The 55,208-nt window shown below is 63.9% G+C and carries 54 protein-coding genes and 1 pseudogene (2 of these 55 cut by a window edge); 30 read left to right on the top strand and 25 right to left on the bottom strand.

From position 1 onward, the window contains the following. Positions 1–631: the beginning of a transcription termination factor Rho gene (gene rho / locus ACEWPL_RS07920; RefSeq protein ID WP_393933203.1), read on the bottom strand. Its footprint begins 641 nt before the window's first position; the window shows 631 of its 1,272 coding nt (coding positions 1–631); its start codon is at positions 629–631; the stop codon falls past the left edge of the window. A 121-nt stretch (positions 632–752) separates the two neighbouring features. Next, positions 753–1,202, bottom strand: a complete 450-nt coding sequence (gene hemJ, locus ACEWPL_RS07925) for a protoporphyrinogen oxidase HemJ (RefSeq protein ID WP_393933205.1) — start codon at positions 1,200–1,202, stop codon at positions 753–755. A gap of 410 nt (positions 1,203–1,612) precedes the next feature. Here hemJ and ACEWPL_RS07930 point away from each other — a divergent pair, with 410 nt between their 5' ends. The 4 genes from ACEWPL_RS07930 to dnaQ are packed head-to-tail and all read left to right on the top strand — an operon-like array spanning position 1,613 to position 4,317. After that, positions 1,613–2,212, top strand: coding sequence for a Maf family protein (locus ACEWPL_RS07930; protein WP_393933207.1), 600 nt, complete (start codon positions 1,613–1,615; stop codon positions 2,210–2,212). Continuing rightward, the gene (locus ACEWPL_RS07935; protein ID WP_393933209.1) at positions 2,209–3,042 is read left to right on the top strand and encodes a shikimate dehydrogenase; all 834 of its coding nucleotides are present in this window, start codon (positions 2,209–2,211) and stop codon (positions 3,040–3,042) included. Before ACEWPL_RS07930 ends, ACEWPL_RS07935 begins: the two co-directional genes overlap by 4 nt. After that, positions 3,039–3,632 (top strand): dephospho-CoA kinase, encoded by a 594-nt coding sequence (gene coaE / locus ACEWPL_RS07940; RefSeq protein ID WP_393933211.1) that lies wholly within the window; start codon positions 3,039–3,041, stop codon positions 3,630–3,632. Before ACEWPL_RS07935 ends, coaE begins: the two co-directional genes overlap by 4 nt. Further along, positions 3,625–4,317, top strand: coding sequence for a DNA polymerase III subunit epsilon (gene dnaQ, locus ACEWPL_RS07945; RefSeq protein WP_393933213.1), 693 nt, complete (start codon positions 3,625–3,627; stop codon positions 4,315–4,317). Before coaE ends, dnaQ begins: the two co-directional genes overlap by 8 nt. On the opposite strand, the gene secB is transcribed toward dnaQ, so the two are convergent. Both secB and ACEWPL_RS07955 read right to left on the bottom strand, forming a co-directional pair. Beyond that, entirely contained in the window at positions 4,314–4,814 is a 501-nt protein-coding gene (secB, locus tag ACEWPL_RS07950; protein ID WP_393933215.1) for a protein-export chaperone SecB, read from the bottom strand. The two genes, dnaQ and secB, sit on opposite strands and share 4 nt — an antisense overlap. A gap of 55 nt (positions 4,815–4,869) precedes the next feature. Further along, positions 4,870–5,355 carry an FxsA family protein gene (locus ACEWPL_RS07955; protein ID WP_393933217.1) on the bottom strand — a complete coding sequence of 162 codons (486 nt, stop codon included), beginning with the start codon at positions 5,353–5,355 and terminating at the stop codon, positions 4,870–4,872. Positions 5,356–5,466: 111 nt separating this feature from the next. Here ACEWPL_RS07955 and ACEWPL_RS07960 point away from each other — a divergent pair, with 111 nt between their 5' ends. The 3 genes from ACEWPL_RS07960 to ACEWPL_RS07970 are packed head-to-tail and all read left to right on the top strand — an operon-like array spanning position 5,467 to position 7,741. Beyond that, positions 5,467–6,117, top strand: coding sequence for a Tim44/TimA family putative adaptor protein (locus tag ACEWPL_RS07960; RefSeq protein WP_393933219.1), 651 nt, complete (start codon positions 5,467–5,469; stop codon positions 6,115–6,117). Continuing rightward, entirely contained in the window at positions 6,114–7,148 is a 1,035-nt protein-coding gene (gene mltA, locus ACEWPL_RS07965; protein ID WP_393933221.1) for a murein transglycosylase A, read from the top strand. The genes ACEWPL_RS07960 and mltA overlap by 4 nt, the downstream gene beginning before the upstream one ends. Next, on the top strand, positions 7,148–7,741 hold the full coding sequence (locus ACEWPL_RS07970; RefSeq protein ID WP_393933223.1) for a Smr/MutS family protein: 594 nt from the start codon (positions 7,148–7,150) through the stop codon (positions 7,739–7,741). Before mltA ends, ACEWPL_RS07970 begins: the two co-directional genes overlap by 1 nt. On the opposite strand, the gene ACEWPL_RS07975 is transcribed toward ACEWPL_RS07970, so the two are convergent. The 11 genes from ACEWPL_RS07975 to regB form a co-directional block, all read right to left on the bottom strand. After that, positions 7,724–8,947 carry an MFS transporter gene (locus tag ACEWPL_RS07975; protein WP_393933225.1) on the bottom strand — a complete coding sequence of 408 codons (1,224 nt, stop codon included), beginning with the start codon at positions 8,945–8,947 and terminating at the stop codon, positions 7,724–7,726. The two genes, ACEWPL_RS07970 and ACEWPL_RS07975, sit on opposite strands and share 18 nt — an antisense overlap. A gap of 130 nt (positions 8,948–9,077) precedes the next feature. Beyond that, entirely contained in the window at positions 9,078–10,382 is a 1,305-nt protein-coding gene (hslU, locus tag ACEWPL_RS07980; RefSeq protein ID WP_393933227.1) for an ATP-dependent protease ATPase subunit HslU, read from the bottom strand. 63 nt (positions 10,383–10,445) lie between these two features. After that, positions 10,446–11,003 (bottom strand): ATP-dependent protease subunit HslV, encoded by a 558-nt coding sequence (hslV, locus tag ACEWPL_RS07985; RefSeq protein ID WP_393933229.1) that lies wholly within the window; start codon positions 11,001–11,003, stop codon positions 10,446–10,448. 122 nt (positions 11,004–11,125) lie between these two features. Next, positions 11,126–11,446 carry a thioredoxin gene (gene trxA, locus ACEWPL_RS07990; protein WP_377171877.1) on the bottom strand — a complete coding sequence of 107 codons (321 nt, stop codon included), beginning with the start codon at positions 11,444–11,446 and terminating at the stop codon, positions 11,126–11,128. 54 nt (positions 11,447–11,500) lie between these two features. Next, positions 11,501–14,836: a double-strand break repair helicase AddA gene (addA, locus tag ACEWPL_RS07995; RefSeq protein ID WP_393933232.1), complete on the bottom strand. Its 3,336-nt coding sequence runs from the start codon at positions 14,834–14,836 to the stop codon at positions 11,501–11,503. Then, positions 14,833–17,760, bottom strand: a complete 2,928-nt coding sequence (addB, locus tag ACEWPL_RS08000) for a double-strand break repair protein AddB (RefSeq protein ID WP_393933234.1) — start codon at positions 17,758–17,760, stop codon at positions 14,833–14,835. The genes addA and addB overlap by 4 nt, the downstream gene beginning before the upstream one ends. Next, the gene (locus ACEWPL_RS08005; protein ID WP_393933236.1) at positions 17,753–18,445 is read right to left on the bottom strand and encodes a nucleotidyltransferase family protein; all 693 of its coding nucleotides are present in this window, start codon (positions 18,443–18,445) and stop codon (positions 17,753–17,755) included. The genes addB and ACEWPL_RS08005 overlap by 8 nt, the downstream gene beginning before the upstream one ends. Continuing rightward, a complete protein-coding gene (locus tag ACEWPL_RS08010; RefSeq protein WP_393933238.1) occupies positions 18,421–19,431 on the bottom strand; it encodes an aminoglycoside phosphotransferase family protein in 1,011 nt (336 codons plus the stop codon). Before ACEWPL_RS08010 ends, ACEWPL_RS08005 begins: the two co-directional genes overlap by 25 nt. Further along, on the bottom strand, positions 19,424–19,903 hold the full coding sequence (tsaE, locus tag ACEWPL_RS08015; protein ID WP_393933240.1) for a tRNA (adenosine(37)-N6)-threonylcarbamoyltransferase complex ATPase subunit type 1 TsaE: 480 nt from the start codon (positions 19,901–19,903) through the stop codon (positions 19,424–19,426). The genes ACEWPL_RS08010 and tsaE overlap by 8 nt, the downstream gene beginning before the upstream one ends. A gap of 40 nt (positions 19,904–19,943) precedes the next feature. Further along, positions 19,944–21,293, bottom strand: a complete 1,350-nt coding sequence (locus tag ACEWPL_RS08020; RefSeq protein WP_393933242.1) for a PAS domain-containing protein — start codon at positions 21,291–21,293, stop codon at positions 19,944–19,946. Positions 21,294–21,564: 271 nt separating this feature from the next. Further along, on the bottom strand, positions 21,565–22,995 hold the full coding sequence (gene regB, locus ACEWPL_RS08025; RefSeq protein ID WP_393933244.1) for a sensor histidine kinase RegB: 1,431 nt from the start codon (positions 22,993–22,995) through the stop codon (positions 21,565–21,567). 52 nt (positions 22,996–23,047) lie between these two features. Here regB and ACEWPL_RS08030 point away from each other — a divergent pair, with 52 nt between their 5' ends. Together ACEWPL_RS08030 and ACEWPL_RS08035 are read left to right on the top strand one after the other, a co-directional pair. Beyond that, positions 23,048–23,677 carry an SCO family protein gene (locus ACEWPL_RS08030; protein WP_393933246.1) on the top strand — a complete coding sequence of 210 codons (630 nt, stop codon included), beginning with the start codon at positions 23,048–23,050 and terminating at the stop codon, positions 23,675–23,677. Positions 23,678–23,756: 79 nt separating this feature from the next. After that, the gene (locus tag ACEWPL_RS08035) at positions 23,757–24,308 is read left to right on the top strand and encodes an ActR/PrrA/RegA family redox response regulator transcription factor (protein WP_393933248.1); all 552 of its coding nucleotides are present in this window, start codon (positions 23,757–23,759) and stop codon (positions 24,306–24,308) included. A gap of 83 nt (positions 24,309–24,391) precedes the next feature. Here ACEWPL_RS08035 and ACEWPL_RS08040 read toward each other — a convergent pair whose 3' ends face one another. Further along, complete coding sequence (locus ACEWPL_RS08040) at positions 24,392–25,618, bottom strand: argininosuccinate synthase (RefSeq protein ID WP_393933251.1); 1,227 nt, start codon at positions 25,616–25,618, stop codon at positions 24,392–24,394. 174 nt (positions 25,619–25,792) lie between these two features. Between ACEWPL_RS08040 and ilvA the strand changes: the two genes are divergently transcribed. Next, on the top strand, positions 25,793–27,031 hold the full coding sequence (gene ilvA / locus ACEWPL_RS08045; protein ID WP_393933253.1) for a threonine ammonia-lyase IlvA: 1,239 nt from the start codon (positions 25,793–25,795) through the stop codon (positions 27,029–27,031). Positions 27,032–27,045: 14 nt separating this feature from the next. On the opposite strand, the gene ACEWPL_RS08050 is transcribed toward ilvA, so the two are convergent. Continuing rightward, on the bottom strand, positions 27,046–27,378 hold the full coding sequence (locus tag ACEWPL_RS08050; RefSeq protein WP_393933255.1) for an Hpt domain-containing protein: 333 nt from the start codon (positions 27,376–27,378) through the stop codon (positions 27,046–27,048). Between the two features lie 143 nt (positions 27,379–27,521). Between ACEWPL_RS08050 and ACEWPL_RS08055 the strand changes: the two genes are divergently transcribed. After that, positions 27,522–28,805: a PP2C family protein-serine/threonine phosphatase gene (locus ACEWPL_RS08055; protein WP_393933257.1), complete on the top strand. Its 1,284-nt coding sequence runs from the start codon at positions 27,522–27,524 to the stop codon at positions 28,803–28,805. On the opposite strand, the gene ACEWPL_RS08060 is transcribed toward ACEWPL_RS08055, so the two are convergent. Next, on the bottom strand, positions 28,780–29,223 hold the full coding sequence (locus ACEWPL_RS08060; protein ID WP_393933259.1) for an NUDIX domain-containing protein: 444 nt from the start codon (positions 29,221–29,223) through the stop codon (positions 28,780–28,782). The genes ACEWPL_RS08055 and ACEWPL_RS08060 overlap by 26 nt on opposite strands. 82 nt (positions 29,224–29,305) lie before the next feature. On the opposite strand from ACEWPL_RS08060, the gene hslO reads away from it, so the two are divergent. The 5 genes from hslO to ACEWPL_RS08085 all read left to right on the top strand — a co-directional run bounded on the left by hslO (position 29,306) and on the right by ACEWPL_RS08085 (position 33,855). Continuing rightward, entirely contained in the window at positions 29,306–30,316 is a 1,011-nt protein-coding gene (gene hslO / locus ACEWPL_RS08065) for an Hsp33 family molecular chaperone HslO (RefSeq protein ID WP_393933261.1), read from the top strand. Further along, positions 30,313–30,918: a CoA pyrophosphatase gene (locus ACEWPL_RS08070; protein ID WP_393933263.1), complete on the top strand. Its 606-nt coding sequence runs from the start codon at positions 30,313–30,315 to the stop codon at positions 30,916–30,918. Before hslO ends, ACEWPL_RS08070 begins: the two co-directional genes overlap by 4 nt. After that, positions 30,915–32,069, top strand: coding sequence for a CCA tRNA nucleotidyltransferase (locus ACEWPL_RS08075; protein ID WP_393933265.1), 1,155 nt, complete (start codon positions 30,915–30,917; stop codon positions 32,067–32,069). The genes ACEWPL_RS08070 and ACEWPL_RS08075 overlap by 4 nt, the downstream gene beginning before the upstream one ends. Next, positions 32,066–33,280: a class I SAM-dependent RNA methyltransferase gene (locus ACEWPL_RS08080; RefSeq protein WP_393933267.1), complete on the top strand. Its 1,215-nt coding sequence runs from the start codon at positions 32,066–32,068 to the stop codon at positions 33,278–33,280. The genes ACEWPL_RS08075 and ACEWPL_RS08080 overlap by 4 nt, the downstream gene beginning before the upstream one ends. Positions 33,281–33,357: 77 nt before the next feature. After that, positions 33,358–33,855, top strand: a complete 498-nt coding sequence (locus tag ACEWPL_RS08085) for a L,D-transpeptidase family protein (protein WP_393933269.1) — start codon at positions 33,358–33,360, stop codon at positions 33,853–33,855. Between the two features lie 107 nt (positions 33,856–33,962). Here ACEWPL_RS08085 and dalA read toward each other — a convergent pair whose 3' ends face one another. After that, complete coding sequence (gene dalA / locus ACEWPL_RS08090; RefSeq protein ID WP_393933271.1) at positions 33,963–34,478, bottom strand: divisome-associated lipoprotein DalA; 516 nt, start codon at positions 34,476–34,478, stop codon at positions 33,963–33,965. Positions 34,479–34,651: 173 nt separating this feature from the next. Here dalA and ACEWPL_RS08095 point away from each other — a divergent pair, with 173 nt between their 5' ends. Both ACEWPL_RS08095 and ACEWPL_RS08100 read left to right on the top strand, forming a co-directional pair. Beyond that, complete coding sequence (locus tag ACEWPL_RS08095; RefSeq protein WP_393933273.1) at positions 34,652–35,245, top strand: L,D-transpeptidase family protein; 594 nt, start codon at positions 34,652–34,654, stop codon at positions 35,243–35,245. A 144-nt stretch (positions 35,246–35,389) separates the two neighbouring features. Continuing rightward, on the top strand, positions 35,390–35,578 hold the full coding sequence (locus ACEWPL_RS08100; RefSeq protein WP_393933275.1) for a hypothetical protein: 189 nt from the start codon (positions 35,390–35,392) through the stop codon (positions 35,576–35,578). A 96-nt stretch (positions 35,579–35,674) separates the two neighbouring features. Here the strand turns inward: ACEWPL_RS08100 and hemH are convergent, their stop codons facing one another. Both hemH and ACEWPL_RS08110 read right to left on the bottom strand, forming a co-directional pair. Next, positions 35,675–36,748 (bottom strand): ferrochelatase, encoded by a 1,074-nt coding sequence (hemH, locus tag ACEWPL_RS08105; RefSeq protein WP_393933277.1) that lies wholly within the window; start codon positions 36,746–36,748, stop codon positions 35,675–35,677. A 72-nt stretch (positions 36,749–36,820) separates the two neighbouring features. After that, positions 36,821–37,639, bottom strand: a complete 819-nt coding sequence (locus ACEWPL_RS08110; RefSeq protein WP_393933279.1) for a methyltransferase domain-containing protein — start codon at positions 37,637–37,639, stop codon at positions 36,821–36,823. Between the two features lie 35 nt (positions 37,640–37,674). Here ACEWPL_RS08110 and ACEWPL_RS08115 point away from each other — a divergent pair. From ACEWPL_RS08115 to ACEWPL_RS08130, 4 genes and pseudogenes are all read left to right on the top strand, one after another. Further along, positions 37,675–38,411: pseudogene (locus ACEWPL_RS08115) on the top strand (double zinc ribbon domain-containing protein). 36 nt (positions 38,412–38,447) lie between these two features. Then, positions 38,448–38,705 (top strand): glutaredoxin 3, encoded by a 258-nt coding sequence (gene grxC / locus ACEWPL_RS08120; protein WP_393933281.1) that lies wholly within the window; start codon positions 38,448–38,450, stop codon positions 38,703–38,705. Next, a complete protein-coding gene (locus tag ACEWPL_RS08125; RefSeq protein ID WP_393933283.1) occupies positions 38,702–39,532 on the top strand; it encodes a carbon-nitrogen hydrolase family protein in 831 nt (276 codons plus the stop codon). Before grxC ends, ACEWPL_RS08125 begins: the two co-directional genes overlap by 4 nt. Beyond that, positions 39,532–39,978 (top strand): MarR family winged helix-turn-helix transcriptional regulator, encoded by a 447-nt coding sequence (locus tag ACEWPL_RS08130; RefSeq protein ID WP_393933285.1) that lies wholly within the window; start codon positions 39,532–39,534, stop codon positions 39,976–39,978. The genes ACEWPL_RS08125 and ACEWPL_RS08130 overlap by 1 nt, the downstream gene beginning before the upstream one ends. Here the strand turns inward: ACEWPL_RS08130 and ubiG are convergent. After that, entirely contained in the window at positions 39,975–40,721 is a 747-nt protein-coding gene (gene ubiG / locus ACEWPL_RS08135; RefSeq protein ID WP_393933287.1) for a bifunctional 2-polyprenyl-6-hydroxyphenol methylase/3-demethylubiquinol 3-O-methyltransferase UbiG, read from the bottom strand. The genes ACEWPL_RS08130 and ubiG overlap by 4 nt on opposite strands. An 80-nt stretch (positions 40,722–40,801) precedes the next feature. Between ubiG and pip the strand changes: the two genes are divergently transcribed. From pip to infB, 5 genes are all read left to right on the top strand, one after another. Further along, a complete protein-coding gene (gene pip, locus ACEWPL_RS08140) occupies positions 40,802–41,773 on the top strand; it encodes a prolyl aminopeptidase (protein ID WP_393933289.1) in 972 nt (323 codons plus the stop codon). Between the two features lie 168 nt (positions 41,774–41,941). Beyond that, complete coding sequence (rimP, locus tag ACEWPL_RS08145) at positions 41,942–42,517, top strand: ribosome maturation factor RimP (RefSeq protein WP_393933291.1); 576 nt, start codon at positions 41,942–41,944, stop codon at positions 42,515–42,517. A 5-nt stretch (positions 42,518–42,522) separates the two neighbouring features. Further along, the gene (gene nusA, locus ACEWPL_RS08150; RefSeq protein WP_393933293.1) at positions 42,523–44,142 is read left to right on the top strand and encodes a transcription termination factor NusA; all 1,620 of its coding nucleotides are present in this window, start codon (positions 42,523–42,525) and stop codon (positions 44,140–44,142) included. Between the two features lie 23 nt (positions 44,143–44,165). Next, complete coding sequence (locus tag ACEWPL_RS08155) at positions 44,166–44,798, top strand: RNA-binding protein (RefSeq protein WP_393933295.1); 633 nt, start codon at positions 44,166–44,168, stop codon at positions 44,796–44,798. Continuing rightward, complete coding sequence (gene infB / locus ACEWPL_RS08160; RefSeq protein ID WP_393933297.1) at positions 44,795–47,284, top strand: translation initiation factor IF-2; 2,490 nt, start codon at positions 44,795–44,797, stop codon at positions 47,282–47,284. The genes ACEWPL_RS08155 and infB overlap by 4 nt, the downstream gene beginning before the upstream one ends. Positions 47,285–47,344: 60 nt before the next feature. Here infB and ACEWPL_RS08165 read toward each other — a convergent pair whose 3' ends face one another. Genes ACEWPL_RS08165 through ACEWPL_RS08175 form a run of 3 tightly spaced genes read right to left on the bottom strand, consistent with a single transcriptional unit; the run spans position 47,345 to position 49,836 of the window. After that, entirely contained in the window at positions 47,345–47,743 is a 399-nt protein-coding gene (locus ACEWPL_RS08165) for a (deoxy)nucleoside triphosphate pyrophosphohydrolase (RefSeq protein WP_393933299.1), read from the bottom strand. Beyond that, positions 47,740–48,969, bottom strand: coding sequence for a bifunctional glutamate N-acetyltransferase/amino-acid acetyltransferase ArgJ (gene argJ / locus ACEWPL_RS08170; protein WP_393933301.1), 1,230 nt, complete (start codon positions 48,967–48,969; stop codon positions 47,740–47,742). Before argJ ends, ACEWPL_RS08165 begins: the two co-directional genes overlap by 4 nt. Before the next feature lie 6 nt (positions 48,970–48,975). Further along, positions 48,976–49,836, bottom strand: coding sequence for a peptidylprolyl isomerase (locus ACEWPL_RS08175; RefSeq protein ID WP_393933303.1), 861 nt, complete (start codon positions 49,834–49,836; stop codon positions 48,976–48,978). Between the two features lie 194 nt (positions 49,837–50,030). Here ACEWPL_RS08175 and secA point away from each other — a divergent pair, with 194 nt between their 5' ends. From secA to ACEWPL_RS08190, 3 genes are all read left to right on the top strand, one after another. Next, on the top strand, positions 50,031–52,751 hold the full coding sequence (gene secA / locus ACEWPL_RS08180) for a preprotein translocase subunit SecA (RefSeq protein WP_393933305.1): 2,721 nt from the start codon (positions 50,031–50,033) through the stop codon (positions 52,749–52,751). Positions 52,752–52,879: 128 nt separating this feature from the next. Then, positions 52,880–53,908 (top strand): hypothetical protein, encoded by a 1,029-nt coding sequence (locus ACEWPL_RS08185; RefSeq protein WP_393933307.1) that lies wholly within the window; start codon positions 52,880–52,882, stop codon positions 53,906–53,908. Between the two features lie 23 nt (positions 53,909–53,931). Further along, positions 53,932–55,208, top strand: the 5' portion of a protein-coding gene (locus ACEWPL_RS08190) for a substrate-binding domain-containing protein (protein ID WP_393933309.1). The gene runs 283 nt beyond the window's last position; the window shows 1,277 of its 1,560 coding nt (coding positions 1–1,277); it begins with the start codon at positions 53,932–53,934; its stop codon lies beyond the right edge, outside the window.

The raw sequence follows: 55,208 nt of genomic DNA on the forward strand, positions 1-55,208 counted from the left end.
CGATCAGATAGCATTCGGGGTGGTTGCGCTCGATGCTGGCGGCGATGTTTTGCAGGATCACCGTCTTACCCGTGCGCGGCGGTGCCACGATCAGCGACCGCTGGCCTTTACCGATAGGCGCGACCAGATCGATGATCCGGGCCGAACGATCCTTGATCGTCGGATCGTCGATTTCCAGAGTCAGGCGTTCATCGGGATAAAGCGGCGTCAGGTTGTCAAAGGCGATCTTGTGTCGCGCCCGCTCGGGATCCTCGAAGTTGATCCTGGTGACGCTGGTCAGCGCAAAATACCGCTCGGTATCGTCGGGCTGCTTCATCTCGCCTTCGATCGTGTCCCCGGTGCGCAGCGAATAGCGGCGGATCATATCGGGCGAGACATAGATGTCATCCGGGCCCGGCAGATAGTTCGCCTCGGGCGAGCGCAAGAAGCCGAACCCGTCCTGAAGCACCTCGAGCACACCATCACCGAAGACCAGCCAGCCCTCTTCCGCGCGCTCTTTCAGGATCGAGAACATCATCTCGCCCTTGCGCATCGTGGAGGCGTTCTCGATCTCCAGCTCTTCGGCCATCGCCAAGAGGTCTTTGGCAGTGTGCGCCTTGAGGTCGAACAGGTTCAGGCGGTCATCGGACATTGGCATACCTCATGCGCGCTGGCGGCGCGGGTCAGATCGAATTGGCAAATGAAAAAGGCGTATCCCGGACGGGAGGCCCTGCCGCCTCATACGCCGCGCCCGGCCTTTAGTCAATCGCAGCCTAGAATTTCAGGACGACCGAAAAGACAATCACCAGCAGCGCGATCGTCGGCACCTCGTTCATAATGCGGAAATTGCGCCCACTGACGGATGAGGTGCCGGTGACGAATTCCTTGCGCCGCATTCCCAGCCAATGATGAAACCACGTCATGCCCAGAACGCCCGCCGCCTTTGTCCAGGGCCAGATCGACCCCCAATCGACAATGCCCGGCGTCATCACCAGCAGCAGACCAAAGAGCCAAGTCGAGATCATGGCCGGGTTCATGATCGCGCGCAGCAGCTTGCGCTCCATCACCTGGAATATCTCATCGCGGCTGTCCCCCGGGGTCGAGGCCTCGGCGTGGTAGACAAAAAGGCGGGGAAGGTAGAACAGCCCCGCCATCCAGGCGATGACCGAAACGATATGAAGCGCCTTCGTCCAGGGATAGAGGCCGGCAAGCAAGTCGATCATATCATGTCCCGTTCATCGCTGAGCCATCCTTACAATAATAAATAAGAAATATAGAAAAGGATGATGATTAAGTAGGGGGGCGCCCTGCCTGTGGATTACCGCGCTATCCACAGAAATGGCAACAGCCGCGCCGCCTATGGACAGCGCTGTGGAAAACTGTCGCAGGCAGATGGTCATGTCATATTTGCTCCGAAAACTGGCGTGCATTGTCCGCTCTGCGGGCCCTCCATCTTGTGGAGAAAACCGGGGCCTGACTGATTCCTCCCGCACCGGATTCCATACAGTCCACGACGGGATGAAAGGGCTGGGCCGCCGTGAAAGATGCGGGTTCTCCCCGGCCCGGTGGCGCCTCCGGCGAAATGGGGATATCTGTGGCACATTCTCCGCCACTTGTTCCTCGGGTTTTCCACATGAGCACGCGCATCGTCCTGGCCTCGCAATCCGCCATTCGCCGCAGTTTGCTGGAAAACGCTGGCATTCCTTGTGACGCCGTGCCTGCGCGCGTCGATGAGGATGCGGTGAAATCCGCGCTTTTGGCCGAGGGCGCGTCGCCGCGCGACGTGGCCGATGCGCTGGCCGAGATGAAAGCACGCAAGATCAGTGAGCGGCACAAGGACGCGCTGGTGATCGGCTGCGATCAGGTGCTGGCCTTCGATGGTGATCTGCTGTCCAAACCGCAAAGCCCCGAGGAAGCTCGGGACCAACTGACCCGGCTGCGCGGGAATACACACCGCCTGATCTCGGCTGCCGTGATCTGCGAGGGGGGTCGGCCCCAATGGCGCCATGTCGGTGTTGTGCAGATGCAGATGCGTGATGTATCGGATAGCTATCTGAATGACTACACCGCGCGCAACTGGGACAGTATCCGTCATTCCGTTGGCGCCTATAAACTGGAAGAAGAAGGCGTGCGACTGTTTCAACGCATCATCGGCGATCATTTCCATGTCCTCGGCCTGCCCTTGTTGGAGCTGATCGGCTACCTCGCCACCCGCGGAGAGATTGACACATGAGCGAACCCGGTATCCCCCTTGCCGGCGTGATCGGCACCCCGATTGCCCATTCACGCTCGCCCAAGATCCACCAGCATTGGCTGAAGACACGCGGGATCGCGGGGTATTACATCCCGATGAATGTCGCCGCCGACAATCTGGAAACGGTCCTGCGCACTCTGCCCAAGGCGGGGTTTGTCGGGGTCAACGTGACGATCCCGCACAAGGAAAAAGTTCTTCAGATCGCGGATCTGGTCACGGACCGCGCCACTCTGATCGGGGCGGCGAATACCCTGATTTTCCGCAAGGACGGGAAAATCCATGCGGACAACACGGATGGCTATGGGTTCATCAAGAATTTGCAAAGCGCGCCGTGTGGCTGGGATGCCAGATCGGGGCCCGCCGCCGTCCTGGGCGCGGGCGGCGCGTCACGGGCGGTTATCGCTTCGCTTCTCGATGCGGGGGTGCCGGAAATCCTTCTTTCCAACCGCACCCGTGTGCGCGCGGATGCGCTGGCGCAGGAATTCGGAAAACGGGTGCGCGTCTTTGACTGGGTTCAGGCGGGCAACATGCTGGACCATGCTGCGACGGTGGTGAATACCACGTCACTGGGAATGATTGGAAACCCGCCGCTTCGAGTGCCGCTTGACGGTTTGCAAAAAGGCGCGGTTGTCACGGATCTGGTCTATGCGCCGTTGCAGACCAAGCTGCTTGAGGTGGCCAGCCAGATGGGCTGCCATACCGTCGATGGCCTTGGCATGCTCCTGCATCAGGCCGTGCCCGGATTCGAGCGGTGGTTTGGCGAGCGCCCCGAGGTCGACAGCGCAACACGCGCCGCCGCCCTCAGATGAGGTATATTCTGGGTCTCACCGGCTCCATCGGGATGGGCAAATCGACGACCACGCGCATGTTCGCGGATCTTGGCTGTGCCGTCTGGGATGCGGATGCCGCGGTGCATCGCCTCTATGCGCCGGGTGGCGGCGCGGTGGACGAAATCGCGGTACAATTTCCGAAGGCGATCCAGGACGGTGCGGTGTCGCGCGACGCGCTCAAGCAGATCATCGCCGAGGAGGAAACTGCGCTAGCCCGTATCGAGGCCATCGTGCATCCCTTGGTCGCCGCCGACCGCGAGGCGTTTTTGGCCAATGCAGAGGCTGATATCGTCGTTCTGGACATTCCCCTGCTCTTTGAGGGCGGGTATGATGCGAAGGTGGATGGCACGGTTTGCGTCACCGCCCCGCCCGAGGTGCAGCGCGCCCGTGTTCTGGACCGCGGAACCATGAGTGAGGCGCAGTTCGAGGCCATACTTGCCAAGCAAATGTCCGATGCGGAAAAACGTGCGCGCGCGACCTGGGTGATCGAGACCGATACGCTTGAACACGCCAAGGCCCAGGTGCAGGCTGTGATGGATGCGATCACACAGGAGAGATCGAATGCGTGAAATCGTGCTCGACACAGAAACAACCGGATTCGAGCCTGACCAAGGGGACCGCATCGTCGAGATCGGCGGGGTCGAACTACTCAATCACATGCCGACGGGCCGGACCTACCATCAATATATCGACCCCAAGCGCGCGATGCCCGAGGATGCCTTCAAGGTGCACGGGCTGGGCGATGATTTCCTGCGGGGCAAGCCCGTCTTCGCCGAGATTGCAGACGCATTTCTGGAATTCGTGGGCGATGCCAAGCTGGTCATCCACAATGCCGCCTTCGACATGAAATTCCTGAACGCCGAGCTGCGATGGCTCAACAAGCGGCAATTGCCGTGGGAGCAAGCCATCGACACGCTGGCCATCGCGCGCAAGAAATTCCCCGGCTCGCCCGCGTCGCTGGATGCGCTCTGCCGCCGGTTCAATATCGACAACGGCGCCCGCACACTGCACGGCGCGCTGTTGGACTCCGAGATCTTGGCCGAGGTTTATCTGGAGCTGATCGGTGGCCGCCAGCCAGGCCTGATCCTGGGCCAGGCGCAGACCCAAACCAGCGGAACAGAGACGCAAAGCAGCTGGCGCCCAGCCCCGAGGCCGACGCCCCTGCCTGCGCGGCTGACCGAAGCAGAGGCCGCCGCGCATGAGGCGTTCATCGAAACGCTGGGTGATGCGCCGCTCTGGCGCAGGACGTCTTAGGCTGTGCCGCTGGGCTGGTTCTGCTGCTCTGCCTGGCGGCGCGCGATTTCATTGCGGTAGATCGCGACAAAGTCGATGTTCTCCATGTTCAGCGGCGGGAAGCCACCGTCGCGCGTGACGTCCGACACGATGCGGCGGAAGAACGGGAACATGATGCGCGGGCATTCAATCATCAGGAAGGGATGCAGCTGCTCTTCCGGCACGTTCTCGACGTGAAACACGCCTGCATATTCCAGCTCCAGAAGGAACAGATCGTCCTCGGTGCCCTTGTTTTTGGAGTTTATCTTCAGCTTTGCGATCACTTCGTACTGATGCTCGGCGGCACGCTTCTTGGCGTCCAGATTGACGCTGACCGTAACGTCGGGCTGCACTTCGCCGCCCGAGCCGCGCTGGGCCAAGATGTTTTCAAAGGACAGGTCCCGCACGAATTGCGTGAGGACATGCATCTTGATCTGGGGTTGCTCGGCGCTTGCGGCACCATTTTCCTGCTCGGCCATCGGTCTCTCCTGAATAGCTGTTCGGCAAATGGTCTAGCAGGTCGCGATCATTGCCTCAATCCCTGGTCCAGCCGGAGGGGCCGCGCGGCGTGCTCTCGGGATCGACCTCAACATATTCGCCCTCGATCGTGTTCGGCCCTTGCGTTCGCGGCCCGGGTTGAGGCCCGGGTTGAGGCCCGGTCGAAAAGGTCTGAACCTTGACCCGCTTGCGCAGGTATTCGAATGCAGCGCGCCGGAAGGGCGGCGTCAACAGGGCAAACCCGACCGCATCGGTGAAAAATCCGGGCGTTAGCAGTAGGACACCGGCAATCAGGATCATTGCCCCATGCGCCAGAGGCTCGGTCGGGTCCGTCTGCCGCGAGAATGAGCCGCGAAGCTCGCTCAGGGCCAGCGCGCCTTGCGTCCGAACCAGCCACGTCCCGAGGATCGCGGTTATGATAACAATGGCAAGCGTCGGCCACAGTCCGATCAGCCCTCCGACCTGAATGAAGAGGGCAATTTCAACGATCGGAACGATCATGAACGCAAAGAGTAGCCACATGGCAGGATGTCCTTCGGGTTTGCTGCGCGCCAAGGTGGACTTGGCCCGCCTCGACCCCTACATAAGAACGCAAGTAAACGAATTTCAACGTATTGCCCTGATGAGGTGCTCATGAACTCGCCCATTCTGCAGCTTTTGGTGCTTGCGGGCATCGCTGTTTTCCTGATCCTGAGGCTGAAAAGCGTTCTGGGCACGCGCGACGGACACGAGCCGTCGCCCGAGGCGCGCCCTGCCCCGGCGCAGCGCACGCATAACCTTGAGGTGATCGAGGGCGGGCCAGACCGCGACATCATCGACCACGTGCCCGAAGACAGCGAGACCGCAGCGGCCCTTGCCGAGATGAAGCGAGCCGAGCCATCCTTTGGCGTGGCCGATTTCCTTGGCGGCGCACGCGGCGCCTACGAGATGATCCTGATGGCCTTCGAGCGCGGTGAGATGGAAGAGGTGCGTGAATTTCTGTCCGAAGATGTCTACGACTCCTTCTCCGAGGTGGTCGCCATCCGCGAGGAGAAAGGCCTGACGATCGAAGCCGAATTCATCGGTATTCGCGACATGACGCTGTCCAGTGCCAGCTTTGAGGAAGGCGTGGCGGATATCACCGTCAAATTCGTGGGCGAGCTTGTGTCGGTCGTGAAGGATGCCGAGGGTAAGGTCATCGAGGGCGAGCCCGGTAAATCCAAGCGTCAGAAGGACGTCTGGACATTCGAGCGCATGATGGGCGCCGACGATCCCAATTGGCGGCTCGTCGCGACGGGCGAATGATCAAGGCGGCGCTTGCCGCAGTTGCGCTTGCGGTGGGGCTTGTCGGCACCGCAGCGCAGGCCGAGGCGCGCTACGATATTCTCAGCTTTGAAGATCTGGATGGGTGGGAGCGTGACGATCACGCTGCCGCCCTTCGCGTTTTCAATGATACCTGCGCCGACATGACGGATGTCGACTGGCGCGCGCTCTGCGCGTTGGCGCAGAACGGCCCCGGCGCACGGGATTTTTTTGAGCTGTTCTTTCGCCCCGTTCTGATCACCGAAGGGCGCCCTGCCCTTTTCACGGGGTATTTCGAGCCCGAACTGAGCGGTTCACTGCGGCGAAGCGATCGATTTCGCTATCCAATCTACCGTCAGCCGCCCGAGTCACGCGCCGCCAGCATCTGGCTCAGCCGCCGCGAGATCGAGAGTGGCGAGACGATGCAGAACCGGGGGCTCGAGATTGCCTGGGTCGACGACCCGGTAGAGCTGTTCTTCTTGCAAATTCAAGGGTCTGGACGGATCAAACTAACAGATGGGCGCATGATTCGTGTTGGATATGGCGGTTCGAACGGGCATGACTACCGCTCGATCGGAGCCGAGATGGTGCGGCGCGGGATCTATGAGGTCCATCAGGTGTCAGCCGAGGTGATCAAGAATTGGGTGCGGCGCAATCCCGAAGACGGTGCCGAGCTACTGCTGCATAATCCGTCCTATGTCTTTTTCCGCCGGATCGACGATCTACGGCCCGAGCTTGGGCCGCGCGGCGCGATGAACCGCTCGATCACCACGGGCCGCTCCGTGGCCATCGACCCCAAATTCGTGCCGCTGGGGGCGCCTGTCTGGATCGAAAAAGACGGCGCCGATCCGGTGCGCCGCCTGATGATCGCCCAAGATACCGGCTCGGCCATCAAGGGCGCGCAGCGCGCTGACCTCTTCATGGGGACGGGTGATGCGGCAGGCCGGGCGGCGGGCCAACTCCGTGATCCGGGCCGGATGCTGGTCCTGATGCCGATTCAGCGCGCCTATGCGCTGGCGCCGGATGCCATCTGATGTCCCGCAGGCGCCTGAAACCCGACGAGCTGGACCTGTGGCGGCAGGTGGCGCGCACGGCCGAGGCGCTGCACCCGGCGCAGCCCCGTCCAAAGGCGCCGCCCAAACCCGCCGCGCCCAAGCACGAGCCGGAGCGCCCTGCCCCCGCCCCCGTCCAACATTTCAAACTTGGGCAGAAGGCCTCCCGTAGCGGTCACGCGCATGATGTCTTGCCAGCCCTTGCGGACAGGCTGAAATCGCAGCCCGTCGCGATGGATCACAAGGCCTACGGCCGGCTCAAACGTGGCAAGCTGGCACCCGAGGCGCGTATCGACCTGCATGGCATGACCGCGGACCGCGCGCATGGCGCGCTGCGCGGCTTCATCCTGCGCGCGCATGGTCAGGGCAAGCGTCTGGTTCTGGTCATCACCGGCAAAGGGCGGCGCAGCGATGAGGATGGCCCGATTCCCGTGCGCCACGGCGTGCTGCGCCACAATGTGCCCCATTGGCTGAGTGTGCCGCCGCTGGCCGGCCTCGTCCTGCAGGTGACCAACGCCCATAACCGCCATGGCGGCGGCGGCGCCTATTACGTCTATCTACGCCGGCCCCGGTAGCAGCACCTTGGCCCGGCCAACGCCGATCACCATCAATGTCGTGGAGATGACAAAGAAGACCGCGATCCACCAGAATTGCGTCTCGATCCCGATCCCAAGGTCGATGCCCACGCCCGAGACGCCCGGTCCGATGGCCGAGCCGAGCACCATGACGGCCGCCGCCATCGCCTTGATCGAGCCGATGTGCCGGGTGCCGTAGAACTCGGCCCAGAAGGCCGAAGGCAGCGTGTTGTTGAACCCGGTATTCAGACCCAGAAAGAAAAAGCCCGCCAGCATGCCCCAGCTGCTCTGGGCCATGGCGAAAATCGCGAAAGCCACCACCATCGGCACCTGCATCCACGGGATCAGCCGCGGTGTGCCGACCCGGTCCAGCGCCCAGCCGCTGAGGATCATCGCCCCGATGCTCACGGCGGTATAGAAGGGAAACATCGCCACCAGCTCGACATGGGACATCGCCTTGACCTCGGCAATATGGACCTGGTGAAAGAAGAAAGCGGTGTTGAAGGCTGAGGGGCCCAGCAATGCCGGGATCATGAACCAGAAGAGCCAATGCCGGAACGTCTGGTTGCGCGTCCAGTGCCGCGCCTCCATCCCGAGGCTTTGCCCGCCTTCGGCATGGCTTTGCGGCGTCCGTTCCTGGCGCAGCAAGAGAAGCAGGACGGGCGCGCCCATCACCGCTATGCCCGCCGCGATCAGCCACAGGAAATGCCAGTCCATCACCAGCATCAGCGCGACGAAGGTCACCGGCAGCACCGCCTCGCCCAGCGAAAAGCCCAGCTTGGCCACCGAGAGCGCCCGGCCCCGCGCCGCGATGAACCACCGCGCCATGGCGACCACGGCGATATGGCTGCTCATCCCCTGCCCGGTAAAGCGCAGCGCAAAGATGATGACGGGCAAGAGCCACCAGACCGGATTGAGCGCCATCGCGGCGCAAGCGAGCGCCAGCCCGCCAAAGATGACGGCCCCGATGACGCGCACGCGAAACACATCCGTCAGCCCGCCCGCCCAGACCATCAGAACGGCCGAGACCGTCGTGCCAAGCGAATAGATCCCGCCCCATTCCCCGTGGCTCAGCCCGAAGGCCGCGCGGATTTCCCCTGCAAAGATCGAGATGAAGAATGTCTGACCGAAGCTGCTGAGGAAAGTCAGCAGCACCCCGGCAGCGAGCCAGCGGGCGTTATCGCGCAGGAAGATGAGCGTTTGCATCCGCCTTTGGTGGCGCGAAAGTGCGAAGAAGGAAAGCGTGAAACGGCTGCAGGGCGCGATGAAGAAATATCATCGCGCCCTGCATAGTCAGGATCCGGGTATTTTACCCCAAGAAAAGCCGGGTGCGGCGCTAGAGCACGTAGCGGCTGAGATCGGTGGATTTGGCCAGCTCGCCCAGGTTCTTGTCGACGAAAGCGGCGTCGACGGTCACGCTGTCGCCGGCGCGGTCGGGCGCGTCAAAGCTCAGCTCTTCGAAGACGCGCTCCATCACGGTGTAAAGGCGGCGCGCGCCGATATTCTCGACCGATGAGTTCACCTCGGCGGCGATGCGCGCCAAAGCCTCGATGCCGTCCTGCGTAAAATCGACGGTAACCTCCTCGGTGCCCATGAGGGCGGTGTACTGTCGGGTAAGGGCATTGTCCGTTTCGGTCAGGATGCGGACGAAATCAGCCTCGGTCAGCGCGCGCAGCTCGACCCGGATGGGCAGGCGGCCCTGAAGTTCGGGCAAAAGGTCCGATGGCTTGGCGATGTGGAATGCGCCGGACGCGATGAAGAGGATATGGTCGGTCTTGACCGCGCCGTATTTCGTGCTGACGGTCGTGCCCTCGATCAGGGGCAGCAGGTCGCGCTGCACGCCTTCGCGGCTGACCTCGCCTCCGCGCGCGTCGGTGCGGGCGCAGACCTTGTCGATCTCGTCAAGAAAGACGATGCCGTTCTGCTCGACCGCCTCCAGCGCAGCGCGGTTGATCGTTTCGTCATCGAGGAGCTTGTCGGCCTCTTCGCCGATCAGGATGTCATAGCTGTCCGCAACGGTTACCTTGCGCTTGGTGGTGCGCCCACCGAATGCCTTGCCGAAGATGTCGCCCAAATTCATCATCTGGCCGCCGCCGGGCTGACCGGGAATGTCCATCATGCCCATCGGGCTGGAACTGTCGGCGACTTCCAACTCGATCACGGTGTCATCGAGCTCGCCCGATTTCAGCTTCTTGCGGAACATCTCGCGCGTGCCGTCGCGGGCATCCTCGCCTGCGATGGCCGAAATGACGCGCTCTTCGGCAGCGGTGCGGGCGGCTGAGTTGACGTCCTCGCGCATCTGCTCGCGGATCATGGCGATGGCGCTGTCGACAAGGTCGCGGATGATCTGCTCGACATCGCGGCCGACATAGCCGACCTCGGTGAACTTGGTCGCCTCCACCTTGATGAAGGGCGCGCGCGCCAGTTTGGCCAGGCGGCGGCTGATTTCGGTCTTGCCGACGCCTGTGGGGCCGATCATCAGGATGTTCTTGGGGTAAACCTCGTCCCGCAGATCGCTGGACAGCTGCTTGCGCCGCCAGCGATTGCGCAGCGCGACGGAAACCGCCCGCTTGGCGTCCTTTTGCCCGATGATGAAGCGGTCAAGCTCGCTCACGATTTCGCGGGGGGTCAGGTCGGTCATGCGGTTTCCTTTTGCGGTCTCGGGGAACGTAAGCATGGGCAGCGGAAAGACAAGCGGCGGGGGTCAGCCGCCGATCTTCTCCACGGTCAGGTTTCCGTTGGTGTAGACGCAGATATCGGCGGCGATCGCCATGGCGGCGCGCGCGATCTCTTCGGCATTGCGATCCGAGTCGATCATGCCGCGCGCGGCGGCGAGGGCGAAATTCCCGCCCGATCCGATGGCGGTCACGTCATGCTCGGGCTCCAGCACGTCGCCGGCGCCGGTGATGACATAGAGATCCTTGCCGTCCGTGACGATCAGCATCGCCTCCAGCTTTTGCAGGTATTTATCGGTGCGCCAGTCCTTGGCCAGTTCGACGCTGGCGCGCTGCAGCTGGCCGGGTGTTGCCTCCAGTTTGCTCTCCAGCCGTTCCAGCAGGGTGAAGGCATCGGCGGTCGATCCGGCAAAGCCCGCGACCACCTCGAAGCCGCCGGGGCTGAGACGGCGCACTTTGCGGGCGCTGCCCTTGATCACCGTCTGGCCAAGACTGACCTGTCCGTCACCGGCAATCACCACCTCGCCGCCCTTGCGCACGCCGATGATGGTGGTGCCGTGCCATCCGGGAAATTGGTCGCTGGCCATTGTCGTCCTCCTGTCGCGTTTGCGCCTATATGGAAGCCGCGCGGGCAGATCGCAAGTTTTGCAGCGCGCAGCAAAAAGGGCGCCACCGGGGCGCCCTTTGAAATCACGGTGCCAGGGTCGCCTCAGATCGAGTCTTCGATCCAGCTTTGCAGGGCGGCCTTGGGGGCTGCGCCCGAACGGTTCGAGACGACCTCCCCGTTCTTGAAGATGAAGAGCGCGGGGATACCGCGCACGCCCATCGCCACGGCGGAGTTCGGATTGCTGTCCACGTCGACTTTCACGACCTTGACCTTGCCTTCCATCTCGCTCGACAGCTCTTCCAGAGCGGGGCCGATCTGCTTGCACGGGCCGCACCACTCGGCCCAGAAATCCACCACGACGGGGATGTCGGAATTCTTTACTTCGGCGTCGAAAGTATCATCGGTGACGGCTACGGTTGCCATGGGTCTCTCCTGCGCTTGGGTTCGACAATTACCTATGGAGCGAGGGGCGCAAGGTCAAGTTGCCACAGCCCGCGCCAGCGCAGATGTCACAAGATCGTGCGGCAGGGACATGAGTGTGGCGGTCCGGGTCCAGAGGATCGCGGTATCGATCCGGCGGTCCGGATATAACAGCGCGGCCATCGCCGCATAAGCTCCCATCTGCCGCAAAAGGCCGTCGGGGCAGGCCTCGGGCGTCTCGGGTACGGTGGCATTCGTCTTGAAATCGACGATCAAGGCCGCGCCCTCCGTCAGGATCAGCCTGTCGATCACCCCTTGCAGGCGGCCAAGGCCCGACAGTTCGGCGGTTATACCGACTTCGGGCAGCGCGGCGGGCGCCCAGAGCTGCGAGAGATCGGCGGAGGTGATACAGCGCGCGGTCTCGTCCAGCAGGTCTTGCACATTCGGCGCTGCGGGCAGGATCCGCGCGGCGATTCCGGGCCATTCGGCTTCGGGCTGGTTGGGCAGGAACTCCAGCAAGGCATGGATCTGCGTGCCGCGCAGCTTGGCCGCATCCTCGTCCTGACCGGCGTCACCCGGCAGTGCCTTGGCGCCGCCCAGATCCGACGGGCTGCGCGGCGCGGTGGCGTCCGGCATGGCGGGGGCATGGGTGCTGAAATGGGCTGGCAGGGGGGCCGGCTGGCGCATTTCCTCGGGCGCTGGGGCCTGCACCGCGCCGGTCCAATCGCCACGCTCCAGCCTCAGGCCGTCGCCGCCGTGGATGCGGTAAGGGGCAGCCCCCAAATGTGTCAGGCCGCCCCTGATTTTTTCGTACCAGCTATCGCCATTCTCGCCCGGCTCCTTGGCGGAGGCGACGATCAACCATTTTTCCGCGCGCGTCATGGCCACGTAAAGCAAACGGTCCCGCTCGGCTGCCTGGGCATCCTTCATCCGGTCGAGAACGGTGCTTTGGGCCTCCGGTATAACCCCTGATTTTGCGCGCCACACAGGCGCCCCGCCGAGGTCAAGCAACTGGGCACGCACCTCATTCTTGCGCTTGCCCGTCTCGGGCAGGATCACAATGGGCGCTTCTAACCCCTTTGCACCATGCACGGTCATCACGCGGATCAGATCTCCTGCGGCGTCCATCTGGCGCTTGATCTCCAGGTCATCGGTCTCGAGCCAGACGAGAAAGCCGGTGAGGCTATCCACCGCCTTCTGCTCATAGGCCAGCGCCTGAGACAAAAGCGCGTCGATGCCGTCCTCGGCCTCGGGGCCCAGACGCGCCAGCATCCGGCGGCGGCCATCATGGCGGGTCAGGATGCGCTCGATCAGATCATAGGGCCGCAGGAAATCGGCCTGATCGCGAAGGTCGTTCATAACGGCCATCGTGTCGGGAAAATTTTCTGCCCTGTCGCGCAGCACTTCCCAAAGGTATTTGCGCCCGCGCCCCTGCGCCAAGGCATAGAGCTGCGCCTCGTCCCAGCCCAGAAGGGGCGAGCGCAGCGCGATGGCCAGCGAAAGATCATCCTCGGGGGTCGATAGGAACGACAGGATTGCCGCCAGATCCTTGACCGCCAGCTCGGCCGCGACCTTCATCCGGTCGGCCCCGGCGATGGGCAGGCCGCGCGTTTTGCAGGCGCTGATGATCTCGTGAAAGATGTCGCTACGGGACTGCACGAGGATCAGGAAATCGCCCGCGCGCACGGGGCGCATGCCGTCGCCGCCGGGAATGGGCTGCTGCTCGGTGATCATTCGCGCGATGGTATCCGCGATCTGCCGGGCCAGAATGACACTTGGATCATCCTCGGCCTTGATGTCGACGGGCGTATGCCAAGGCGGCGGATCGGCAGGCTCGGCCGCCGGATTGACGGGCCACAGATCGACGCGGCCCGGCATGTCCGGCCAAAAGGAAATGTGGCTCTGATCCGGGGAAAACCCCGAATCCTGCAAGTTTCGGAAGGTCGCATCGACCGCATCCAGAATCGCGCTGGACGATCGAAAGGAATGCTCGAGTCGCTGGCTTTGCAACGGCGTTCCGGCAGCGGCGAGGCGATCCGACCAATTGCGCTGCATCCGGTCGAATTCACGCGGATCGGCGCCTTGGAACGAATAGATTGACTGCTTTTTGTCGCCCACGACAAAGATCGTCCGCTCCACGTTCTGCCGCGCGCCCTCGCCTGCGGTGAATTCCTGTGCCAGACGGTCGATCACCTGCCATTGCACGGGGCTGGTGTCCTGCGCCTCGTCCACTAGAATGTGGTCGATACCTCCATCCAGCCGAAAAAGCACCCAGGCCGCCACGTCCGAGCGTGTCAGCAATGCCCGCGCGCGCAGGATCAGGTCGTCGAAATCGAGCCAGCCGCGCAGCTGTTTGGCCTTCGCATAGGCGGGCAGAAAAACCTGCGCGAATTCCTGCAACGCCACCGCGAGGCGCGTCGCCTCCAGCGCGATGCGCTTTGGCCGGGCCGCCTCGACCCGGTGCAACCAGGCGTCGATCAGGTCCATGCCGTCACCCAGCGCCGTGCGCACATCCTTGGTCGGGCACCGCGAAGAAACGGTAAAGGGCGCCTTGCCGGACTTGGTGAGGAACACATCCTCCAGTATCGGTAGAGCGTCATAGCCGAGCGATGAGATGTGGCGCAGCTTGACCGCTGCCTTTGTATCGGTTGGCTTGCCTGATGCCATTTCATTCACTAGACGGCTGAAAAAAGCCGACTCTCCCCCCGAAAATACCTCATCCTCGATACTGCGCGCGGTCACGTCCGGGCGCAGGCCCATCGCGTTGGCGAGGCCCGCCTCGGTCCAGGGCGCTTCGAACATGGGCGCCCGGCTGGCAATCTCACGCGTCAAATCGTCCAGTGTCTCGCCTGTGTGGTAGCGTGCCAGCGCGTCCAGCTTGGCGGCGTGGGGGCCGGCGGCGATTTCCTCGACGATCTCAGCGCGCAAGAGCTTGGCTGTGCGCTCCTCCATCTCGACGAATTGAGGGCTGACCCCGGCCTCCAGCGGAAAGCGGCGCAGAAGCGAGGCGCAGAAGGAATGGATCGTCTGGATCTTGAGGCCGCCCGGCGCCTCGATCGCGCGGGCGAACAGGCGGCGCGCATCGCGCAAGGCGGTGTCGCCCATCGGCCCCTCGGCCCCCAGATCGCGCAGCGCGAGGCCTAGGCTGGCACTGTCCAGCATGGCCCACTGGCCCAGCCGTGCGAACAGGCGGTTCTGCATCTCGCTGGCCGCGGCCTTGGTGTAGGTGAGGCACAGGATATGCTGCGGATCGACCCCGTTCAGCAGCAATCGCGCCACCCGGTCGGTCAGAACGCGGGTCTTGCCCGATCCGGCATTCGCGCTGAGCCATGTCGAATTGCCCGGCTGCGCCGCCGTGATCTGGCGCAATGTGGCGTCGTCGCGCTGGGTCATGTCATCTCCTGCGGGGTGGGATCGTCGGTGATGTCCCATTCGCCAAAGCGTGCCAGCTGATCGTAATCGCCCGCATCGTCCTGTTTGCGCATGGCGCGGCGCGCGACATATCCCTTGCGAATGTTCCGATAGGCCGCGATCAGATCATGCAGACCCTCCCAGACCTTCTCGGGCGGCTCGTCATCAAGCGGCGCCAGCGTCTCAGCCGGTATCGCGCCGAGGCCGATATAGACGGCGCGCGCCACTTGGCAGGGGGCCAGATCGCCGAACCCGGCGCGCTGGGCGATGGCGGCCTCCAGCAGCAATTGCTTGTCGAACTGCGTCTGTTCCTTGGGGCCGGGCGGCTTGCCGGTCTTGTAGTCGTAAATATGCAGGCAGCCACGCGCGTCGATGTCGATCCGGTCGGCCTCGGCGACGAGGGTAAAGCCGAGATCGGCCATCTCCGCCTGACCTCTCGCCTCGAAAGCGGTGGGCATGGCGAGGGCGCGGCGCGCCTCCTCGGTCTCAATGAACCAGTCGGCCACACGCTCAAGCCGCGCAAGCCAAAGCGTGCGCGCCTCGGCCCAAGGGACCTCGCGCGACAGCACGTCCTGCGCAAGGTCCATCAGCACCTCGCGTGTCAGCCGTTCCGGCGCGTCGACGCTATCCTTGATGAAGCGCTCCAGCACCGCGTGCAGCACGATCCCGCGCAAGAGCGCATCGGGCGCGCGCATCAGCGGATCGAGCGGGCGCAGACCCAGCACATGCTTGGCGTAGATGGCGTAGGGATCGCGGATCAGACGCTTGATCTCAGTCACTGACAGGCGGTTTGGTCTCGCATCCAGGGGCGGGCAAGGGGCAGGACGCGGCGCCGGATCTATGCGCAGAGTCGCCTCCAGTTGCGCGGCGCGGACCAGCCAATCCTGACCTCGCTGGCGCATCGCGGCCAGTGCGGCCGTCCCGCCCTGTTCCGGCAGGCCCGACATCAGATTCTGGATGCGGTTCAGCCAGCGCGACACGACCGTCTCGCTCTCGTCCGAGCGGGTGCTGCGGGTCAGCCAGACCTCGCTGGCCAGTACCGCTTGCTGGAAATCATGCGCTGCCAGACCGATGCGCCTTTCCGGCAAGAGCAGACCGGCGCGGTGCCGTAGCGCGCGGTTCAGCCACGGATCGGGTGTCTGCGCTTCGGGCCAGCTTCCCTCGTTCAGCCCGGCAAGGATCAGCGTATCGGCGCCCTGAACACGAGCCTCCAGCGTGCCCCAGATCAAGATGCCGGAATGGGGCGCCTCGGCGCTGCGCACCTGTTCGCCCCGCAAAAGGGCGGCGAAGAGGGCGGCGTAATCCGTCGCCGTCATGTCGCCGCCATGCTCCGCCTCGGCGGTCAGCAGGTTGCAGACATCGCGCGCGGTCTTGCCCGCATCCTTCTGCCAGAGCTCGCTGGCACGCTCGGGGGCGCAGCCATCCGCGATAGCCTCGGCGGCGGCAAGATGCCTGGTGACACGGGTATCGAGCGGCATCGCATCCGGCGCGTCCTGCCCGGTCAGCCAGCGCCCGATCCAATTGGCCCAATCCGCCGCCAACGGCTCGGAGTGCTTTGCCGCCCAGTCCGCGACGCTTTCAGCGGTGGGGAAGGGAGGCCCGTTGCGGCGCAGGTTCAGCTCCAGCTCGCGGGTGAGGCGCAGATGCGTGCCGCGCTGGCCGCCTGTATGGGTCAGCGGATGCTTGAGCAGCGTCAACAGCGCCTCGGCGGTCAGCGGGCGCAGCGACAGCTCCGCCACATGGCGCAGAAACCGTCCCGGCGGCGACAGGTGCAAGGGGATGCCCGCGCTGTCATCGGGGATGATGCCCCAGCGGTCCAGCGCGGCGGCAACGCGCCGCGTCAATCCGCGATCCGGCGTGATCAGCGCGGCGGTTTGCCCCGTCTCGGCGGCCTCGCGCAGGCGCATCGCGATGGTCAGCGCCTCAATCCGGTGCGACGGCGCCTCGATCAGGGTGACACCGTCCATCGCCTCGGCGATCCCGTCCAGCCTTGGCCCCTCATCCAGCCATTGATCGGTGATCGGCGCCGGGCGCAGCGCAAGCGATACCAGCTTGGCGCGTGCCGGGCTGTAGGGCTGCGCCTCGATCCAGCGCGGCACCTCGTCCAGCCCAAGCGCGTTGCGCAGAGCCTGAAAGCGGTATTGCGGGTGATCCTCGCTCAGCATCGCGTCGCTCATCGAGGCCCAGACATGCTCGGGCGTGTCGAAATCAAAGCCGGGGAGAATCACGGCCCCTTGCGGCAGGCGCGCCACGGCCTGCATCAACATCTGTGTCGTGCCGCGCGATCCGGTCGACCCGGCAAGCAGAACCGGATGCTGCGGGGGTGCGTCCTGCCACCGCGCGATCATCCGTTCGATTACGCGCCGTTGCCGCGCCTCGGCCCCCGGTGCGCCCCGCCCTTCGGTAAAGTGGCGCACGATGTTGAGAAAGGTACGAATGCGCTCCCAATGGCCGGACTGGTCACTGACATCGAGCCGATCGATCACGTCGGGCGAGACGCCTTCGCCCTCCATCTCGTCCATCAGGGTGGCAAGGCTGTTGGCCAGATCGTAAAGCGCGGTGCGCGGAGCCAGATCCGGCTGCGCCTCGAGCAGGGAAGAGATCAACTGAATCAACTCCAGCCGCCGGCGCAGCGGCGGGGCGGGCGGGGCGATATCGGTCATTGTCCAGTCGCGTCCCAGTTCCGCCACCAGCGAAATGCGGGGCATCAACCGCGCGGGGCCCACTGCAAGCAGCCCCTGAATCCGCCGGGCCATCCGCCTGGTGTTGACGATCAGATGCACGCGTCCCAGCGCCTCGGGCGGCGCGCCATCAAGGCGGCTCAACGTCCCTGCGATCAGCTGATCGGGAAAATCGACGCCGGGCGGAAGGCCAAAGACGCGCGCGGTGTCCTCGCGCTTAAACATCGGGCATCGCCAGCATATTCTCGGCCAGGGCAATGCCGCCCGGATGCCCGACATCGCACCATTGGCCGCTGTAGACCGTGCCATAAAGCCGGCCCTCGGCCATCATCCTGTCCCATAGTTTGTTAAGCGAGAACGCGCCCTCGGGCATCTTGGCCAGCGCATCCGTCCGGATGATCTGCGCGCCCGAGTAGATAAGGCCCGGCCCGCGCGCGGCGCGGCCCTGATCGTCCAGCGTGAAATCGCCGCTGCCCACGTGGCCGATGGCTTGGGCGGGGGGCAGGCACAGCAGCAGCGCGTCCATCCTGCCTTCGTCCCACGCCTGCGCCAGTTGTGCCAGAGGGTTCGGGCCGCGCCAGACAGCATCGGTGTTCATCGTATAGACTGGTGAGCCACCCAAAAGCGGCATGGCAGCGCGGAGCCCGCCACCGGTATCGAGGATCTCGCCCGCCTCATGCGAGATCGCGACATCGCGCCCGGCCAGATGGGCGGCGATCTGCTCGGCCTTGTAATGCGTGTTGACCACGATGCGCCCGATGCGCGCCGCCTCGGCAATCTCCAGCGCGTGGTCCAGAAGGGGGCGCCCCGCGACCTCGATCAACGGCTTGGGGCGGTCCTGGGTCAGGCTGCCCATCCGCGTGCCAAACCCGGCGGCGAACAGCATCAGGGCGTCGGGAGTGTGGCGCATCGTTGCCTCAGATCGTTGAGAAATTCAGGTGTCGGGGCGGGCAATGCGCTTATGATCAGCGGCGCCAGCTGCGCCAGCGCCGGATGGGCCAGATCACGCTCCAATAGCGCCCAGACGCGCGGGATGAGGTCGATGTAATGCCCCTTGCCGTCGCGCAGGCAAAGCCGGGCAAAGACGCCGATAATCCGCAGGTTCCGCTGTGCGCCCAGCACGTGATAGGCCGCATCGAACTGCCGGGCATCGACCCCTGTCCGCTCGACATAGCGCGCGATCATGTCCTGTTCGATCTCGGCGGGCACGTCGCGGCGGGCATCCTGCAGGAGCGAGACGAGGTCATAGGCCGGATGCCCCCGCATCGCGTCTTGAAAATCCAGCAATCCGACCCGCGCTGGGTCTTCGCGATCCGGTAGCCAGAGCAGGTTCTCGGCGTGGTAGTCGCGCTGGATCAGCACGGTGTTCTCGCTGGCATCGGAGGCCAGGGTGGCCAGAACAGCGGCATGCGCCGCCGCGCGCCGGACACTGTCCGGATCATTCGCATACCAATCGAAGGCGAGCATCGCCAAGTTGGCCATCAAGGGCGGGTCATAGGGGGGCAGATCGGGTGGCAGTGCCTGTGCATGGAGGTGGACCAGCACGTCGGTCGCGGCCTCGTAGAGACCTCTCTCGCATGCAGGGGTGCGAGGGATCACCCGCGCAAAGAGATCGTCGCCCAGATCCTCAAGCAGTAGAAAGCCATTCTGGACATCCTGCGCCAAGATGCGTGGCGCGCTCAGGCCCATGTCCGACAGGTGCCCGGCGATTGCGATAAAGGGCCGCACATCCTCGCCGCGCTCGGCGGGCGCGTCCATCAGGACGGCACTGTCGCCGCCGCGCGCCACACGCATGTAGCGCCGGTTCGACGCATCACCGGCGAGGGGCGAGAGGTCTGCGCCCGCCCAGTCCGTACCGTTCAGAAAGCGGGCTGCAAGCTCGGTGCGGTCAGTCATTTGCAAGGTCCTCCAGCCGTGCGGCCCATGCGGCGACATCGCCGGAAAATGTCAGAACACGGTCATCGGGCGCATCCCCGGCCGTGATGTCCAGTCCCAACGCCGTGCGCGGCGCCAGATCGCCCAGCCGGTCGGGCCACTCGATCAGGCAGATCGCGGTTTCGAACGCCTCGGTCAAGCCCAGCTCGAACACATCGTTCGGATCGCCCAGCCGATAGAGATCGGCGTGCCAGATCTCGCCGGGCTTGCCAAGGTAGGTCTGCACCAGCGTGTAGGTGGGTGAGGGAACGTCCTCGGGCGCCGTCAGCAGCGACTGGATGAGGCAGCGCGCGAAATGCGTCTTGCCTGCGCCGATATCGCCGCTGAGCAAGACGGTATCGCCCGGCCCCAGAAGGGCACCAAGCCGACATGCGATGTCGCAGGTTCGGTCCGGGCCGTCAGAGGGTAGGGTGCAGGTGGTGCGGCTGTGCATGGCCCGACACTACACGCGCCGCCGTCGCCTGCAACAGCGATCAGCCAGCCGCGAGCCGGGCAGGGGGTTTGGCGGCAGACTCGGCGCGGCTGCGCAGGATCAGCATTCGCGCGCCACCGGGCAGAAGCTCGACCCGGTATGTCAGGCTGTGGCCCGGCGCGATCTCGGCGGCTTTGCGCAGCGCGCTTTTCTGCTGGCGCATGCGCAGTTGCTCTTCGACCTCAGTCCAGACAGGCGGCGCGGGCAGGGCCCGAGCGCAGGCGCGCATCAGATCCGAAATCGACATGTCGGCAAAGCAGGTGTCCGGATCGACGCCCAGAAGGTCGATGGCCGAGGTATTGCAGAAGGCGAGAACGCCGTTCGGGCCGATGACCATGACCGCCTCCGGCATGCTGTCCAGCGCCGCCTGCCGCAGATCCAGTTGCGAGCGAAAGCGCCGGGCCAGCATCACCTCGGCCGAGATATCCTCGAAAAGGAACGCGACCGCCCCGTCGGGGTGGGGCCTTCCGGTGACGCGGTAGGTGACGTCGTTGGGCAGCGACCACGTTTCTTGATACAGGCCGCCTTCGGCTGCGCCGATCACCTCGCCAATCTGGGTGCGCCAAGAGGCATAGCTTCGCGGCTCGGGCATGACGCGCCGATCCCTCAACTTGTCGAAGAACGCCATGAGGTCGGGCTGACCGCTCAGGAAATCGACGCCAAGCGAGGTGAGGTCAACAAGGGCCGGGTTGAACAGCGCCAGCTTGCGATTGCGGTCGAAAACGGCGAGGCCGATCGTGAGATAGGCAAAGGTCTTGGTCAGGGTCTGAACGAAATCCTTCTGCATCCGCTCAGCATTGACGACCTTGGTAATATCCGTCGCATGATGCAGCGCACCCCATGAATGCTCTGCCCGGCTGACCTCGTACCAGCGGGTGCGCGCTGCACCTTCGGGCGTAACGGAAAGGCGGGTGACGCCTCCCTTGCCGCTATCGTCATTGGACAGCGTGTCGCTATGGGCCGCAGGATCGAAGGCCACCTTCGAGGCGTCGTTCTGCCAGATGACCTTACCGCCCAGGCCCGTCTTCCAGATGGGATGAGGCGCACGCGCGAATGCGTCGGTGATATCCTCCATGCGGGCCTTGGCGATCAGCATTTCGTGCCGCTCGGCCGGGCAGGCATGCGGTGGATCACTCAGCACGACCCGCGTGCCATGAACACTGCGCACCAATTTGAGCCGCGCGGTGTCATGATCCTCGCGCGGGCGCAGCTTGATCGTGGCGACGGGCGACAGATCACTCAGGCTCTCCGGCAATCCATCAAAGCGCGGGGACAGCCAGTCGCGGATTTTCGGCCAAGTCATTGCCTCGGGCTCGCCTTCTGGCAGCGCCCCGGCGTCGTGATCCGACATGACGTCCCCGTCGAAGAGAAAGACGGCCTCCCCTTTGGGCGGAGACGGTATTTCGGGCGCGCTGCGGGGAGACGGGGCCAGACGCCCGATCAGCCACAATATTCAGCCACAATATACCGAAGGAAATCCCCCCGGCGATCAAGCCCAGTTGTAGCCACAGCATCAGCGCGTCCCCTTCGTCCCTGCCTGGAACTGAATTTGTCCCGACACTGGTTAACGCGCGGTTAAGCAATACACGTAAATCGATACGAAGCCCGGAACGGTCGGAAAATCAGTCGTTTATCGGCATGTTCCGCCCGATGCCGCCAGTCGGGCGATCCTTGCCGACCTCCAGCTCTGCACGGGACCAGACCACTTCGACGACGGCGCCAGTCCTCTCATGCATGCCCGAATCGCCCTGAAAACTGTCCGATCCATTGGCAAAGCTGAGATCTGCGCCCGAGCGCTCCAGCAGCGTCTTGGCGATGAAAAGGCCAAGGCCCATGCCCTCATATTCGGGCCGACGCGATTTGGATCCCAAGCCGCGTGCGCGGCGCGGAATCAGGGGATCTCCGATGCGGCTCAGCAAATGTGGGGGAAATCCCGGCCCGTCATCCATGATGCGCAGCGTGATGCGCGTGGGCGACCAGCGCGTCTCGATCCAGACGCGGGCATCGGCGAAATCGACGGCGTTCTGAATGAGGTTTCGCAGCCCGTGGATCACCTCGGGGCGGCGCAGGATGACCGGCGGGCCGCCCGTATCGCCCCCCACTGCGGCATGGTCGAACAGAAGCGTCTTGCCCCGGTCGGCATGCGGCTCGCCCGCCTCTTCGACGACGGCGGTGAAGGGGGCCTGCCGCAGATGCAGGTCATCCTTGCCGGCCCGGCCCATTGAGCGCAGGATGTCGCGGCACCGGTCGGCCTGCTGGCCGATCAGCAGGGCATCCTCGCGCATGTCGCTGCCCTCGGGCAGATCGCTGGCCAGCTCGGCGCTGGTCAGCTTGATCGTGGCCAGGGGTGTCCCTAGTTCATGCGCGGCGGCGGCGACGACACCGCCCAGATCCGTCAGCTTCTGTTCCCGCGCCAGTGCCATTTGCGTCGCCTGCAGCGCGCCCGACATCGCGCGGATCTCGGTTACGATCCAGCGTGAATAGACGCCGAGGAAGACGATGCCGATCACGATGGCGACCCATGTTCCGAACAGGAAAATCGCGGGCATCTGCATGACAAAGCCGGCCTCGCTGCGCAGATCGAGGTGAAACCGTGCCAGCGCCGTGACGATCAGAATGGCCGTCATGCCCAGAAACAGGGTCGATCGGGACGAGAGAGACGAGGCCGAGACGATCACCGGCCCGACGATCAGAACCGAGAACGGATTGTTCAGCCCGCCGGTGAGATAAAGCAGCAATCCCAGTTGCAGCAGATCGAAGAGCACGACGGCGAGGTTCTCCGTCTCGCTCAGCCGTTTGGTCGCTGGAAAGACCAGCGAGGCGACGAGGTTGCTGACGATGGCCGCGCCGATTACAAGATAGCAAAGACCCGTCTCGATCTCGATGCCCATATAGCGCTCGACCACGATCACCGCCGATATCTGACCGATGATCGCCCACCAGCGCAGCAGGATCAGCGTGCGCAACCGGATCCAGGCGCCACGGCCGCGCGGAGCGACCTCGATCTGCGCGCCTGTCTGCGATAATTCGCCCTGTTGTGTCGGTAGAGGCATGGGGTAGATGTGGCACAATCACATGCACTTGCCCAGCCGGAAGGATTCCCTCATGACCCGCATTTTCGCCATCGCCGCCGGCCTTGCCCTGATCATCGTGCTGGGGGGTATCTACCTGATCACGGCCGGCCGCGACGGGGGCGGGGACTTCGCCCAGTGCCGCAGCACGGCCGTTGCCGATGGCGGCGCAAGCATCGGGGGGGATTTCACGCTGGTCGATGAGACAGGCGCGACCGTCACCAGCGCAGAGGTGCTGGACCAGCCCTCGCTGATTTATTTCGGCTACACCTTCTGCCCCGATGTCTGCCCGCTGGACGTGGCGCGCAACGCCGAGGCGACCGAAATCCTCGAAGAACGCGGGATCATGGTCAAACCGATTTTTATCTCGGTCGATCCGGCGCGCGATACGCCAGAGGTCGTTGCAGATTTCACAGACGCAATGCATCCTCGCATGCTGGGCCTCACCGGCTCGCCCGAGCAGGTCAAAGCCGCCAGTCAAGCGTACCGTACGTTTTACAAGGCCCATGAGCCTGCCGAAGGGGAAGAGGAATACTACCTCGTCGATCACTCGACCTTCACCTATCTGACGCTGCCCGGCCGCGGCTTTGTCGAGTTTTTCCGCCGCGAAACCACGGGCGAGGAGATGGCGGACAAGGTTCAGTGCTTTGTCGAGGCCAGCTGAACGGCGTTTCGCCGTTTGACGCGGAGGCCGGGGCGGCCTAACTCCTATTCAAGCATTCGAGTGAATTGGAGCGCGTGTGATGGCCGAAACCCAGCTGGACCTTGGCAGCGATTCGTCGCTGCTGTTGGTCGATGATGACGAAGCGTTTGTCCGTCGCCTGGCAAAGGCGATGGAAAAGCGTGGCTTCGACGTCGAGGTTGCCACCTCCGTTGCCGAAGGACGGGCCGCGGCGGAGGCCCGCCCGCCGGCCTACGCCGTCTGCGATCTGCGCCTTGAGGACGGCAACGGGCTGGACGTCGTGGAGGTCATCCGCGAGCATCGCCCCGAAAGCCGCGTCGTCGTTCTGACCGGATATGGCGCGATTGCCACCGCCGTGGCCGCGGTCAAGATCGGCGCCACGGATTACCTCTCCAAGCCCGCGGATGCCACCGACATCACCAACGCGCTGATGGCGACGGGTGACGACATGCCGCCTCCGCCGGAAAATCCGATGAGCGCGGATCGCGTGCGGTGGGAGCATATTCAGCGCGTCTATGAGCTGTGTGACCGCAACGTGTCCGAGACCGCCCGGCGGCTCAACATGCATCGCAGAACGTTGCAGCGTATCTTGGCGAAGCGGTCGCCCAGATAACGTATAGCCGCGCGCGTTGCGGCGTTTTTTGAGTATTTTTAGCAAGATGAAGGGCAGGGGGCGCCTGCCCTCCAGAGCTGTGTTCAGCCTTTCAGGCGGCGGTTGCGTGCGGCCAGGAGCTTGAGACGAAGCGCGTTCAGCTGGATGAAGCCGGCCGCGTCCTTTTGATCGTAAGCGCCCGCGTCATCCTCGAACGTCACATGCGCCTCGGAATAGAGCGAATGATCCGACCAGCGACCGACGCAGGTGGCGGCGCCCTTGTAGAGCTTCAGCTTGACGGTCCCGGTCACGTGTTCCTGGCTCTTGTCGATGGCGGCCTGCAGCATCTCGCGCTCGGGCGAGAACCAGAAGCCGTTGTAGATCAACTCGGCATAGCGGGGCATCAGGCTGTCCTTGAGGTGGCCCGCGCCGGAATCGAGCGTGATCTGCTCGATCCCGCGATGCGCCTCAAGCAGGACGGTGCCGCCGGGGGTTTCATAGATGCCGCGCGATTTCATCCCGACAAAGCGGTTTTCGACGAAATCAAGCCGGCCAATGCCGTGCTTCCCGCCCAGCTCGTTCAGACGGGTGAGGATTGTGGCGGGGCTAAGCGCCTCGCCATTGATCGAGACCGCATCGCCGCGCTCGAACCCGATCTCAATGAATTCGGGCGTGTCCGGTGCATCCTCGGGGGATACCGTGCGCTGATAGACGTAATCGGGTGCCATCTCGGCGGGGTCTTCCAGCACCTTGCCCTCGGACGAGGTGTGCAGGAGGTTCGCATCGACCGAGAAGGGCGCCTCGCCACGTTTATCCTTGGCGATGGGGATCTGGTTTTTCTCGGCGAAGTCGATCAGCTTGGTCCGGCTGGTCAGATCCCATTCGCGCCAGGGGGCGATCACCTTGATATCGGGGTTGAGCGCATAGGCCGCCAGTTCGAACCGGACCTGGTCATTGCCCTTGCCCGTGGCGCCATGGGCCACGGCGTCGGCGCCGGTTTCGGCGGCAATCTCGACAAGCCGCTTGGAGATCAGCGGACGGGCGATGGAGGTGCCGAGCAGGTAGAGCCCTTCGTAAAGCGCATTGGCGCGGAACATCGGATAGACGAAATCGCGCACGAATTCCTCGCGCACATCCTCGATATGAATGTTCTCGGGCTTGATCCCGAGGGTGATCGCCTTGTCGCGCGCCGGTTCCAGTTCTTCGCCCTGACCGAGATCGGCGGTGAAGGTGACCACCTCGCAGCCATATTCGGTTTGCAGCCATTTCAGGATGATCGAGGTATCGAGGCCGCCGGAATAGGCCAGCACGACTTTCTTGGGCGCAGACATGTGCATTTCCTTTGTCAGGGTCGCGGCGGGAGGTATCCGGTTTTTTGGCGCTGGGCAAGGTGGGGCAGGATCTGCCGATCATGAGGCGTCGGGGATTTGACCGAGGCTTTCGGATACGAGACCGGCGCATCTGCCCTCTTGCGCGCGCACATTGCTTGGGGCAGGCATGTCGACATGAGTGATTTTCAGCAAAAAGCACGGGCGGCCGAAGCCGCGATGCGTGATGTGTTCGACGCGACGCCCCTGCAACGCAACGAGCATCTGTCAGAGCGCTATGAGGCCAACATCCTGCTCAAGCGCGAGGATTTGACGCCGGTGCGGTCCTACAAGCTGCGCGGCGCGTTCAACGCGATGCGCAAGGTGCTGGCGAAGGGCGGCCCGGCGCCGGTCTTTGTTTGCGCCAGCGCGGGCAATCATGCACAAGGCGTTGCCTTCATGTGCCGCCATTTCGGGGTCGAGGGCGTGATCTTCATGCCGGTGACGACGCCGCAGCAAAAGATCGGCAAGACCCGGATTTTTGGTGGAGACAACATCCGGATCGAGCTGACCGGGGATTATTTCGATGTCACACTCGCCGCCGCGCAGTATTATTGCGCCAGTATGGGCGGGCATTTCCTGTCGCCCTTCGACGATGAGGATGTGATTGAGGGGCAGGCCTCCGTGATGGTCGAGATAGAGCGCGATCTTGGCGGAATGCCGGATCATATCGTCATGCCGGTCGGTGGCGGTGGCCTGTCATCGGGTGTGACAAGCTATCTCGCGGACCGGGCAGAGATAACCTTGGTGGAGCCACAAGGCGGCGCGAGCCTTCAGGCGGCGCTGATGGCGGGCGCGCCGGTGCGGCTGGATCACGTCAACAACTTTGCCGACGGCGCGGCGGTGGCCCAGATCGGCGCCAAGACATTTGCGCGGCTCAGTCATCTTGATCCTGGCCAAGTGGTGACGGTCAACGAGGATCGGCTGTGCACCACGATGATCGAGATGCTGAACATCGAGGGTATCGTGCTGGAGCCGGCGGGCGCGCTGGCGGTGGATGCGCTCAAGGACATGCGCAACCGGATCCGGGGCAAGACCGTGGTCTGTGTCACCTCCGGCGGCAATTTCGATTTCGAGCGTCTGCCCGAGGTCAAGGAGCGTGCCCAGCGCCATTCCGGCGTGAAGAAGTACTTTATCCTCCGCCTGCCGCAGCGCCCCGGTGCGCTCAAGGATTTTCTCAACTTGCTGGGTCCGGATGATGATATCGCGCGGTTCGAGTATCTCAAGAAATCGGCGCGCAATTTCGGTTCGGTCCTGATCGGTATCGAAACCAGCCGCGAAGAGAACTTCGCGCGCCTGCTTACCGCATTTTCGGAGGCGGGATTTACCTATCGCGATATCACCGATGACAGCGTCCTTGCGGAATTCCTGATCTAGTCCCGCTAGCCGGTTCATTCTGCGCCCAGACGTGGCAAGCCGCTGAGAAACTCGGCTTTGGCCGCGTGGTAGCTCGCGATTGTCGCGGGTAGGTCCACGGCATCCGTTCGCCCGTCTGCCGCCGCGGATTCGCCATGCTGGCAAAGGGATGAGAAGGTGGTGAAGCCTAGGTTGAGCGCGCTTCCTTTGAGGAAATGAAGGCGCGATTCCAGGGTTTGTGCGTCGGCGCCGGGTAGCAATTGGGTGATCTCTCCCTCTACCTCCTCCAGAAAAAGCTCCACGACCTCCGCAAAATCGTCGGCGCCGATTTCGCTGCGCAGTTCCGCAATCCTAGCCCAATCAATCATCGCTGTCCTCCTGCTGGGCTTACTTTCCGCAAACGGCGTTAAGGCGACGTTACCGAAATCTTGTTTTTCCGATCGTTGCACGTTCACGGCCTGTTAACGCGCAGTGCGCTAAGTTCCGTGAATTGAGTCCGGAGGGAGCCATTTTGTCCCAGATCACCCATTTATCCGCGCCGCCGGACGCCCCCGTTTCGCCGCGTGCGATTCAGCGCGTTCTGGTCGTGGATGACAGCCGATTGCAGCGCCGCATCCTGGCCGCGTCTCTCAAGAAATGGGGCTTCGCGGTGACCGAGGCGGAGTCGGGCCGCCAAGCGCTTGAGATGTGTCGAGACATGCCCCCCGACCTGGTGCTGAGCGACTGGATGATGCCGGGGATGTCCGGCGTCGAATTTTGTGACGCATTCCGCCGGATGACGCGGGATAGCTATGGCTATTTCATCCTGCTGACCTCCAAGTCCGACAAGGCGGAGATCGCTCATGGGCTTGACGCGGGCGCGGATGATTTTCTGACCAAGCCGGTCGACCCGGGCGAGCTGCGCGCGCGCATCGCCGCCGGCGAGCGCATCCTCGATATGGAGCGCGAACTGACCGAGAAGAACCGCCTTGTCAATTCGACGCTGGACAGGCTTCAGGCGCTTTATGCGTCCCTCGATGCCGACCTGATGGAGGCCAAGAAGCTGCAGCAGTCTCTGGTCAGCGACCGTCACCGTGATTATGGCACGGCAGAGGTTTCGATGATGCTGCGCTCATCCGGGCATGTGGGCGGTGATCTGGTCGGTATGTTTCCGGTCAGCGAGACGCGCATCGGGCTCTATGGCATCGATGTCTCGGGGCATGGCGTCAGCTCGGCCCTGATGACGGCACGGCTGGCAGGGTATCTGTCAGGCGCCGCACCCGAACAGAATGTTGCGCTGAGGCGTCTGGCCGATGGCAGTTATGTGCCGCGCCCGCCTGCTGAAACGATCGCTGCGCTCAATGACCTCTTCCTGAGTGAGCTTGATACCGAGCATTATTTCACCCTCCTCCTTGCGGATGTCGATCTGGCGACGGGGCGGGTCGTGATGGCGCAGGCGGGGCATCCTTACCCCGCCATTCAGCGTGCCAATGGCAGTGTCGAAATGGTGGGCGAGGGCGGGTTGCCCGTTGGATTGATCCCCGGCGCCGAGTATCAGGACTTTGCTGTGCAGCTATATCCGGGCGACAGGCTGATGATCCACTCGGACGGCGTGACGGAGTGCGCCGCGCCGGACGACACGCTGCTCGATGATGCCGGGTTGGCCGATCTGCTAGGCGAGTTGCGTGATGTCAGAGCGCTTTCCTGCCTCGAGGCGCTGGTCTGGAAGCTGGCTGATTTCACCGGAAGCGATACGTTTGCCGACGATGTCTCGGCCATCCTGCTCGAGATCAAGCCAGCGACGCCCACCGTTTGACGAACAGCCGATCGCCCTCGTTGCCAAGTTCACGTGCGGCAGTGCCGGGATCGATGAGCAAAGGTGTATGCCCCGGCTCGGTCGGGGTGCAGAGGGCGCGTACGGGCCGGGCCACGTAGATCGTGCAGAGCTTCTCGGCCCACATGTCGTATTCCGGCATGAAGACAAAGCGGCGAAAGGCGCCGGCGCGGCGTGGGGCGGCAATCGACCAGCCGGTCTCCTCGACGACCTCGCGGTAGAGCGCCTGCAGCGGCGACTCGCCCGGATCGATCCCCCCGCCGGGCAGCTGCAGTTCCGCCTCCGGCGCATGTTGCAGCGTCACCAAGAGCCCGCCATCCATCGGCAGGATCGCATAGACGCCGTGGCGCAGCCGGTAGGACTGTCCCCGCTGCGGCGGCTGGCCCACTCTGGGTATCATCTGGCTCGCTCCTATTGGACGCCGGGTTGCCCCTTCCTATATCTTCGCGATATGCCAATCTCCGGCACATAAGGAAACCCCCATGAGCATCGGTGAAAAAATCGCTTGGGACGACACGGTCTTGCCGTTCCAACTGGACAATTCAGACATCCGGGGGCGCGTCGCGCGACTGGACGGCGTTCTGGACGGTATCCTCAAGCAACATGACTACCCCCCTGTCGTCGAGGCGCTGGTCGCCGAGATGTCGCTGCTGACCGCGCTGATCGGGCAGACGATCAAGCTGCGTTGGAAACTGTCCCTGCAGGTGCAGTCGAACGGCCCGGTGCGCATGATCACCACCGACTATTACGGCCCGCAAGAGGATGGCGAGCCCGCGCGCATCCGCGCCTATGCCAGCTATGACCCGGACCGGCTGACCGAGGCCGACCCGTTCGCGCAGGTGGGTGAGGGCTACTTCGCCATCATGATCGATCAGGGAAAGGGCACAACGCCCTACCAAGGGATCACGCCCCTCGCGGGCGGCAGCCTGCGCGCCTGCGCCGAGGCCTATTTCGCGCAATCCGAGCAGATCCCGACGCGTTTTGCGCTCAGTTTTGGCCGCTCGACCGAGACGGATACGCAGGAACATTGGCGCGCCGGCGGTGTCATGCTCCAGCATATGCCCAAGGCCTCGCCGCTCATGACCCAGCCCGAGGGCGGCACCGGTGATGGCGGTCTGCTTCAGCCCGAGGATGTGGTCCCGGACGGTCTCGAAGGCGAGAACTGGAACCGGGCCAACGTGCTTCTGGACACGGTGGACGCGCTGGAGCTGATCGGACCCAGCGTGGCGCCGACGGATCTTTTGCTGCGCCTGTTCCATGAAGAGGCGCCGCGCGTCTTCGATACGCAGCCTATCCGCTTTGGTTGCACTTGCTCGGAAGAGCGCGTGCGCCAGAGCCTCTCGATCTATTCGGCCAAGGACATCGAGACGATGACCACCGAGGAAGGCCTTGTGACCGCGGATTGCCAGTTTTGCGGCGCCCATTACGAGATGGACCCCGCCACACTGGGGTTCGAGGCGACGGGTGGCAAGGGCGGCGACGACAGCGCATGAGCGGGGATGATGTCATCGCAAGGATCGCCGGCGCGCTGGGCCGGCCCGGCGCGGCGACGTCAGATTTCGATCTGAACCCCGGCACCATCCTGCCCGAGGGGCGCAAGCTGCGCCCCGCCGGTGTGCTGGTGCCGCTGGTGATGACGCGGGGGGACGCGCGCCTGCTGCTGACGCAGCGGTCCTCCGTGCTCAAGCAGCATCCGGGCCAGATCGCGTTTCCGGGCGGCAAGCAGGATGAGAGCGACAGCGATGTCACCGCCGCTGCGCTGCGCGAGGCGCATGAGGAAATCGGGCTTGATCCCGCGAATGTCGAGGTGCTGGGCCATCTGCCCCGGCATGAGACAGTGACAGGCTACCTCGTCACCCCGGTAATCGGCCGTGTTCTTGCGCCGTTCTCGCCGGTGCCGGAGGCCGGCGAGGTGGCCGAGGTCTTTGACGTGCCCTTGGAGCATGTCCTGGCCCCCGCCCAATACCGGATCGAGGCGCGCTACTGGCGCGGGACCATGCGGCGCTACTACACTGTGCCGTACGGGCCCTATTATATCTGGGGCGCGACCGCGCGGATGCTGCGCGCGCTGGCCGACGTGGCGGAGCGCACATGAAGATCGATGCGCCCTGGCTCCATGATGCGCCGATGGCCGCGATTTTTGCCGCGTTCGGCAAGGCGGGCTACCATGCCTATCTGGTGGGCGGCGCGGTGCGCAATACCCTGCTGGGCGAGCCAATCGGTGATCTGGATCTGGCGACCGACGCCACGCCAGAGCAGATGGCGCAGCTGGCAGATGCCGCTGGGCTTAAGGCCATTCCGACGGGCGCGGATCACGGCACGATGACGCTGATTTCGGGCGGGGTGCCGTTTGAAATCACCACCTTCCGCCGGGATGTAGAGACCGATGGCCGCCATGCCACCGTCGCCTTTACCGACGATATCCGGCAGGACGCGCGCCGCCGCGATTTCACGATGAACGCGCTTTATGCCGGCGACGATGGCGCGGTGATCGATCCGTTGGGCGGGCTCTCAGATGCGCTGGCGCGCCGTGTGCGCTTTATCGAGGATGCGGGACAGCGCATTCGCGAAGACTACCTGCGCATCCTGCGGTTCTTTCGCTTTTATGCCCAGTATGGCGGCAGCCGTGGCATCGACCCCGACGGTCTGGCCGCCGTGGCCGAGCATCTGGACGGGCTGGACGATCTCGCGCGCGAGCGTGTCGGCGCCGAGATGATGCGCATGCTGGCGGCGCCCGATCCATCCCGCGCCGTTGCCGCAATGGCGCAGGTCGGTGCGCTGGGCCGTGTTCTGCCGGGCGCGGATCACCGCGCGCTTGCGCCCCTCGTGCACCTGGAAGGTGAGGCGCATTTCGCCCCCGAGCCGGTTCGCCGCCTTGCCGCCCTCGGCGGTAGCGACCCGCGCGATCGGCTTCGGCTCAGCAACGCGGACGCGGCCCGACTGGATGTGCTTACGGGCGGCGTCGGCACCCTCTGCGCGCCTGCGGTTCTGGGGTACCGCCACGGGGCCGAGACTGCGCGCGATATCCTGCTGCTGCGCGCGGCGCTGCTGGAGCAGCCATTGGATGCCGGGGCGCTTCGGGCGGCCGCGTCCGGCGCGCGGCAGGTCTTTCCTGTGCGTGCAGCCGATCTGATGCCCGGCTATCAGGGGGCCGCTCTAGGCGCGCGGCTGAAAACCCTCGAGGCGCGCTGGATTGCGTCGGGTTTTGCGCTGGAGCGCGAAGAATTGTTGGGAAAAGACGCATGAGCTATCTGATCGAACGGCTTGGGCACCAGGGCGACGGGATCGCCGCAGGCCCGGTGTTTGCCCCCATGACCCTGCCGGGCGAGCGTGTGACCGGCACGCTGGAAGGCCAGCGCCTGACCGATATCCGGATCGAAGCGCCCAGTGACCGCCGCGTTGCCCCGCCCTGCCGCCATTTCAAGGCTTGTGGAGGGTGCCAGTTACAGCACGCCGATGACGCCTTCGTTGCGGCCTTCAAGGAGGATGTGGTGCGCACGGCGCTTGCGGCGCACCGGATCGAGGCGCCGTTTCTGCCCATTGCCACCTCGCCCGCCCAGGCGCGGCGGCGGGCCACCCTCTCGGCGCGGCGCACCAAGAAGGGGGCGATGGCGGGCTTTCATGGCCGCGCCTCGGATGTCATCGTGGAAATTCCGGATTGCCACCTGCTGCATCCCGACCTGATGTGCGCCATTCCGGTGGCCGAGGCGCTGGCGTTGAATGCGGCCAGCCGCAAGGGCGCGCTGGATGTCGCCGCCTGCCTGTCTTGGGGCGGGCTGGATGTGAACGTGGTGAATGGCAAGCCTCTTGACGGGCCGCTGCGCATCCTTCTGGCGCAGCTGGCCGAGGCACATGACTTGGCGCGTCTTGCCTGGGATGGCGAGGTGATTGCGACGCGCCGCCTGCCGATGCAACGCTTTGGCGCGGCGGATGTGACACCGCCGCCGGGCGCGTTCCTGCAGGCCACCGCCGAAGGCGAGGCTGCGCTTCTGACCGATGTGCGCGCGGCGCTGGACGGCGCGGGGCATGTCGTCGATCTTTTTGCGGGCTGCGGCACCTTCGCGCTGCCGCTCGCGGATGGCGCGCGGGTCCACGCAGTTGAAGGGGATGCGGGCATGACCGAGGCGCTGGATGCCGGATGGCGCAAGGCGCCGGGGCTGAAACAGGTCAGCGTCGAGACGCGGGACCTTTTCCGCCGCCCGCTGCTGCCGGATGAACTGAAACGCTATGACGGCGCGGTCATCGACCCGCCCCGCGCCGGGGCCGAGGCGCAAATGGCCGAGCTGATCGCGGCAGGCCTGCCCCGCATCGCCTATGTCTCGTGTAATCCCGTAACTTTTGCCCGTGACGCCGCCACTGCCGTTGCGGCGGGATACAGGCTGGATCATCTGCGCGTGGTCGATCAGTTCCGTTGGTCCAGCCATGTGGAACTGGTGGCACAGCTGACGCGGATTTAGGCGACGGAAACCTTTTTTCTCTATCTCAAAGGCCTGCTTTCTGATTATCTAGGCGAAAAACAAATCGAGTAGGGCAAATGAGAATCTGGAAATTTCTGGCTGTCGCGCTGATGGTTGTGGGCCTGTCGGCATGCGGATCAAAGTTCAAGACGTATAAAGGCCCCGAGGTCACGCATGTCTTGGTCAAGAAGACCGAGCGCAAGATGTATCTTTTGCACCACAACCGGGTGCTGGAAGCCTATGATTTCGATCTGGGCTTTGCCCCGTCGGGTCATAAGTACGAGGAAGGCGACGGGCGCACGCCCGAGGGCACGTACCTGATAGACCGGCGCAATCCCAACAGCAAGTTCCACCTGTCGATCGGCATATCCTATCCCAACGCATTCGATCGCGCGCAGGCACGCGCGCTTGAGAAAAGTCCCGGTGGCGACATCTTCATCCATGGCCAGCCGAACGGGTTCCGCGGCCGCAAGGGGCCGGACTGGACTGCCGGATGCATTGCCGTCTCCAACAAGGAGATGGAGTGGATCTATGCCATGGTCGAGGATGGCACACCGATCACGCTCCATCCCTGAGGGGGCGCCCGGCAGCGGGGCGGGCCGGAGTTCTTTTACAAAATGAAAGCGCCGGGCAGTCTCCCTGCTCCGGCGCTTTGCTTTTCACGTGTCGGGCTTTGGGAGCGTCAGCCGCCCATCACCAGGGTCCACCAGATCTTGCCGCCGCTTTCCTGAAGCCAGGAAAAGCCCATGTTGTTGGCTTTGGGCGACAGGATCACGTTGCGCGTGCGCGGCTCTTCCATCCATGCGGCCAAGGTTTCGAGCTCGGTCTCGTAGGTTTCCGAGATCGCCTCGCCGACAAGGCCACCGGTAAACCCGACGCGTTCGACCCGGTCGATGGGCGAGGAGCCGTCCGAACCGAAATGCCACGGTCGGTTCTGCACCGACATGTCGCGCGAATGGGTCGCCGCAGCGGCGTTCAGCTGCGCGTTCAATTGAACCGGCTGTCGGCCGGCGGCGCTGCGCAGGGCATTGACCGAATCCAGCATGCGGTACTGAATGGCCGACGTATCGCCAAAGCCGATGCGATACACTTTGGGCAGCGGCTTTCCATCGGCCCCGATCTGGGGTTGGGACGGCTGCGGGGCGCAGGCACTGAGGGCAAGCAGGGCGGAGACGAGAAGTATCAGAATGCGCGACATGGGCAGGGAACCATCCAGATTGAGTGTTTCGATAATCCCTACAGGCGCGGGCGTTGCGATTCAAACCCACATGAGGGGAACTTCGCCGAGGGCCATTGTTTGAATTGCGACTGCGACTTTCGCGCCATATCATTCCTGCCCATCCATGCAATCCGTTCGCCGGGGAGGCCACCATGACCCATAATTCACTCAAGCCGTTGAACAGACGTAGCTTTTTGGCGGGAACTGCCGCCGTGATCGGGGCACCTGCGCTGGCGCAGAACGTCGGCACGATTGAAATGGAGCAGCCCATCACCTCCAGCGTGCGCCGGAATATATCCAGCTTTCGATCACTGACGTGGCAGCCTTACTTCAAATCCTTGCGAAACGGCGCGGTATTGGTGGACATCGATTCGCGCGCGCTGCATTTCTGGGGTGAGGATGGCAGGACCTACAAGCTCTACCCCTCGTCGATCCCGCTATCCGAGGATCTGACTCGGCGCGGACGCACTCGTGTCGTCCGCAAGGTCGAGGGCCCCAGCTGGAGCCCGACCGCCAATATGCTCCGGCGCAATCCCGACTGGCCGCGCTATGTGCCGCCGGGCCCGGACAATCCGCTGGGAACGCATGCGCTCTATCTGGGGTGGAAATACTACCGCATCCACGGCACGCATGACACACGCAAGATCGGCCGCAAATCCTCGAGCGGTTGTATCGGCCTCTATAATCAGCACATTGCCGAGCTTTTCTCCCTGACCAAAGTGGGCACGCAGGTGTTGCTAATTTGACAATGCCGGGACGTAAGGTCGCACCTGTACCGCGAGTTCAATTGCAATCACGGAAATTTGCTGATCTGTGGGTTGACACGAGGTAAACGTCTTGGGTGCCCGCCGTCGCGAGGTGCGACGACACGCTAATTTCTGGAGGATACTATGAAGAAACTCGTTCTGGCCGCCGCTCTGTCCGCAGCTGCATCCGCTGGCTTCGCCGGCAACATGGAGCCCCCCGTTATGGAAGCTCCGGTCATCGTCGAAGAAACCAATGCAAGCTCGTCCGCCGCCGGCGTCTGGGTTCCGCTGGTTCTGCTGGCGATCGTCGCAGCTGTGATCGCAGCCGACTAAGCATTTCGGGCGGCTCTATTGCGAGCCGCGCAAATGCAGCCAGTCTGATTTCAGACTAAAGAGGCGTCGGACCGCGAGGTCCGGCGCCTTTTGCGTTCAGCTTGCGCCGCGCTTGACCCAGCCCTGCAGATTTTCGCGGATGACATTGGTCAGCGCCTCGATATGCGCGGGGCCGTCATTGAGGCAGGGGATATAAGTAAACTCCTCGCCGCCCGCATGCTCGAAACTTTCGCGGATCTCTTCGTTGATCTCTTCCAGCGTCTCGATGCAATCGGCCGAGAACGCCGGCGCGATGACGGCGATGCGTTTCTTGCCGTCCTCCTTGGCTAGGCGCGCGACCTCTTCGACCGTGTAGGGCTTCAGCCATTCCTCGGGGCCGAACACCGACTGGAAGGTCGTGGTGATCCGGCTGTCGTCCCAGCCTAGACGCTCCTTCAGCAGGCGCGTCGTTTTCTGGCATTGGCAATGATAGGGATCGCCCTGCATCAGGTAGCGCTTGGGCATGCCATGATAGGACACGACGAGGATCTCGGGATCGGCCTCGCCAGCATAGGCCTCCTCGACCGAGCGGGCGAGCGCGTCGATATATTCGGGGTGGTCGAAATAGGGCTCGACGGTGCGCGCGGCAGGCTGGCGCGTTTCCTTCATCAAGGCGCGAAAGAACTGGTCATTCGCCGTGGCCGAGGTTGCCCCCGCATATTGCGGATAGAGCGGGAAGAAGACGATGCGGGTGCAGCCCGCCTCGGTCATCTCGCGCACCTTGGAGTCGGTTGACGGATTGCCGTAGCGCATGCAGAAATCGACCATGACATCTTCGCCGTACTCGGCCGTCAGCGCGGCGCGCAACGCCTCCGTCTGATCGCGTGTGATGGTCATCAGAGGGCTTTCGCCCTTGTCTTCGTTCCAGATGGATTTGTAGGCCGCGCCGCTGGTGAAGGGCCGCTTGGTCAGGATGATCAGTTGCAGCAGCGGCTGCCATTTCCACGGCGAATAGTCGATGACGCGGCGGTCGGACAGGAACTCGTTCAAATAGCGACGCATCGACCAGTAGTCGTAATTGTCCGGCGTGCCCAGATTGGCCAGAAGGATCCCGGTCTTTTCGCGCGGCACCTTGGGGTGATTCTTGGGCGCGTGAACGGGGCGGGTGGCATCCTTGGCAGGCTCTGTCATGGGCTCGTGGTCCTTTGGCTGATGCGCGTGGCGCTGGCTGTGCAACCGGACATAAGCGAAACCGCGCGGGGGTCAATCGCGCAAAGGCGTCTCATCGGTGCCGAGTGCATCGGCCAGCCGCGTCTTGGCCGAGCCGGGGCGCAGCGGCTGAGGTTGCGAGGCATCGGGCGACCAACCGGTGAGGCAGATCAGATCATAGGTGGCGGCAATCCGGCCATCCTCGGTGCCGAAATTCTCGGCATAGATCCGTGCCGCATGATCGAAAAGAGCGCGCCGGGCAAAATGCCGCGGTCGCGCCTGCATCGCATTCACTTCGCCCATCGCGCGCAGATCGTGCATCAGGGCGGTGAGGTTGGCGTAGCTGGCAGTGAGCGGCACGCTGTCGACCACGGGCAGCGTCATGCCCGCCCGTTGCAGCAGCCCGCCCAGTTCGCGCACCTCGCCCGTGGGCACGACGCGCGGCGAAAGGCCGCCCGACAGTTCGGCCTCGGCCTGCGCAAGGCTGGCGCGCAGCTGATGCAGCGTTGTACCGCCCGGCATGATTCCCAGAAAGAGGCCATCGGGGCGCAGCGCGCGGCGCGATTGGATCAACTGGCCAACCGGATCATTGGCCCAGTGCAGCGACATCGCGTGGACGACCAGATCATGCGCGCCCTCTTCCAGCACGAGGGTCTCGTCATCCGGAACGATGGCGGCGCCCTCCACGGCAGCCTGCCAGTGACCGGGCCAGCCCGTCACGATGGCGGGCGCGGTAAATGATTTGTTAACCATTTCCAGACGATCCTGCACCTCGGCGATGGCCGCATCATGCAGGAACATCGCCGCGCCGCGCGCCTTGGCGCGGGCGCGCTGCCGCAAGAGGGCCGCGCGGTCTGTCAGGAGCGTCGTCATAGGGGAGCAGCCTTGATCATGTGGGCGACATATAGATGAAGGCGGCCCGGTTTCAATCCGCGATCCGGCTGATCTACCCGGCGCGCTGCACCTTTTGCGGCGATCTGGTGGATAGTGACTTCGGTCTTTGCGGTCCCTGTTGGCGCGATACTCCGTTCATCGCAGGGCAGACCTGCAACACCTGCGGCGTGCCCCTGCCGGCCGGGCCGGATGCGCCGGGGGATCTGCTGACCTGCGACGACTGCCTGCGCGTGCCGCGTCCCTGGGGGGCCGGGCGCGCGGCGCTGGTCTATGACGGCAATGGCCGGCGCATGGTGCTGAAGCTGAAACATGGCGACCGGCATGACATGGCAGGCCGGCTGCCGTCTGGATGGCGCGCGCGGCGCGGCCTCTCCTGCGGCCCGATACATTGCTGGCGCCCATTCCGCTACATTGGCTGCGCCTGCTGAAACGGCGCTACAACCAGTCTGCCCTGCTGGCCCGCGCCGTGGCGCACGAGGTGGATCGCCCGATCTGCCCCGATCTGCTGATCCGCCCGCGTGCAACGCCGTCGCTGGGCGGAATGGGCCGCGATGCACGCTTTGCCACGATGGAGGGGACAATCCGCGTGCATCCCAAGAGGCGCCACCGGCTGGCCGGGCGGCACGTTTTGCTGGTGGATGATGTGATGACCTCGGGCGCGACCCTGTCGGCGGCGACCGAGGCTTGCCTTGCCGCAGGTGCGGCGGGCGTTGATATTCTGGTACTGGCGCGGGCCGCCAAGGATGCCTAGATTCGGGGGCAAACCCCGGATACAAGGATTGCCCGCATGGCCCCCGTCGAAATCTACACCTCCCCGCTTTGCGGTTTTTGCACCGCGGCCAAGCGCCTCTTGTCCCAAAAGGGCGTCAACTTTTCCGAAATCGACATTGCTCGTCAGCCCGAGCGCCGGGCCGAGATGGTGCAGCGCGCGAATGGCGGGCGCACCGTGCCGCAGATCTTCGTGGGCGAGGTTCATGTCGGCGGGTGTGACGAGCTCTTCGCGCTGGAGCGGGCGGGCAAGTTGGACGCGCTTCTCGCGGCATGAGGGCCGCGCTGATCCAGCTGTGCAGCGGCGATGATCCTGCCGCGAACCTCCGCCAGACGCTGCCTCTGATCGAAGAGGCGGCAGGGGGCGGGGCCGAATTCGTCCTGACGCCGGAGGTGACGAATTGTGTGTCGTCCAGCCGCACGCGGCAGAAAGAGGTTCTGGCGCTGGAAGGCGATGACATCACCCTCGCCGCGCTGCGGGACGCGGCTGCGCAGCGTGGCATCTGGCTGCTGATCGGCTCGCTCGCGCTCAAGACGGGGGATGCGGATGGCCGCTTTGCCAATCGCTCGTTCCTGATCGCACCCGATGGCACCATCGCGGCGCGTTATGACAAGATCCACATGTTCGACGTGACTATCAGCGACAGCGAAAGCTATCGCGAATCGGCGGGCTATCGCCCCGGCGGCGGGGCGGTACTGGCACAGACCCCCTTTGCCGCGGTGGGCATGACTATCTGTTATGATGTCCGTTTCCCGCATCTCTACCGCAACCTTGCCCAGAAGGGCGCGCAGATCCTGACCGTGCCTTCGGCATTCTCGCCCGTCACCGGCGCCGCGCATTGGCACACATTGCTGCGCGCCCGCGCGATCGAGACGGGCGCCTACATCCTTGCCCCCGCGCAGAGCGGCACGCATGAGGCAAGCGCGGGCAAGCCGCGCCAGACCTATGGTCACAGTCTGGCCGTCGCGCCCTGGGGCGAGGTTCTGGCCGATGGCGGCAAGGGGGTAGGGGTGATTTACGTTGATCTGGACATGGCCGAAGTGGCACAAGCGCGCCAGCGCATTCCCGCGCTGATACAAGATCCGGAATTCGGCGGCCCCTGATGGAAGACACGCCCACCAATGCCCTGGCCGTCGCGCTCTTCAGCGAGATCCTGACCAATGATCAGCTGATCCGCAATCAGCTGAGCCGCGTTCTGCCGAAGGGGATGGAGGTCTCGCATTTCTCGGTATTGAACCATCTGGCAAGGGCAGGGGTGGAGCGGAGCCCCGCGGAGCTGGCCAAGAATTTTCACGTCACACGCGGCGCCATGACCAACACCCTGCACAAGCTGGAATGGGCGGGATATGTCCACATCCGTCCCGATTGGGACGATGCGCGACGCAAGCTGGTTTCGATCAGCCCGGTCGGCCGCACCGCGCGCGATGCCGCCGTCGCCTCGATCACGCCGCTGATCTCCGAGGTCGTGGCCGAGCTGGGCGAGGGGCAGGTACGCGCCGCGCTGCCGGTGCTGCGCAGCCTGCGCGCCCGCTTGGAGCCTAAGGACTAGGCTGGCCTGCGGCTGGCCGTCACGTAATTCACGCTCAGATCCCGGTCCGAGATCGACCATTTCCAGCTGATGGGATTGAACACGAAGCCCTTACGATCCACCGGCTCAAGGCCTGCTTGCGACAGAAGCTCGTAGAGCTCATCCGGCGTGATGAATTTCGCCCAGTCATGCGTGCCCTTGGGCAGCCAGCGCATCACATGTTCGGCGCCGATGATGGCCATCATGTAACTTTTCGGATTGCGGTTGAGGGTCGAGCAGACCTGAAGGCCGCCCGGCTTCAGCAGGTCATGGCAGGCGGTCAGATAGGCCAGCGGGTCGGCGACATGCTCGACCACTTCCATGTTCAGCACGGCGTCGAACTGCTCGCCCGCCTCGGCCATCGCCTCGGCGGTGGTGTGGCGGTAGTCAATGGTCAGCCCCGACTGCTCGGCATGAAGGCGAGCAACGGGAATATTGCGCTCGGCCGCGTCGGCGCCGACCACGGTTGCGCCAAGGCGCGCCATCGGCTCGGCCAAGAGGCCACCGCCGCAGCCGATATCGAGGATGCGCAGCCCCTTGAATGGCGCGTCTTCGCTAAGGTCACGCTCGAACTCGGCGGCGATCTGCTGCGTGATGTAGTCGAGGCGGCAGGGGTTCATCATGTGCAGAGGCTTGAACTTGCCGGTGGGGTCCCACCATTCCTCGGCCATTGCCTGAAACTTGGCGACTTCGGCATCGTCTATCGTGGATGCTGCCCTTTGCATTCCGCATTCCCCTGTGTTCAGTTGTGCCGGCTGGCACACCGTTTGTGGCTGTTGCCCGCAGTACATAACATAGGGCGGGCATGGATAAAATCTCGGGACCAAAGAGCGCAGTCCAGTATCTCTATCCGCCGGTCGAGCCGTTTGACCGCCGGATGTTGGACGTGGGTGATGGCCACGAGGTCTATGTCGAGCAATCGGGCAACCCGGACGGCATGCCGGTCATCGTGTTTCACGGCGGCCCTGGCGGCGGGTGTAGCCCCGCGATGCGCCGCTATTTCGACCCGAAAACCTACCGCATCATCCTCTTCGATCAGCGCGGCTGTGGCCGGTCGAAACCGCATGCGTCGGTCGAGGCCAACACCACATGGCATCTGGTGGATGATATCGAGTTGATCCGCGAGACGCTTGAAATCGACCGCTGGGTGATTTTCGGCGGCAGCTGGGGTGCAACGCTGGCGCTGATCTATGGCATCACGCACCCCGCGCGCTGCCGGCATCTGGTGCTGCGCGGCGTCTTTACCATGACGCGAGGAGAGCTCGATTGGTTCTATGGCGGCGGTGCTGGACGCTTCTGGCCCGAACCGTGGTCCCGATTTGAAGCGCTGATTCCCGAAGGCGAGCGCAGCGACATGATTGCGGCCTACCACAAGCGCCTTTTCTCCGGCGATCAACACACCGAGGTTCTGCATGCCAAGGCCTGGAGCGGTTGGGAAAACGCGCTGGCCACTGTGCGATCCTCCGGGATGGGCGGCGACAGCCCCGCCGAATACGCCCGCGCCTTTGCCCGGCTTGAGAATCACTATTTCATCAATGCCGGGTTTCTCGAACATGACGGCTGGATCATCGACAATATCGCCGCTCTGGCCGAGGTGCCCGGCGCAATTGTGCAAGGCCGCTATGACATGATCTGCCCGCCGATGACGGCCCACGCGCTGTCTCATGCGTGGAAGGGATGCCAATTGCACATGATCCCCGTTGCGGGTCATGCCCTGTCAGAGCCAGGCATCAGCGCCGAACTGGTGCGGATTATGGATGCGCTAAGGCGCGCTTGATCGCCGGCCCGGGTCATGGCCCTTGCATCCCGGCGCGCCCCTCGCTATATCCCCTCTCAATAGCGGCGCTCTTCGGGTCCACACCGAAGGGTACCACCGGATAATTCAACGGGCCGCGCGCCCGTTTTTTTGTGCTTTCCGATCCTGAACAAGACTGACCCGAGACCCATGACCAACGACCTTATCGCCAAAGCCGCCATCGACCGCCGCATGGCCGAGATCATCACCCCGGTGATCGAGGATCTGGGGCTGGAGTTGGTGCGCGTGCGCCTGATGGGCGGCAAGTATCATACGCTGCAGATCATGGTCGACCGTCCCGACGGCGGCATCGAGGTGGATGAATGCGCCAAGGTCTCGACCGCCGTCAGCGCCACGCTGGATGTCGAGGATCCGCTGACCGATCCCTATACGCTCGAAGTCAGCAGCCCCGGCATCGATCGGCCCCTGACGCGGCTCAAGGATTTCGAGGCGTTCGAGGGCTATGAGGCCAAGATCGAGACGAATGAGCTTGTGGGCGGACGTAAACGCTTCAAAGGTGTTCTGGCCGGTGTCGAGGGCACCGAGGTGTTGATCAACGTGGAAGAGGGCACCATCGGCCTCGAATTCGACTGGCTGGCCGATGCCAAGCTGGTTCTGACCGATGAGCTGATCAAGGAAATGCTGCGTCAGCGCAAGGCGGCGGGCAGCATCAACGAAACCGATTTTGACGAAATCCAGACTGATACCGGTTCTGAGGAGGACTGAAATCCATGGCAATTACATCCGCAAACCAGCTGGAGCTGTTGCAGACCGCCGAGGCTGTCGCCCGCGAAAAGATGATCGACCCCGGTCTGGTGGTCGAGGCGATGGAAGAATCGCTCAGCCGCGCTGCCAAGTCGCGCTACGGCGCCGAGATGGATATTCGCGTCAGCATCGACCGCAAGACAGGCCGCGCGACATTCACCCGCGTTCGCACTGTGGTCGAAGATGACGCCGTCGAGAATTATCAGGCCGAGTTCACCGTCGATCAGGCCAAGCAATACATGGACGACCCCAAGGTCGGCGACGAGTTCATTGAGGAAGTCCCCCCCGTAGAGATGGGCCGTATCGCCGCGCAATCGGCCAAGCAGGTGATCCTGCAAAAGGTTCGCGAAGCCGAGCGGGACCGCCAATTCGAGGAATTCAAGGACCGCGCCGGGACCATCATCAACGGTCTGGTCAAGCGCGAAGAGTATGGCAACGTCATCGTCGATGTGGGCCGCGGAGAGGCCATCCTGCGCCGCAATGAGAAGATCGGCCGCGAGGCGTATCGCCCCAATGACCGCATCCGCTGCTACATCAAGGACGTGCGCCGCGAGCAGCGCGGCCCGCAGATCTTCCTGTCGCGCACCGCGCCCGAGTTCATGGCCGAGCTTTTCAAGATGGAAGTGCCCGAAATCTACGATGGCATCATCGAGATCAAGGCCGTCGCCCGCGATCCCGGCAGCCGCGCCAAGATCGCCGTCATCAGCTATGACAGCAGCATCGACCCGGTCGGCGCCTGCGTCGGCATGCGCGGCAGCCGCGTTCAGGCCGTCGTGAACGAGCTTCAGGGCGAGAAGATCGACATCATCCCGTGGAACGACGATCAGCCCACCTTCCTCGTGAACGCGCTGCAACCCGCCGAGGTTTCGAAGGTCGTTCTCGACGAGGAAGCCGGCAAGATCGACGTCGTCGTGCCTGAGGATCAGCTTAGCCTTGCCATCGGCCGTCGCGGCCAGAACGTGCGTCTGGCCAGCCAATTGACCGGCCTCGACATCGACATCATGACCGAGGCCGAGGATAGCGAGCGTCGCCAGAAGGAGTTCGAAGAGCGCACCAAGCTCTTCATGGACAACCTCGACCTGGACGAGTTCTTTGCCCAGCTTCTGGTGTCCGAAGGCTTCACCAACCTCGAAGAGGTCGCGTATGTCGAGCTGGACGAGCTGCTGGTCATCGACGGCGTCGATGAGGACACCGCCGGCGAATTGCAGGCCCGCGCCCGCGATATCCTCGAGGCGAAGGCCAAAGAGGCGCTGGACAAGGCCCGCGAGCTGGGTGTCGAGGACAGCCTGGTTGAATTCGAGGGCCTGACACCCCAAATGGTTCTGGCGCTGGCCGAGGATGGCGTCAAGACTCTGGAAGACTTTGCGACCTGCGCGGACTGGGAGCTGGCCGGCGGCTGGACCGTTCAGGATGGCGAGCGCATCAAGGATGACGGCCTGCTCGAGCCCTTCGACGTCTCTTTGGAAGAAGCGCAGGACATGGTGATGACTGCGCGCGTCCTTCTAGGCTGGGTCGATCCGACCGAACTGGAAGAAGGCGCCGATGACGGCTCCGAGGGCGCAACCGATGAGGAGGCCGAGGCCTGATCGCAGGCCTCGGAGTGCACCTGATGGGACGCGGCGGGCAACCCAAAGACCGGGAAGACGGTCCAGAGCGTAAATGCATCGCCACGGGTGAGGTGCAACCAAAACACGGTCTGATCCGTTTTGTCATAGGGCCCGAGGGCCAGGTGGCCCCGGATCTGATGGAAAAACTGCCGGGGCGCGGCATCTGGGTGTCTGCGGATCGCGCCGCGATCGACAAGGCGGCGACAAAGGGTCTTTTTGCCCGCGCCGCCAAACAGCCGGTCACCGTGCCGGAAGGACTGTCCGACTGGGTCGAAAAGCTGCTGGCGCAGCGGGTGGTCAATTTGATCAGTCTTGCGCGAAAGGGTGGTCGCGCTGTTTCGGGCTACGAGAAGGTCAAAGGAAGCCTCGACAAGGAAGAAGCCGAAGTACTGATACAGGCCAGCGACGGCTCCGAGCGTGGAAAGTCCAAGCTCAGCACGCCGCATTTCGGCTCTTTCATCGGCTGGCTGACCGCCGATGAACTGGGACAGGCCTTTGGGCGGCAAACCACGATCCATGCGGCACTGTCTGCTGGCGGTTTGACGCAACGTGTTGTAGAGGAAGCGGCAAGGCTCAAGGGCCTGCGCGTTTCGGACGATGGCAGCGGCCATCGGAAAGGGAAGAAGACCAGATGAGCGACAACGACGGAAAGAAGACATTGGGTGTTCGTGGCGGTCCCCGTGGGGGTAGCGTGAAGCAGAGCTTCAGCCATGGTCGGACCAAGAACGTCGTGGTGGAAACCAAGCGCAAGCGCGTCGTCGTGCCCAAGCCGGGCGCTGGCAACGTGGCAGGCGCTGGCAAACCCGCGCCCATTGGTGATCCTTCCAAGCGCCCCGCAGGCATCTCGGATGCCGAAATGGAGCGCCGTATGAAGGCGCTTCAGGCCGCGAAGGCGCGCGAGGGCGAGGATGCCGCGCGCCGCGAGGCCGAGGAAAAAGAGCGCGAGGAAGAGCGCCAGCGCCGCCGCGAAGAGGCTGAGGCCAAGGAGCGCGAAGAGCAGGAGCGCATCGAGGCGCTCAAGGCCAAGGAAGAAGAGGACGAGCGCCAGCGCCGTGCTGCCGCCGATGCGGCCAAGGAAGCTGCCGCCGCCCCCGCCGAGCCGGAAGGCGCCCGCGCCGCCCCGCGCGGTGCGGCCCCGTCCTCGGCCCCCCGCAAGAGTCAGGACCGCGACGCCGAGCAGAAGCGCCCCGCCAAGGGCAAGGGCATGGGCGACGACAATCGCCGCTCGGGCAAGCTGACGCTGAACCAGGCGCTTTCGGGCGGCGAAGGTGGCCGCCAGAAATCCATGGCCGCGATGAAGCGCAAGCAGGAGCGCGCGCGTCAGAAGGCGATGGGCGGCACGCAAGAGCGTGAAAAGATCATCCGCGACGTGCAGTTGCCGGAAACGATCGTTGTGGCCGAGCTGGCTCAGCGTATGGCCGAGCGTGTCGGCGATGTGGTCAAGGCCCTGATGCAGAATGACATGATGGTCACGCAGAATCAGGCGATCGACGCCGACACTGCGGAACTGATCGTCGAAGAATTCGGTCACCGCGTCGTCCGTGTCTCGGACGCAGATGTCGAGGACGTGATCGCATCGGTGGAGGACAAGGACGAGGATATGAAGCCGCGTCCCCCGGTCGTGACGATCATGGGCCATGTCGACCACGGCAAGACGTCGCTTCTGGACGCGATCCGCGATGCCAAGGTGCAGTCCGGCGAGGCTGGCGGCATCACGCAGCATATCGGGGCCTATCAGGTCAAGACCGACAGCGGCTCGCTTCTGACCTTCCTCGACACGCCCGGCCACGCCGCGTTTACGTCGATGCGCGCCCGCGGCGCGCAGGTGACGGATATCGTGGTTCTGGTGGTGGCTGCCGATGACGCGGTCATGCCGCAGACCATCGAGGCGATCAACCACGCCAAGGCCGCCAAGGTCCCGATGATCATCGCGATCAACAAGGTCGACAAGCCCGAGGCGAACCCGCAAAAGGTGCGCACTGATCTTCTGCAGCACGAGGTCGTCGTTGAGGCGATGTCGGGCGATGTGCAGGATGTCGAGGTCAGCGCCAAGAGCGGCAAGGGTCTGGACGAGCTTCTGGAAGCCATCGCGCTGCAGGCCGAGATCCTTGAGCTGAAGTCGAACCCGAACCGCGCCGCCGAGGGTGCCGTGATCGAGGCGCAGCTGGATGTGGGCCGTGGCCCCGTTGCGACCGTTCTGGTGCAAAAGGGCACGCTGCGCCGGGGCGACATCTTTGTCGTGGGCGAGCAGTACGGCAAGGTCCGCGCGCTGATCAACGACCATGGCGACCGCGTCAATGAGGCGGGCCCGTCCGTTCCGGTCGAGGTTCTGGGCCTCAACGGCACGCCCGAGGCAGGCGATGTTCTGAACGTCGTTGCCACCGAGGCGCAGGCCCGCGAGATCGCGGAATACCGCGCCAATGCCGCCAAAGAAAAGCGCGCTGCAGCCGGTGCTGCGGTCACGCTGGACCAGATGATGGCGCAGGCCAAGCAGAACGAGAACGTGGCCGAGTTGCCGATTCTCGTGAAGGCAGACGTTCAGGGCTCGGCCGAGGCGATCGTTCAGGCGATGGAGAAGATCGGCAACGAAGAGGTGCGCGTGCGTGTGCTGCATTCCGGCGTCGGCGCCATCACCGAGAGCGATATCGGCCTTGCCGAAGCGTCGGGCGCGCCGGTCATCGGCTTCAACGTCCGGGCAAATGCGCCCGCACGTCAGAGCGCGAACCAGAAAGGCGTCGAGATCCGGTATTATTCGGTGATCTACGACCTTGTGGACGACATCAAGGCAGCGGCCTCCGGCCTTCTTGGTGCGGAGATCCGCGAGAAGTTCATCGGCTATGCCAAGATCAAGGAAGTCTTCAAGGTCACGGGCGTCGGCAAGGTTGCGGGCTGCCTGGTTACCGAGGGCATCGCGCGCCGCTCGGCCGGTGTGCGCCTCTTGCGCGACGATGTCGTGATCCACGAAGGCACGCTGAAAACGCTCAAGCGCTTCAAGGACGAAGTGGCCGAGGTTCAATCGGGTCAGGAATGCGGTATGGCCTTCGAGAAATACGAGGATATCCGCCCCGACGATGTTATCGAGATCTTCGAGCGCGAAGAGATCACGCGCACGCTGGACTGATCTACACGTGATAGAAATAACGAAGGGCGCCCCGAGTGGCGCCCTTTTTCTGTGCCGATCTTACAGCCAGTCGCGCAGGATCGGGATCAATGGAATATCGGCCGGCGGCATGGGGTAGTCGCGCAACTGGTTTGGGCGCACCCATGTCAACGCCTGCCCTTCACGCCCCTGAACGATGCCGTCCCATTTGCGGCAGGCAAAGAGGGGCATGAGCAGATGGAAATCGTCGTAGCTATGGCTGGCAAAGGTCAGCGGCGCGAGGCAGCTGGCCCAGGTGTCGATGCCCAGCTCTTCGTGCAGTTCGCGGATCAGGGCCGCCTCGGGGCTCTCGCCCGACTCCACCTTGCCGCCCGGAAACTCCCAAAGGCCCGCCATCGACTTGCCCTCGGGCCGCTGGGCCAAAAGAACGCGGCCATCGACGTCGATCAGTGCGACGGCCGAAACCAGAATGACCTTCACGAGCGATAGTCGGCGTTGATGTCGATATAGCCATGCGTCAGATCGCAGGTCCAGACGCGCGCGGTGCCGCCACCAAGGCCCAGATCGACATGGATGATCAACTCCTGCCCTTTCATGTAGGCGGCGGCGCGGTCCTCGTCATATTCGGGGCTGACCCAGCCGTTTTCGGCAACCTTGATGTCGCCGAACCAGATCGACAGCGTATCGCGATCCGCGCGCGCGCCGGATTTGCCCACGGCCATCACAACGCGGCCCCAGTTGGGATCCTCCCCGGCGATGGCGGTTTTGACCAGCGGTGAATTGGCGATGGATTTGGCGTGCCGATGCGCATCGGCGTCGCTGGCGGCGCCGGTGACGGATATCTCGACCAGCTTGGTCGCACCCTCACCGTCGCGCACAACCTGCTGCGCGAGGTCCAGCATGACGCGGCGCAGCCCTTCCATGAAGCCGATGGAATGCTCGGTGATCTGCGCGCCCGAGGCACCCGTCGCGCCGACCAGCAGCGTATCGGAGGTCGATGTATCGCTGTCGACCGTGATGCAGTTGAACGTTGTGCGGTTCAGGGCGGAAACCATGGATTGCAGCACCGGCTGCGGCACGGCGGCATCGGTAAAGATATAGACCAGCATCGTGCCCATATCAGGCTCGATCATGCCCGATCCCTTGGCGATACCCGCGATGCGCACCGTCTTGCCGTCCACATCCACCTCGGTGGCCGAGCCCTTGGGGAAGGTGTCGGTCGTCATGATCGCGCGGGCCGCATCGGCAATGCCATCCTCGCGCAGCGCAGATTTCAGATCGCCCAGCACGGCGATGATTCGCTCGTGTTTCATTGGCTCACCGATCACGCCGGTCGAGGAGGAAAAGACGCGGTGCGCGGGCAGACCGAGCGTATCGGCCACGGCGCCGGTCACGGCGCGCACGGACTCGACCCCGCGCGCGCCGGTAAAGGCATTGGAATTGCCCGAGTTCACGACAATGGCCGCGCCCTCATCTCCGCTGCGGCCGATCTTGGCCTGGCAGTCCAGCACCGGGGCCGACCGGGTGGCCGATCGGGTGAACACCCCCGCCACCGTGCTGCCCAGCGCCAGATGCGCCAGCATCACGTCGGTGCGGCCCTGATAGCGCACACCGGCGGCGATACTGGCAAACCGAACCCCCTTGATCACGGGGAGGTCCGGGAAGGCGGCGGGCGCCAGTGGCGAGACGGAGGTGATCTTGGCCACGTGCGTTTACTCTTCCAGAAGGTTCATCTGATTGAGCACGGTGGGGTCCATCTCATCGCCCGCCTTGCGGTCGATCTTGCTGCTCTCTTGCAGCTCGGTCACCTTCTGCTCGATCGCCTGCTGACGCAGGGCGTCGACGATCTCGGGGCGCACCTGCTCAAGATCGGGGGTATCCTTGGCGCGAGTCTCGATCAGCTTGATCACGTGCCAGCCGAATTGGGTTTGAACCGGATCGCTGATGCTGTCCGCTTCCATGCCTTCCACGGCGGTCTGGAACGGCTCGACCATCATGCCTTCGCTGAACCAGCCCAACGCGCCGCCGGAGGGGCCGGAGGGACCAGTGGAATGCTCTTCGGCCAAGACGGCGAAATCGGCGCCACCGCGAGCTTCTTCGACCAGCGCCTGCGCCTCTTCCTCGGTCTCGACCAGGATATGCGCGGCATTGTATTCGGTGACTGGATCGCCGCCGGTGTAGTTGTCGTCGAAATAGGTCTGAATCGCCTCGTCGGTGACGGCAGCCTCGGAAATCGCAGCCATCTCTTCGGCGGCGATCAGCGCGCGGCGCTCGTTTTCCAGGGCCAGCGCGGCGCGGCGGGGCAGATCGCCCTCATGCGCATCCGACAGCAGCGTCTGCTGGATCAGCTGATCGAGGATGCCGGGAAAGAGCACATCGGCGGGCACTTGCTGAAATTGCTCCGGCAGTCCGGCGCGCAGGATCAGCATGTGACCAAGGGTGATATCGGTGCCATCCACGGTGGCAACGACGGTATCCGCGCTGGGCGCGTCGTCTTGGGCGAGGACCGGCGCAGCGCCGAGTGCCCCCATCAGCATGGCGCAGGTGGCAATCGGTTTGATACGGTCTAGCATTGAACGTTCCTTCACAGTTGTCTTCGGCAGGTGCCGCGCAGGGTGCGCGACGTTGACACTAAGCCAGCAGGCGCTTACATCGCCTTTGAATAAAGGCATATCCCGCTGATACCCCTCCCGAGATAGGGGTGCAATGGAAACGGGACAAGGCATTGCCGAACACGAAGAAATCAAAAGACGGGAACGGATTGCACATGCTGGGTTTAGGAACGGTCGCCCGTAAGGTTTTCGGCACGCCCAATGACCGCAAGGTCAAGGCCACGCGCCCCTTGGTCGCCAAGATCAACGCGCTGGAGCCCGAGATCGAGGCACTGGACGACGCCGGCATCATCGCCAAGACCGATGAGTTGCGTGCGCGCCTGCAGGGCGGCGAGAGTCTTGATGCGCTACTGCCCGAAGCCTTCGCCAACTGCCGCGAGGCCGCGCGCCGCGCGCTGGGCCTGCGGGCCTTCGACGTGCAGCTGATGGGCGGGATCTTTCTGCATCAGGGTAACATTTCCGAGATGAAGACCGGCGAGGGCAAGACCCTGGTCGCGACTTTACCGGCTTATCTCAACGCGCTGACCGGCAAGGGCGTGCATATCGTCACCGTCAACGACTACCTCGCCAAGCGGGACGCCGAATGGATGAGCGCGGTCTTTTCCGCCCTCGGAATGACGACGGGCGTTGTTTATCCCCAACAGCCCGAGGATGAAAAGCAGCGCGCCTACGCCTGCGACGTGACCTATGCCACGAATAACGAGCTGGGTTTCGACTATCTGCGCGACAACATGAAATCCGAGCTGACCCAGATGAGCCAGCGCGGGCATCATTATGCCATCGTGGACGAGGTCGACAGCATCCTGATCGACGAGGCGCGCACGCCCCTCATCATCTCGGGTCCCGCGCAGGATCGCAGCGATCTTTATATCGCCATCGACAAGTTGATCCCCGAACTGGCGGAAGACCATTACAAGGTAGATGAAAAGACCCGCGGTGTGACATTCACCGACGAGGGCAACGAGTTTCTTGAAACCCTGCTGGTCGAACGCGGCATCCTGCCCGAGGACCAGTCGCTCTATGACCCGGAAAGCACCACCATCGTGCACCATGTCAATCAGGGTCTGCGCGCGCACAAGCTGTTCCAGAAGGACAAGGATTACATCGTCCGTGATGACGAGGTCGTGCTGATCGACGAATTCACCGGGCGCATGATGGCGGGCCGCCGTCTGTCGGACGGCCTGCATCAGGCCATCGAGGCCAAGGAGGGCGCCGACATCAAGCCCGAGAACGTGACGCTCGCGCAGGTGACGTTCCAGAATTATTTCCGTCTCTATGACAAGCTGTCGGGCATGACCGGCACGGCGATGACCGAAGCTGATGAATTTGCCGAAATCTACGGTCTGGGCGTGGTCGCCGTGCCCACCAACCGGCCCATCGCGCGGATCGACAAGGATGACGCGGTCTTCCGCACCACCGCCGAGAAGTACAAGGCCGTCGTCGAGGAGATCAAGGAAGCGCATGAGAAGGGCCAGCCGACGCTGGTCGGCACCACCTCGATCGAGAAGTCCGAGATGATCAGCCAGCTACTGACCAATGCCGGCATCCCGCATAACGTCCTCAATGCGCGCCAGCACGAGAAAGAGGCGCAAATCGTCGGCGACGCGGGCAAGCTGGGCGCCGTCACCATCGCCACCAACATGGCGGGCCGCGGGACTGACATCAAACTGGGCGGCAATATCGACCTCAAGATCATGGAGGCGATACACGCCGACCCCGAGGGCGATCCGGCTGAGATCCGCGCCCGCATCGAAGAAGGCCACAAGGAAGAAGAGCAGGCGGTCAAGGACGCAGGCGGTCTCTTTGTTCTCGCGACCGAGCGGCACGAGAGCCGCCGTATCGACAACCAGCTGCGCGGCCGCTCGGGCCGCCAGGGCGATCCGGGGCAATCGTCGTTCTTCCTGTCGCTGGACGACGACCTGATGCGTATCTTCGGCTCCGAGCGTCTGGAAAAGGTGCTGTCCGGTCTTGGCATGAAAGAGGATGAGGCGATCATTCATCCCTGGGTGAACAAGTCACTGGAGCGCGCGCAGGCCAAGGTCGAGGGGCGCAACTTCGATATCCGCAAGCAGCTGCTCAAATTTGACGACGTGATGAACGAGCAGCGCAAGGTTATCTTCAAGCAGCGGCTCGACATCATGCGCGCCGACGACCTGAGCGAGATCGTCAAGGACATGCGCGGCGAGGTGATCGACGATCTGGTCGATCAATACATGCCGCCCAAGACCTATGCCGATCAGTGGGACATGGAGGGGCTGCACGCCGCCATCCTCGAGCATCTGAACATGGACCTGCCGGTGCAGGCATGGGCCGATGAGGAAGGCGTCGACGACGAGGATATCAGCGAGCGCATCGAGAAGCACGCGAACGAGATGATGGCGAAGAAGGCCGTCGCCTTCGGGGCGGGCAACATGCGCATGGTCGAAAAGCAGCTATTGCTGCAGACCATCGACGCCAAGTGGCGCGAGCATCTTCTGACGCTGGAGCATCTGCGCAGCGTCGTCGGCTTCCGCGGCTATGCGCAGCGTGATCCGTTGAACGAGTACAAGAACGAGGCATTCAGCCTCTTTGAGTCGATGCTGGACAGCCTGCGTCAGGACGTGACCCAGAAACTGGGCCAGGTGCAGCCGGTGTCGGAGGCCGATCAGCAGGCGATGCTGCAAAAGATGATCGAGGAGCGCAAGGCGCTCAAGGCTCAAACCGATGCGGCCACTCCGCAGGAGGATGGCCGCGAGACTGCCCAGCGTCCCTCCGAGGCTGCGCGGGAAGGCTTTGACGAGAACGATCCGGCCACCTGGGGCAATCCCGGGCGCAATTCGGCCTGCCCGTGCGGCTCCGGCGAGAAGTTCAAACATTGCCACGGGCGCATCGCCTGATCCACTGATACCACCATCGGGCTGCCACATGGCGGCCCGAATGACTCCGCGCTTATGCCACATGCGCGCCCTTTTCGGCAGGTACCCACCTTGAACGACCTGATCTTACAGGCGTGTGGAGGTAGGGTATGGATAAGCTCAAGATGATCGCGATGGGATGTGGCACGCTGGCATTGGCGCTGGGCGCGGGCCATTTCATGCAATCGCGCAGCGCTGTTGCTCCGGTTGCACAGCAAAGCCCCGCGCCCGTCCTCGGCTCGAGCGTTCCGCAGGGCGCGGCCGCTGCAAATGGGGCGCTGCATCTGTCCTCCATCACGTTGACGTCTGCCGCACCGACATTGCCAAGTGCCGCGCCCGCACCGGGAAAGCTGCCGCACCTGCCGGCACTCAGTGAGATCCGCGAGGCGGCGCTGGACGATGCCGTGGGGCAAATCCTGACCGATGCCCTGCCGGCGGAAGAGCCTGCCCCAAGCCTGATCTGCGACTATTCCCTGCAGGCCGATGCGGCCGCTGGCGCGATGGTCGCGCTGGCGCTGGATGCGCCCTGCGCCCCGGGCGAGCGGTTTACCCTGCACCATAACGGCATGATGTTCACCGAAGTGACGGATGATGGCGGCTATGCCAGCATGCTGGTCCCTGCCTTGTCGCGCCGTGCGTCGTTCATCGCGTCCTTTGCCAATGGACAGGGGGTTGTGGCCAGTGCCGAGGTAGAGGGCATTGGCTATTATCAGCGCGTCGCGGTGCAGTGGCAGGGCGATGCAGGTCTACAGCTTCATGCGCTGGAATTCGGCTCGGATTACGCGGACGAGGGCCATGTCTGGTCCGGCGCCAGCCGCGATGTGGCCGCCGCCGCCGATGGCAACCACGGCTTTCTGACCCGCCTTGGAAACGCGGATCAGCCGAACCCACTGATGGCCGAGGTCTACACTTTCCCCAGCCAGTTGGAGGGCCGCGATGGCCAGGTCGAGCTGCGCGTCGAAGCCGAGGTGACCGAGGCCAACTGCAACCGCGATATCGAGGCGCAGGCCCTTGAGCTGGAGGTGGGCGGTGCGCTGCGCGTCCAGGATGTGACGCTGATGATGCCGCAATGCGATGCGGTCGGGGACTTTCTGGTGTTGAATAATCTGCTGAATGACCTCACGATTGCACGCAACTGACACGCGGGCTTGAGGGCAACCAGATGATACAGCTACGTGCGGCGATCTTCGCCGCACTTTTTCCTTGTCTGGCGGCTATTGGCGCGGCGGCGCAGGACGTCACGCTGACGTCGCGCGACGGGGACGTGACCATCACGGGCGACCTTCTGGGCTTTGACGGTGAATTCTACCGCGTCGATACCATCTATGGCGAGCTGACAGTCGATGGCTCGGGCGTGCTCTGCGAGGGGCCGGGATGCCCCAATCTGAATGCCTATGTGGCCGAAGCGACCCTGTCGGGGGCGCCCACGATGGGCCGCGTCCTGATGCCCGCCCTGATCGAGGCTTTTGCCCTGCGACAGGGGTTGGAGCTGTCGCGCGAGAACAGCACAGACATCGCGTTCAGCTACACGCTTTCGGACCCGCAAAGCGGCGATGCGCGGGGGCAGTTTCACATCCGGCTGACCAATACGGATGAAGGTTTCGCCGATCTGCTGGCGGGCGAGGCTGACATGGTGATGTCCCTGCGCGAGGTTACGCGGGCCGAAGCGATCCGGGGCCGCGAGGTGGGCCTCGGCGATCTGCGCGACGCGCGGCGCAGCCGTGTTCTGGCGCTGGATGCGCTGGTGCCTCTGGTTTCGGCGGGAAACCCGGTGACATCCGTCACTACGCCGCAATTGGCGCAGATCCTGTCGGGCGAGATCACGGATTGGGTCAGCCTTGGCGGCGCGGATGCGCCCATCGCGGTGCATCTGCACGACACCACTACCGGCCTTGGTCAGTCGACCGAGCGGCGGATGCTGCGCGGCGACGCGGGTAGCTTTGTCGAGGGCGCGATCCGGCACCTGGATGGTGAGGCGCTGTCGCAGGCGGTGGCACAGGACCCGTTCGCGATCGGGATCGGCAGCCGGTCGGAAAGGGGTCTGACCTTCGAGTTGGCGCTGACCGGGGAATGCGGCTTTGGCATGACCGCCACGCGCCGCGCGGTCAAGACCGAAGACTATCCCCTGACGGCGCCCATGTTCCTATACCTGCCCGCGCGGCGCCTGCCGAAGTTGATGCGCGAATTCCTCGCCTTCACCCGCGAGCCGGCGGCGCAGCTGGTGATCCGCCGTGCCGGTTTCGTCGATCAACTGCCCGAGGAGATCGCCATCGACGATCAGGGTGATCGCTTTGCCAATGCCGTGCTGCGCGCGGGTGAGGATGTGAGCCTTGAGGATCTGCAGGGCATGGTGCGCGTGCTCAGCCCGCTCAAGCGCCTGACCACCACTTTCCGGTTCGAGCCGGGGTCTGCTCGGCTGGATGCGCAATCACGCTCGAA

Origin of the sequence: Roseovarius roseus, from assembly GCF_043355935.2 — a bacterium.
In the GTDB taxonomy this organism is placed as follows: domain Bacteria; phylum Pseudomonadota; class Alphaproteobacteria; order Rhodobacterales; family Rhodobacteraceae; genus Roseovarius; species Roseovarius roseus.

Bases quoted from the DNA above. Each gene is read 5' to 3' on its own strand.
- dnaQ (WP_393933213.1), top strand. From the start codon at position 3,625: ATGCGTGAAATCGTGCTCGACACAGAAACAACCGGATTCGAGCCTGAC.
- secA (WP_393933305.1), top strand. From the start codon at position 50,031: ATGCTGGGTTTAGGAACGGTCGCCCGTAAGGTTTTCGGCACGCCCAAT.
- ACEWPL_RS08010 (WP_393933238.1), bottom strand. From the start codon at position 19,431: ATGACTGACCGCACCGAGCTTGCAGCCCGCTTTCTGAACGGTACGGAC.
- ACEWPL_RS08100 (WP_393933275.1), top strand. From the start codon at position 35,390: ATGAAGAAACTCGTTCTGGCCGCCGCTCTGTCCGCAGCTGCATCCGCT.
- ACEWPL_RS08020 (WP_393933242.1), bottom strand. From the start codon at position 21,293: ATGTCGGATCACGACGCCGGGGCGCTGCCAGAAGGCGAGCCCGAGGCA.
- addB (WP_393933234.1), bottom strand. From the start codon at position 17,760: ATGTTTAAGCGCGAGGACACCGCGCGCGTCTTTGGCCTTCCGCCCGGC.
- hslO (WP_393933261.1), top strand. From the start codon at position 29,306: ATGAGCATCGGTGAAAAAATCGCTTGGGACGACACGGTCTTGCCGTTC.
- rimP (WP_393933291.1), top strand. From the start codon at position 41,942: ATGACCAACGACCTTATCGCCAAAGCCGCCATCGACCGCCGCATGGCC.
- regB (WP_393933244.1), bottom strand. From the start codon at position 22,995: ATGCCTCTACCGACACAACAGGGCGAATTATCGCAGACAGGCGCGCAG.
- ACEWPL_RS07930 (WP_393933207.1), top strand. From the start codon at position 1,613: ATGAGCACGCGCATCGTCCTGGCCTCGCAATCCGCCATTCGCCGCAGT.
- ACEWPL_RS08050 (WP_393933255.1), bottom strand. From the start codon at position 27,378: ATGATTGATTGGGCTAGGATTGCGGAACTGCGCAGCGAAATCGGCGCC.
- ACEWPL_RS07955 (WP_393933217.1), bottom strand. From the start codon at position 5,355: ATGTGGCTACTCTTTGCGTTCATGATCGTTCCGATCGTTGAAATTGCC.
- secB (WP_393933215.1), bottom strand. From the start codon at position 4,814: ATGGCCGAGCAGGAAAATGGTGCCGCAAGCGCCGAGCAACCCCAGATC.
- mltA (WP_393933221.1), top strand. From the start codon at position 6,114: ATGATCAAGGCGGCGCTTGCCGCAGTTGCGCTTGCGGTGGGGCTTGTC.
- ubiG (WP_393933287.1), bottom strand. From the start codon at position 40,721: ATGCAAAGGGCAGCATCCACGATAGACGATGCCGAAGTCGCCAAGTTT.
- ACEWPL_RS08085 (WP_393933269.1), top strand. From the start codon at position 33,358: ATGAGAATCTGGAAATTTCTGGCTGTCGCGCTGATGGTTGTGGGCCTG.
- trxA (WP_377171877.1), bottom strand. From the start codon at position 11,446: ATGGCAACCGTAGCCGTCACCGATGATACTTTCGACGCCGAAGTAAAG.
- grxC (WP_393933281.1), top strand. From the start codon at position 38,448: ATGGCCCCCGTCGAAATCTACACCTCCCCGCTTTGCGGTTTTTGCACC.
- ACEWPL_RS08070 (WP_393933263.1), top strand. From the start codon at position 30,313: ATGAGCGGGGATGATGTCATCGCAAGGATCGCCGGCGCGCTGGGCCGG.
- ACEWPL_RS08005 (WP_393933236.1), bottom strand. From the start codon at position 18,445: ATGCGCCACACTCCCGACGCCCTGATGCTGTTCGCCGCCGGGTTTGGC.
- hslV (WP_393933229.1), bottom strand. From the start codon at position 11,003: ATGGCCAGCGACCAATTTCCCGGATGGCACGGCACCACCATCATCGGC.
- ACEWPL_RS08030 (WP_393933246.1), top strand. From the start codon at position 23,048: ATGACCCGCATTTTCGCCATCGCCGCCGGCCTTGCCCTGATCATCGTG.
- pip (WP_393933289.1), top strand. From the start codon at position 40,802: ATGGATAAAATCTCGGGACCAAAGAGCGCAGTCCAGTATCTCTATCCG.
- hslU (WP_393933227.1), bottom strand. From the start codon at position 10,382: ATGACCGACCTGACCCCCCGCGAAATCGTGAGCGAGCTTGACCGCTTC.
- ACEWPL_RS07975 (WP_393933225.1), bottom strand. From the start codon at position 8,947: ATGCAAACGCTCATCTTCCTGCGCGATAACGCCCGCTGGCTCGCTGCC.
- ACEWPL_RS08040 (WP_393933251.1), bottom strand. From the start codon at position 25,618: ATGTCTGCGCCCAAGAAAGTCGTGCTGGCCTATTCCGGCGGCCTCGAT.
- tsaE (WP_393933240.1), bottom strand. From the start codon at position 19,903: ATGCACAGCCGCACCACCTGCACCCTACCCTCTGACGGCCCGGACCGA.
- ACEWPL_RS08035 (WP_393933248.1), top strand. From the start codon at position 23,757: ATGGCCGAAACCCAGCTGGACCTTGGCAGCGATTCGTCGCTGCTGTTG.
- ACEWPL_RS08095 (WP_393933273.1), top strand. From the start codon at position 34,652: ATGACCCATAATTCACTCAAGCCGTTGAACAGACGTAGCTTTTTGGCG.
- ACEWPL_RS08080 (WP_393933267.1), top strand. From the start codon at position 32,066: ATGAGCTATCTGATCGAACGGCTTGGGCACCAGGGCGACGGGATCGCC.
- hemH (WP_393933277.1), bottom strand. From the start codon at position 36,748: ATGACAGAGCCTGCCAAGGATGCCACCCGCCCCGTTCACGCGCCCAAG.
- ACEWPL_RS08110 (WP_393933279.1), bottom strand. From the start codon at position 37,639: ATGACGACGCTCCTGACAGACCGCGCGGCCCTCTTGCGGCAGCGCGCC.
- hemJ (WP_393933205.1), bottom strand. From the start codon at position 1,202: ATGATCGACTTGCTTGCCGGCCTCTATCCCTGGACGAAGGCGCTTCAT.
- ACEWPL_RS08155 (WP_393933295.1), top strand. From the start codon at position 44,166: ATGGGACGCGGCGGGCAACCCAAAGACCGGGAAGACGGTCCAGAGCGT.
- ACEWPL_RS08175 (WP_393933303.1), bottom strand. From the start codon at position 49,836: ATGCTAGACCGTATCAAACCGATTGCCACCTGCGCCATGCTGATGGGG.
- ACEWPL_RS07970 (WP_393933223.1), top strand. From the start codon at position 7,148: ATGTCCCGCAGGCGCCTGAAACCCGACGAGCTGGACCTGTGGCGGCAG.
- ACEWPL_RS08060 (WP_393933259.1), bottom strand. From the start codon at position 29,223: ATGATACCCAGAGTGGGCCAGCCGCCGCAGCGGGGACAGTCCTACCGG.
- addA (WP_393933232.1), bottom strand. From the start codon at position 14,836: ATGACCCAGCGCGACGACGCCACATTGCGCCAGATCACGGCGGCGCAG.
- ACEWPL_RS07935 (WP_393933209.1), top strand. From the start codon at position 2,209: ATGAGCGAACCCGGTATCCCCCTTGCCGGCGTGATCGGCACCCCGATT.
- ACEWPL_RS07960 (WP_393933219.1), top strand. From the start codon at position 5,467: ATGAACTCGCCCATTCTGCAGCTTTTGGTGCTTGCGGGCATCGCTGTT.
- ACEWPL_RS08130 (WP_393933285.1), top strand. From the start codon at position 39,532: ATGGAAGACACGCCCACCAATGCCCTGGCCGTCGCGCTCTTCAGCGAG.
- dalA (WP_393933271.1), bottom strand. From the start codon at position 34,478: ATGTCGCGCATTCTGATACTTCTCGTCTCCGCCCTGCTTGCCCTCAGT.
- ACEWPL_RS08075 (WP_393933265.1), top strand. From the start codon at position 30,915: ATGAAGATCGATGCGCCCTGGCTCCATGATGCGCCGATGGCCGCGATT.
- ACEWPL_RS08125 (WP_393933283.1), top strand. From the start codon at position 38,702: ATGAGGGCCGCGCTGATCCAGCTGTGCAGCGGCGATGATCCTGCCGCG.
- ACEWPL_RS08185 (WP_393933307.1), top strand. From the start codon at position 52,880: ATGGATAAGCTCAAGATGATCGCGATGGGATGTGGCACGCTGGCATTG.
- coaE (WP_393933211.1), top strand. From the start codon at position 3,039: ATGAGGTATATTCTGGGTCTCACCGGCTCCATCGGGATGGGCAAATCG.
- nusA (WP_393933293.1), top strand. From the start codon at position 42,523: ATGGCAATTACATCCGCAAACCAGCTGGAGCTGTTGCAGACCGCCGAG.
- ilvA (WP_393933253.1), top strand. From the start codon at position 25,793: ATGAGTGATTTTCAGCAAAAAGCACGGGCGGCCGAAGCCGCGATGCGT.
- infB (WP_393933297.1), top strand. From the start codon at position 44,795: ATGAGCGACAACGACGGAAAGAAGACATTGGGTGTTCGTGGCGGTCCC.